The following is a 53,726-nucleotide window of genomic DNA, read 5'->3' on the forward strand; positions in this document are numbered from 1 at the left end:
CGGGCGGGGGCAAAACCTGCCCGAAAGGGTCGCCCCGGGCGCTTGCAACGCCATGCCGGTTATGCTAACTACCTCACGCGCTTGCGGGGGACTGACTTGGCGCAGGTACGCTTTTGCGTGTAAATCCAAATCGTTAAGCGGTTTCTTCCAGCGTCTTCAACGCACTACACTGGGGCTAGTCGCACGTGGCATCCGAAACAGCAACTACCGGCCTGGCCGACCGCTACGCCTCGGCGCTCTTCGAGCTCGCCGAGGAAAAGGGCGTCCTGGACCAGGTGGCCGGCGACCTGCGCGATCTCAAGGCCATGATCGCCGAGAGCGCCGACTTCCGTCGCTTCGTCGAGAGCCCTGTGCTGTCGCGCGAGGAGCAGGTCAAGGGCGTGACCGCGCTGGCCGAAAAGGCCGGCATGCAGGACCTCACCCGCAACTTCCTGGGCCTTGCGGCCTCCAATCGCCGGCTGTTCGCGCTGCCCGGCTTCATTGGCGGCTTCCTGGCCAAGCTCGCCGCCATGCGCGGCGAGATGACGGCCGACGTCGTCTCCGCCAAGCCGCTGACCGACGCGCAGCGCGACGCCCTGGCCGCCTCGCTGAAGCAGGCGACCGGCAAGGACGTGGCGCTCTCGACGGCTGTCGATCCCGCGCTGATCGGTGGCCTGATCGTCCGCGTCGGGTCGCGCATGATCGACAATTCTCTCCGCACGAAGCTGCAAAGACTTCAGCTCGCCATGAAAGGGGTTGGGTGATGGAAATCCGCGCCGCGGAAATCTCCGCTATCCTGAAGGAACAGATCGCCACGTTCGGCACCGAGGCTGATGTCGCCGAGGTCGGTCGCGTCCTCTCGGTCGGCGACGGCATTGCCCGCATCTATGGTCTGGACAACGTCCAGGCCGGCGAAATGGTCGAGTTCACCGGCGGCATCAAGGGCATGGCCCTGAACCTCGAGACCGACAACGTCGGCGCGGTGATCTTCGGCGACGACACCACCATCAAGGAAGGCGACGTCGTCAAGCGCACCGGCGCCATCGTGGACGTGCCGGTCGGCATGGCGCTGCTCGGCCGCGTCGTGGACGGCCTCGGCAACGTCATCGACGGCAAGGGCGACCTGGCCGACGTGACCCGCACGCGCGCCGAAGTGAAGGCCCCGGGCATCATCCCGCGCAAGTCGGTGCACGAGCCCGTGCAGACCGGCCTGAAGGCCATCGACGCCCTGATCCCCGTCGGCCGCGGCCAGCGCGAGCTGATCATCGGTGACCGCCAGACCGGCAAGACCGCCGTGATCCTGGACACCATCATCAACCAGAAGAAGATCAACGACGCCGCGAAGAGCGACAAGGAAAAGCTCTTCTGCATCTACGTCGCCGTCGGTCAGAAGCGCTCCACCGTCGCTCAGGTCGTGAAGACCCTGGCCGAGAACGGCGCGCTCGACTACACGATCATCGTCGCCGCCACCGCGTCCGACCCCGCCCCGATGCAGTTCCTGGCGCCGTACACCGGCTGCGCCATGGGCGAGTTCTTCCGCGACAACGGCATGCACGCCGTGATCTTCTACGACGACCTGTCCAAGCAGGCCGTCGCCTACCGTCAGATGTCGCTGCTGCTGCGTCGTCCGCCGGGCCGCGAAGCCTACCCGGGCGACGTGTTCTACCTGCACTCCCGCCTGCTGGAGCGCGCCGCGAAGCTGAACGACGCCAACGGCGCCGGCTCGCTGACCGCCCTGCCGGTGATCGAGACGCAGGCCGGTGACGTGTCGGCCTACATTCCGACCAACGTGATTTCCATCACCGACGGCCAGATCTTCCTGGAGACGGGCCTGTTCTTCAAGGGCATCCGCCCGGCCGTGAACGTCGGTCTGTCGGTGTCGCGCGTCGGCTCCTCGGCCCAGATCAAGGCCATGAAGCAGGTCGCCGGCTCGATCAAGCTGGAACTCGCGCAGTACCGCGAAATGGCCGCTTTCGCCCAGTTCGCCTCCGACCTCGACCCGGCTACCCAGCGCCTGCTGGCCCGCGGCGAGCGTCTGACCGAGCTGCTGAAGCAGCCGCAGTTCTCGCCGCTGGCGGTCGAAGAGCAGGTGGTGTCGATCTTCGCCGGCACCAAGGGCTACCTCGACAAGCTGCCGGTCAACGCCGTCACCCGCTTCGAGCGCGAAATGCTGAGCGAGATGAAGGCGAAGGCCCCGGGCATCCTGGAAGCCATCCGCACCGAGCAGAAGCTTTCGGACGACACGCAGGACAAGCTGAAGTCCTTCCTGGACGGCTTCGCGAAGTCCTTCGCGGCGTAATCGACGGCATCCGCAACGGCTGAAGGAAGGGTATCCACTCCATGCCTAGCTTGAAGGACCTTCGCGGGCGTATCGCCTCGGTGAAGTCGACGCAGAAGATCACCTCCGCCATGAAGATGGTGGCGGCGTCCAAGCTGCGTCGCGCCCAGGAAGCCGCCGAGGCGGGGCGCCCCTACGCCGAGCGGATGGGTCGCATGCTGGGGAACCTGGCCGGCTCCGTCGCCGGCCTCCCCGGTTCGCCGAAACTGCTGTCCGGCACCGGCAAGTCGGACGTTCATCTGGTCGTCGTCATGACCGCGGACCGAGGTCTGTGCGGCGGCTTCAACGGATCGATCGTGCGCTCCGCCCGCATCATGATCAACGAGCTGGTTGCCGAAGGCAAGCAGGTCAAGGTCCTGTGCGTCGGCCGCAAGGGCCGCGACGCCCTGAAGCGCGATCACGCCAAGCTCATCATCGACAGCTACGAGGGTGTCGGTCGCCGCGGTCTTTCCTTCGCGGAAGCCGACGAGATCGCCACCCGCGTGCTGACCATGTTCGACGCCGGCGAGTTCGACGTCTGCACGATCATCTACAACAAGTTCAAGTCGGCGATCAGCCAGGTGGTCACCCGCCAGCAGCTGATCCCCTTCGCCGTGCCGCAGGCCGCCAACGCCAACGAGGCGCCGGCCGGGCCGAAGGCGATGTACGAATACGAGCCCTCGGAAGAGGGCATCCTGGCCGAGCTGCTGCCGCGCAACGTCGCCATGCAGATCTTCTCGGCTCTGCTCGAGAACGCCGCTTCCGAGCAGGGGGCGCGGATGGCCGCGATGGACAACGCCACCCGTAACGCCGGCGAGATGATCAACAAGCTGACGCTGACCTACAACCGCACGCGCCAGGCGATGATTACGAAGGAACTGATCGAAATCATCTCCGGTGCCGAGGCCCTGTAAAGGGCCCCCGGTTTCCCGTCACCGTTCAGCCGACACGCAATTCAAATTCCACGTCAGTGGTTCGATAGGAGTTCATTCCATGGCGCAGAACAACGTCGGTACGATCACCCAGATCCTGGGCGCCGTCGTGGACGTCAAGTTCGAAGGCGAGCTGCCGAACATCCTGTCGGCCCTCGAGGTCGACAACAACGGCAACCGGCTGGTTCTCGAAGTCGCGCAGCATCTCGGTGAGTCGACGGTCCGTACCATCGCCATGGACTCGACCGACGGCCTGACCCGCGGCGCCAAGGCGACCGCCACCGGCGCGCCGATCTCGGTGCCGGTGGGTCCGGAGACGCTGGGCCGCATCATGAACGTCATCGGCGAGCCGGTGGACGAGCGCGGCCCGGTCGGCACCAAGGCCCGCTGGCCGATCCACCGCGCCGCCCCGACCTTCGCCGAGCAGGCGACGGACACCGAGATCCTCGTCACCGGCATCAAGGTCATCGACCTGCTCGCCCCCTACACCAAGGGCGGCAAGGTCGGCCTGTTCGGCGGCGCCGGCGTGGGCAAGACCGTGCTCATCATGGAGCTCATCAACAACGTCGCGAAGGGCCACGGCGGTTACTCCGTGTTCGCCGGCGTCGGTGAGCGTACCCGCGAGGGCAACGACCTCTACCACGAGATGATCGAATCGGGCGTCATCGACCTCGAAGGCGGCAACTCCAAGGCCGCGCTGGTCTACGGCCAGATGAACGAGCCGCCGGGTGCCCGCGCCCGCGTCGCCCTGTCCGGCCTGACCCAGGCGGAATACTTCCGCGACGAGGAAGGCCAGGACGTGCTGTTCTTCGTCGACAACATCTTCCGCTTCACCCAGGCGGGTTCGGAAGTGTCGGCGCTGCTCGGCCGCATCCCCTCCGCCGTGGGTTACCAGCCGACCCTGTCGACCGACATGGGCGCCCTGCAGGAGCGCATCACGTCGACCAACAAGGGCTCGATCACCTCGGTGCAGGCCATTTACGTGCCCGCCGACGACCTGACCGACCCGGCCCCGGCCACCTCCTTCGCCCACCTGGACGCCACGACCGTGCTGTCGCGTCAGATCGCCGAGCTGGGCATCTACCCGGCCGTCGACCCGCTCGACTCCACCTCGCGCGCGCTCGACCCGAAGGTGGTCGGTGAAGAGCACTACAAGACGGCGCGTGAAGTGCAGCGCGTGCTGCAGGCCTACAAGTCGCTGCAGGACATCATCGCGATCCTGGGCATGGACGAACTGTCGGAAGAAGACAAGCTGACCGTCGCCCGCGCCCGCAAGATCCAGCGCTTCCTGTCGCAGCCGTTCCACGTCGCCGAAGTGTTCACCGGCACCCCGGGCGTGTTCGTCCAGCTGGAAGACACCATCCGCGGCTTCACCGGCATCGTGTCGGGCGAGTACGACCACCTGCCGGAGCAGGCCTTCTACATGGTCGGCACCATCGAGGAAGCCGTCGAGAAGGCCAAGAAGATGGCCGCCGAAGCCGCGTAAGCGGGTTCGGGTCACAGAGGTCGGGAGCGGCCGGACACCTCGTCCCGCCGCTCCCCGTCTTCGGATAGGTTGGGCCCGCGCGCCGCGTTTCGGTGCATCAAGGGCCGTCGGAGGTACCCATGGCGGAAACGCTTGAGTTCGAACTGGTCTCGCCGGAGAAGCTGCTGGTCTCCGAGCCGGTCGAGATGGTGGTGGTGCCCGGCGCCGAGGGTAACTTCGGTGCCCTGCCGCGCCACGCGCCCATGCTGACGACGGTGCGCCCCGGCGTGCTGGACATCTACAAGGGCGGCAAGGTCGAGAGCCGCATCTTCGTGGCCGGCGGCTTCGCCGAAGTCAACGAAGAGCGCTGCACCGTGCTGGCCGAAGAGGCCGTGCGCCTGGAGCAGCTGACCGGCGACGTCGTCGAGAAGCGCCTGCAGGCCGCCCGCGACGCCTCGCAGGAAGCCGACACGCCGGCCGAGAAGGCCCAGGCGCAGCGCCAGCTCGCCATCGCCGAGGCCATGCGCGCCGCGATCGCCTGATCGCCCGCTGCCCGCGTCGGACAGACGAAGGCCGGCCGCCCCCACGGGCGGCCGGCCTTTTCTCTGGCCGCGGGGAGGGCGCACCCCCCGCCCGGGCCGTCGCGTCACAGCCCGTCGACGATCGCCTTCAGGCGACCGCCCACCTCGCCGGCGACGGCGGCCAGCGCGGGGTTGTCCACCGCGCGCATGCTGGCGGCGGGATCGACGGCGGCGACCTCCACGGTGCCGTCCTCGGTTTCGCGCACCACCACGTTGCACGGCAGCATGGTCCCGATGTGCGGCTCCGCCGTCAGGGCCTTGTGGGCGAGCGTCGGATTGCAGGCGCCCAGAATGCGGTAGGGCGCGACCTCGGCGCCGATCTTCTGCCGCAGCACCGCCTGCACGTCGATCTCGGTCAGCACGCCGAAGCCGTCCTGCTTCAGGGCGTCGGTGACCCGCTCCACGGCGGCGTCGAAGGCTATTCCGGGCAGGGTGCGGGTGAAGGTGTAGGTCATCGGGTCCTCCGTGCATGGCTTAGGGAATGCTCATATACGAGACCCTGCATGCGGCCGTTGCCCGGCGGCCGAGGAAAACAGCGGCTTCCACCGCTTTGCAAGCCGCTCGCAAGAGTGTAAAGATGCCCGCTTGTGCGGCGCACACGGGCCGTACCTGCTTGAATGCACGCCCTTTGCGCCCACAGTGCGCAGGGGGAACAGGCGCAACGGCAACGGACGGGTCAACCGACCATGAGACATTGGACGCTCGACGACATCCCCTGGGACCGGTTCGACCCCGCGCGGGTGGACCCAGACATCCTGCGGGTGATCAAGGCGGCGGCCATGGTGGAGCGCAACGCCGCCGACTACACGGCCTACCTGCGCAACGTCTTCACCGACGACGCCTATTTCGCCGACATGTCGGCGCACTGGGAGCTGGAGGAGGTGCAGCACGGCGATGCGCTGGGCCGCTGGGCGGAGATGGCCGACCCCACCTTCGACTACGCCGACGCCTTCCGCCGCTTCCGCGAGGGCTACCAGATCCAGCTCGACGCCACCGAGTCGATCCGCGGCTCGCGCACGGGCGAGCTGATCGCCCGTTGCATCGTCGAAACCGGCACCAGCTCCATCTATTCCGCCCTGCGCGACGCCACCGACGAACCGGTGCTGAAGGAGATCTGCCACCGCATCGCCGGCGACGAGTTCCGCCACTACAAGATGTTCTACACCCACATGCAGAAGTACCTGGAGCGCGAGAACGTCCCGACGTGGAAGCGCATCCTGGTCGCCGTGTCGCGCATCAAGGAGTCGGAGGACGACGAGCTGGCCATGGCCTACCACGTCGCCAACTTCCCGGCCGACGCGCCCTACGACCGCCGCTCGGCCAGCTTCGCCTATGCGGCGCGGGCCTTCAGCCTGTACCGGCCGACCCATGTGGAGCGGGCCTCCAACATGGTCCTGAAGGCGGCGGGCATCAGCCCGCAGGGTCGGTTCGGGCGATTCTTCGGCACCATGATGTGGCGCTACGTCGCCAGCCGGGCGCGCCGTATGACGCAGGAACTGAAGGCCGCGGCCTGACCCGCGGCCCGGGTAACGGCGCTTCACACCCCAGGGGGATGCTGGTAACACTTAGGGTTGGATGATTGTTTCGGGTCATGTTCGAAAACTGTAACTGGCCCGAAGGTCGACCATTGGCTAATCCGTTCGGATAAAGACCAAGCCCTGCAACCTGACTCCGGGAACGCCCCCCACCATGGCCGGAGCCGCCACGCCGCCGCCGCCGCAGTCCCCCACGTCGGCGAAATTCGGGATCCGGGCGAAGCTCTGGCTCGCCTTCGTCGCCATCGCCGGCATGACCGTGCTGGTGAGCGCACTCGCGTGGGCCACCTTCGCCCGCACGACGGAGGTGCTGGACCGCTTCACGGCGCAGCGCATCCCCACCGTCGTGGCCCTGTCGCAACTGGCGCAGCGGGCCAACGCCCTGGTGGCCGGGGCGCCCGGCGTCATCTTCGCCGAGAGCGAGGCCGAGCTGACCGCCGAGTCGGCCCGCGTGACGGCGGCGGAGGAAGCCTTCCTTACGGTCCACCGGCGGGTCCAGGGCGCGCTCGGCGACACGGCGGAGGTCCGCCGGGTGGCCGAGGTGGCGGCGCGGGCGAGCGCCAACCTGCAACTGCTGCGCTCGGCCATGCGGCACCGCTGGCACCTGGCTGGCACCCAGACGCGCCTGCTGGAACAACTGGAAGTGCTGCACCAGGAATACCGCATGCTGATCGGCGGGCCGGATCAGGCGGCGGTGATCCCGTGGGCCTTCCTGGCCGAGACGAATCGCCTGCTGGTGCTGATGGCCGGCCTGCGCGAGGCCGATTCGGCGGCGGAGGTGGCCCGGGTGCATGCCACCATCGACACCACCCTGCGCACCATCGAACGCCAGCAGGAAACCGTGATGCCCCTGCTGTCGCCGCAGATGGGCGCGGCGCTCGGCTCCTTCCTGCACCGCGTGCGCCTGCTCGCCGCCGGCCCGGACAGCCTGCCCGCCCTGCGCGCGCGGGAGATGATGGCCAAGGAAGTCGCGGCGGCGCGGCTCGAAGACCTGCAGCGGCAGGCGGGCGACCTGGACGGCGCCATCGCCACCCTGACCTCGGAAGCGCAGCAGCTGGCCGGGCGGGAACGCACGGCGGCGACCGCCATGCTGACCCGCAGCAAGGTGGTGCTGGCGGTGGTGTCGGGGGCGGCGCTGGTCGGCGCCCTGCTCATCGCCTGGCTCTACGTCGGGCGCAGCGTCATCCGCCGCCTGTCGCGGCTGGAACACAGCATGCGGGCCATCGCCGCCGGCGACCTCGACCATCCGGTGCCGGTGGACGGCGCCGACGAGGTGACGGCCATGGGCCGCACCCTCACCACCTTCCGCGACGCCATGGGGCGGGTCGCCCACCTGGCCCGCCACGATCCCCTCACCGGCCTCGGCAACCGCATGGCCTTCGAGGCGGCGGTGACGGAACGGCTGGAGGCGAACGACACCGGCGCCGTCATCTACCTGAACCTGGACGGCTTCAAGGACATCAACGACACCTTCGGCCATTCCACCGGCGACCGCGTGCTGGTGGCGGTGGCCGAGCGCCTGCGCCGCCGCGCCCGCAGCGCCGACGCCGTGGTGCGCATGGGCGGCGACGACTTCGCCATCGTCGCGTCGTCGTCGGGCGAGGACGACGTCAACATCGCCGGCTATGTCGAGCAGCTGTCGCAGGCGCTGGCCCAGCCGGTGGACGTCGAGGGCCTGACCATCGAGGTCAAGGGCGCCTTCGGCATCAGCTTCTTCCCGCGCGACGGCCGCCGCCCGGCCGACCTGCTCAGCCGCGCCGAAATGGCCATGAACAACGCCAAGCAGGAGCCGGTGGGCCGGGTGCGCGTCTACACCCCGCGCATGGGCGAGCAGCAGCAGGAGCGCAAGGCCATCCGCGGCGAGCTGCGGCGCGCCATCGACGACGGCCAGTTCCGCCTGCTCTACCAGCCGAAGATCGACATCGCCTCGGGCGCCTGCGTCGGCATGGAGGCGCTGGTGCGGTGGGATCACCCGCAGCGCGGCCGCATCAGCCCCGACCAGTTCATCCCGGTGGCGGAACGCTCCGGCCTCATCGTGCCGCTCGGCGAGTGGGTAATGAACGAGGCCTGCCGCCAGAACCGCGCCTGGCGCGACGCCGGCCTGCCGCCGCTGAAGGTGGCGGTGAACGTGTCGGCCGTGCAGTTCCTCTGCCAGGACGTGGTGGACATGGTGGAACGGGCGCTGGATGCCGCCGCCCTGCCGCCGCAGGCGCTGGAGGTGGAGATCACCGAAAGCATCATCATGACCGACGGCGCCAAGGTCATGCGCCTGCTCGACGGCCTGCGCGGCCTCGGCGTCAGCCTCGCCATCGACGATTTCGGCACCGGCTATTCGTCGCTGTCCTACCTGAAGCGCCTGCGCGTCAACTGCCTGAAGATCGACCAGTCCTTCGTGCGCGAGATGCTGCGCAACGAGGACGACGTGCGCATCACCCGCGCCATCCTCAACATCGCCCGCGACTTCGGGCTCGAGGTGGTGGCCGAAGGCATCGAGACCGCCGACCACGTCGACTTCTTCCGCGCCGAGGGCTGCCACCTGGGGCAGGGCTACTTCTGGGGCCGCCCCATGGAACCGACCGACTTCCACCGCTTCGTCGCCGACTCCGCGTCGACGGAAGGTCTGCGGGCGGTGGTGGCATGAGCCTGCTGCGGCTGGGTCTGGCGCTGGTGCTGCTGCTGGTCGCCGTCGGTCCGGCGGCCGCCGCGGTGCCGACCGCCGCCGTTGTCTTCGACATCGGCGGCAAGATGGACAAGAGCTTCATGCAGCTCGGCTTCCAGGGTGTGCTGGCGGTGCGGCGCGAGGGGACGGCCACGCTGGTGGAATACGAGGTCGGCGACCCGCAGCACCGCCTGGAGACGCTGCTGCGCGCCGCCGCCGAGAACACCTTCGTCATCGCCATCGGCTCCGGCCTCACCGACGCCGTGGCGCAGATCGCGCGGGAGAACCCCAACCGCCGCTTCGCCCTCATCGACGGCGAGGTGGACCTGCCCAACGTCGCCGCCATCGTCTTCGCCGACCAGGAGGCGGCCTTCCTGGCCGGCGCCATGGCCGGGCTCGCCACCCGCAGCGGCGTCGCCGCCTTCGTGGGCGGGGTCGACGTGCCGCCCATCCGCCGCTTCCGCGCCGGCTTCCGCCAGGGCTTCCTGACCACCCGCGCCGACGGCCGCGTGCTGACGGCCATGCTGGGCACCGAATCGACCGCCTGGGACGACCCGTTCAGCGCCCTGCTGCTGGCCCGCGAGCAGGTCGCCGCCGGCGCCGACGTGCTGTTCGCCGCCGCCGGCGCCAGCGGGCTCGGCGTCTATCAGGCGGCGGAGGATGCCGGCGTCTACGCCATCGGCGTCGACGCCAACCAGAACTACCTGCACCCCGGCACCATGCTCACCAGCGCGGTGAAGCGCGTCGACCGCGCCGTGGTGGTCGCCGTCGCCATGCTGACGCGCGACCAGTGGCGCGCCGGGCCTACCGTGCTTGGCCTGAAGGAGGATGCGGTGGGCGTCGCCTTCGACGAGCACAACGCCGCCCTCACCGCCGCCATGCGCGGCGAGATCGACGCCATCCGCCGCCGTATCATCGACGGCGGGCTGGTGGTCGACACGGAGTAAGGCTGCGCGGCAGCTCGGAAGCAGCCGCGCTTGTGCGTTCAGGCGCCACGCAGGCTCACGCGCCCTAAGGCGCGGCGGCCGGTCGGCCTTGCCGGCGGCCGCATGACTCATGCCGCCGCCGGTGTAAGGCGTCAGCCGGCGGCCAGCCGCTCCAGGGCCGCCCGGTGCAGCGCCGCGCTCTCGGCGCCGAAGCAGACGAAGCGCACGCCCTCTATCCCCTCCAGCCGCCCCAGCGCCTCGGCCACCGCGTCGACGGCGATGGGGGCTGCGCGCTGCGGCGGGAAGCCGAAGATGCCGGTGGAGATGGCGGGGAAGGCGACGGTGCGCGCCCCGATCTCCTGCGCGACCTCCAGCGACCGGCGGTAGCAGGCGGCGAGCAGCGCGTCCTCGTCGTCGCCGCCGCCGTGCCACACGGGGCCGACGGTGTGGATGACCCAGCGGGCCGGCAGGCGGAAGCCCGGCGTCGCCTTGGCGTCCCCCGTGGCACAGCCGCCGAGCGGCCGGCAGGCCGCCAGCAGGTCCGGCCCGGCGACGCGCTGGATGGCGCCGGCGACACCGCCGCCCGGGCCGAGTTCGGCATTGGCGGCATTGACGACGGCGTCGACGTCCTGGCGGGTGATGTCGCCTTCGACGACGGTCATGCGGGTGGTGGGGTCGGTCATGGCGGTCCTCCTGAGTGCAGAAAGACAACGCCCCGGCCGACGAGAGGTCGGCCGGGGCGTCGCGAACGCACGAGCGGGCAGGCGCGCCTTACTTCTTGGCGGCGGCGGCCTTCATGCCCTGCTCGATCAGCTCGGCGGCCTGCTTGGCGTCGCCCCAGCCGAGGATCTTGACCCACTTGCCCTCTTCCAGGTCCTTGTAGTGGGCGAAGAAGTGCTCGATCTGGCGCAGCTCGGTCTGGCGCACGTCGCCGAAGTTCAGCACGTTGTCGTGGTAGGGGTGCAGCTTGGTGTGCGGCACGCCGAGGATCTTCTCGTCGCGGCCGGCTTCGTCTTCCATGAACAGCACGCCGATCGGGCGGGTGCGCATGACCGAGCCGACGGCCACCGGCATGCGGCCGAGCACCATGACGTCCACCGGATCACCGTCGTCGGACAGGGTGTGGGGGATGAAGCCGTAGTTGCACGGGTAGTGCATGGCGGTGTGCAGGAAGCGGTCCACGTACATGGCGCCCGACTCCTTGTCCACTTCGTACTTCACCGGATCGCTGCGCAGCGGGATCTCGATGATGACGTTCACGTCCCACGGAGCGTCCTTACCGACGGGAATCTTGCTGATGTCCATGATGCTTCCTTCCGGCTGGAACTGGCCCCGCCCGTCCTGCTGCGGGCCGGCGGAGCGCGACGACCGGGCCTCCCTCTCCGAGAGCCCTGAACCCCTGAGGCGCACCCGCCGGCGGCGATGCTGCGGGCGCGAACCAGTCGGCGCCCTTTATTGCCGGAATCGCGCCCGCCGTAAAGGGGTGGCTCCGGCCACTCCGGCGGGTAGGCAAGGGTGGTAGGGCCTCTCGCCGCTTTTTCGCCGTCGTTCCATGCGGTAAACAGGGGAGCCTCGCAACCGGGATTGCCCCTTCATGTCGCTGTTCCGCGCCGTCGCCACCGTCGGCGGCTTCACCCTGCTCAGCCGATTCACCGGGTTCGCCCGCGACATCCTCATCGCCGGGTTCCTCGGCGCGGGCACGGTGGCCGACGCCTTCTTCGTCGCCTTCAAGTTCCCCAACCTGTTCCGCCGCCTGTTCGCCGAAGGCGCCATGGCGGCCGCCTTCGTGCCGCTCTATTCGACGACCCTGGAGCAGGAGGGCGAGGCCGAGGCCCATTCCTTCGCGCGGCGCGCCTTCACGGTGCTCGGCCTCGTGCTGGCGCTGTTCGTCGGCGTCATGGAGCTGGCCATGCCGCTCGCCATCTACGTCTTCGCCCCCGGCTTCGAGGCGGTGCCCGGCAAGCTGGAGCTGGCGGAGGAGCTGACGCGCATCACCTTCCCCTACCTGCTGCTGGTGTCGCTGTGTGCGCTGCTGTCCGGCGTGCTCAATTCCCTTGGGCGGTTCGCGGCGGCGGCGGCGACGCCGGTGCTGCTGAACCTGTGCATGATGGCCGGCATCGTCGGCCTGACCGCCTTCACCGAGACGCCGGGCCACGCGCTCGCGATCTCGGTCACGGTGGCCGGCGCGGTGCAGCTGGCGTGGCTGTGGGTCGCCTGCCGCAAGGCCGGGGTGCGCATCTTCTTCGTGCGCCCGACCATCACCCCGCGCATCAAGCTGCTGGTCAAGCGCATCCTGCCCGTCGCCTTCGGTGCCGGGCTCTACCAGATCAGCCTGCTGATCGACACCATCCTGGCCTCGCTGGTGAGCGACGGGGCGGTGTCGTACCTCTATTACGCCGACCGGGTGAACCAGCTGCCGCTGGGCGTGGTCGGCGTCGCCATGGGCACGGCGCTGCTGCCGCTGCTGTCGCGCCAGATCGCCGCCGGCAGCCTGGAGGCGGCGAGCTACAACCAGAACCGGGGCATCGAGGTGTCGCTGCTGCTCGCCCTGCCGGCCATGACGGGCCTCATCGTCATCGCCGAGCCGATCGTCGTGGCCCTGTTCCAGCGCGGCGCCTTCGGCATCGTCGAGGCCGAGGCGACGGCGGCGGCGCTGGCCGCCTTCGCCGTCGGCATGCCGGCCTACATCCTGGTGAAGGTGCTGACGCCGGGCTTCTTCGCCCGCCACGACACCAAGACGCCGGTGTGGTGCGCCGGTGCCGCCATGGTGGTCAACGTCGTGCTGAACCTGATCCTCATGCAAGTGATGGGACACGTCGGCATCGCGCTGGCGACCGGCATCGCCGCCTGGGTCAACGCCGTGGCGCTGGCGGTGATCCTGGCGCGGCGCGACCACCTGCGGCTCGACGCCCGCGCCCGCAGCCGCCTGCCGCGCATCGTGGTGGCGAGCGCGGTCATGGGCGGCGCCCTCTATGCGGCGCGGACCTGGCTGCTGCCGGGCCTGCCGACGGGCGGCGGGTGGATCGGCGAGCTGGGGGCGGTCGGCATCCTGGTGACGCTGCTGCTCATCGGCGCCGGCACCTATGCGGCGGCGGCCTTCGCCCTGCGGGCGACCTCCGTCGCCGACTTCAAGGCCATGCTGCGGCCCCGCCGGGCGACCTGAGCCGCCGCCTACTGCGCGATGCGCGGGCCGGGCTGGCCGGCAATGCGCGGAGCGGGCGCGGGCGCCGCCTGCCCGGCGATGCGCGGCGCCGGGGCGCCGGCGGTCGCCGGCACGGCGGCAGGCGCGGCCGCTGCACAGGGCGCGGCAGCCGCACAAGGCGCCGCGGCGGCGCAGGGGGCGGCGCCGGCGCTCTGGCCGGCGGCGGAGGCGGCGGGACGACCGTCGAAGCCGCGGTGGGCGGCGTGGTCGGCCGCCACGGCGGCGGCGCCGGCGACGAAGACAGTGCCGAACAGCAGGGCGTTGCGCCGGGTCTTGTTCATGGGGTCCTCACTTGCCGTCGAGGCCGAAGGCCGGCCGCAGCCGGATGCCGAGCAGGCTGCCGCCGAAGGCCGCCGCGAACCACAGCCAGCCGTGCAGGCTGCCCGAGGCGATGCCCGAGAACAGGGCGCCGATGTTGCAGCCGAACGACAGCCGCGCGCCGTAGCCCATGAGCAGCCCGCCGACGACGGCGGCGGCGAGGCTCTTCCACGGCAGGTCCACCTTGGGGGCGAACTTGCCGGCCAGGGCGGCGGACAGGGCGGCGCCGAGCAGGATGCCGAAGTTCATCACCGAGGTGACGTCGGCGAGCACGCTGTCGCCCAGCGCCGCGGCCGGTCCCGGCCACTGCCAGAAGGCCCAGGTCTCGACCGGCACGCCCACCGCCTGGGCGGTCTTGGCGCCCCACAGGCCGAAGGCGAAGGTGACCGACCACGGATGGCCGGCGGTGACCAGCGTTGCGATATTGAGCGCCGCGAGGCCCATGCCGCCGGCCAGCAGCGGCCACGGCCCGCGCAGCAGGCGGGCGAGGCCGCGGCGCGGCGCCGGCGCGACGGTTTCGAGCGACCCGTGGCGGCGCTTTTCCAGCCACACGGTCAGCAGGGCGACGGCGGCGAGGCCGGCCAGCGTCACCGCCAGCCCGCCGGGCACGCCGAGGCTGGCGCCGAGGGACACGGGCGGCAGCGACGGCTGTTCCAGCCACCACGGCAGGTGCCACGAGCCGACGACGGCGCCGACGATGAAGAAGGCGAGCGTCACCAGCATGCGGCTCGACCCGCCGCCGACGGTGAACAGGGTGCCCGAGCCGCAGCCGCCGCCGAGCTGCATGCCGAGGCCGAACAGCGCCGCGCCCACCAGCACCGACACGCCGACGGGCGCGGTGGCGCCCACCAGCGGCTGCCCGAACACCGACCCGGCGGCGAGCAGCGGCATGAAGACCACGGCGGTGACGCCGATCATGAGCATCTGCGCCCGCATGGCGCGGCCGCGGCCCTCCACCACCAGGCGCCGCCAGCCGCCGGTGAAGCCGAAGGCGGCGTGGTAGAGGGTGGCGCCGAGGCCGCCGCCGATGACGAACAGCAGCGCCTGGCGGGCGTCGATGGCCTGCCAGATGGCGAGCGCGCCGAGCACCAGGGCGGCGCCGGCGAACAGCGCCGGGCCGTGGTCCAGGTCGACGGCGCGCCAGCCGCCGCTCCGCGGCAGGGTGGAGGCTTCGCTGCGGCTCATGATCGGGGTGTCTCCGTCGGGCCTCAGTTGGCGGCGGCCGGGGTGGCGCCGTAGACGACCATGGGGTTGGCGGCGTCCTTGGTCCATTCGGCCAGCGAGCCGTCGTACATGCTGACGTTCTGCTTGCCGGCGACCTCGCTCAGGCCGAACCACGCCACCGACGCCCAGTGGCCGGTGTTGCAGAAGGCGATCTGCGGCGCGTCCTTGGCGATACCCACCTGCTCCAGCAGGGTGTCGATGGCGGCCTTGTCGGCGAACTTGCCCGACTTGCCGTCGTAGAACAGGTCGTTGGCGATGTTGGCGGCGCCCGGAATGGTGCCCGGCGCCTTGGCGACCGGCGCCGTCTGCTGGCCCAGGTACTGGGCGGTCGGACGGGCGTCGACCAGCTCCACCGGGCTGTCCATGGCGGCCTTCACGTCGGCGGCGGAGGCCAGCAGCTGCGGGCGGAACTCGGCCTTGAAGGCGGCGGCGGCCGGGCTCACGGCGTCGGTGGAGACGGGCTTGCCGGCGGCGGTCCAGCCCTTGTGGCCGCCTTCCAGGATCGACACCTCGTCGTGGCCCAGCACCTTGAAGGTCCAGTAGACGCGGGTGGCGCTGCCGAAGTCGGTGGCGGTCTCGCCCGCAGGCACGATGACGACGTGGGTGTCGGGGTCGATGCCGAGCGCGCCGATCTTCTGCTCCAGCGTCTCGACCGCCGGCAGCATGCCCGGCGTGCCGTTCACCTCGGCGCGCCAGCCGTAGGTGGCGTAGGGCGCGGCGACGGCGCCCGGCACATGGCCGGCGGCGTAGAGGTCGGCGGCGTCCTTGGGCGTGTCGCGGATGTCGAGCACCACCAGGCGCTCGTTGCCCAGATGCTGGTCGAGCCACGCGGCGTCGACCAGCGGGCGGTCGGTGAGTCCGGCCGCCTGGGCGGACCCGACGGCGGCGAGGGAGGCGGCGGCAACGAGAATGAGCGTGCGCATGGCTGGTGTCTCCGTTCCAAACGTGGAATGGATCTAATTACGACACGAGCCGATGTCAAATCACATAAAATAACATAATTTAGCCGTGCAATCCGACCAGCCGCCGCACCTCGGCCAGCTTGGCCTCCAGGTCCATGGGCCGGTGCGACAGCACCTCCACCGCGCGGTCCTCCGGCAGGTCGGCGGGACCGGCGGCCAGCACCGAGTCGCGGGCGCGCAGCAGGTCGGCGATCTCGGCGCGGTAGAGGGTGACGAGCGCCGTGATCCAGCGGTTCACCGGCCACGACGGATGCGCGAGGTCGATGGCGAAGCGGGGCAGGGCGGCGATCAGGGCCTCGGCCGGCACCAGCGTCTCGTCGGTCACCCAGCGGTTGGTGGTGAACAGGGCCGTCGGGCGGCCGTGGGCGTCCATGGAGACGGCGATGACGTGCGCCGTCGGGCGGTCGGTCGGGTTTCCGGGATGGTCGAGCGGCGCCGCGCCCGCCAGCCCCTCGCGCCGGAAGAAGCAGTGGAAGTGGCCGAAGTCCGCCTGCCGCGCCGGCGACGGCGGATGGGCGTGGAAGTACATCTGGCCGTGGGTCTCCGGGTCGATGACGTCGCCGGGCGGGTAGTGGTCCAGTTGCACGAAGTCGCGCCCGCCGATGGCCTCCAGCACCAGACTGCTGCCGCCCTTGGCCAGCACGCGCATGCAGTCCACCACTTCGGCGGCGGCGTCGGCAAGCTCTTCGGCGTCGATCATCGGTCACTCCTGGCGGGACGGCGGCGGGGCCTCTACCTTAGGGACCAACGCCCGCCGCCGACAGCCCCGCCGGAAGACCCATGCCCTTCGCCGTCGATCTCTCCAACCCGCTCGTGTTCGACCTGTTCGGGTCGCTGCTGCTGCTCGTGCTGCTGCTGGTGGCGCGCCTTTTGGCGGTGCGCCTCGTCCGCCGCCGGGCGGAGGTGCCGGCGCATGTGCAGCGGCGGTGGATCGCCAACGTGAAGAACCTGGTGCTGTTCGTGCTGGTGGTGGGGCTGGTGCTCATCTGGGCGCCGCAGCTGCGCACGCTGGCCCTGTCGCTGACGGCCGTGGCGGTCGCCATCGTGGTGGCGACCAAGGAGCTGATCCTGTGCATCTCCGGCTCGGTCATGCGGGCGTCGTCGCGGGCCTTCTCGGTCGGCGACTGGATCGAGGTGGCGGGCCTGCGCGGCGAGGTCACCGACCACAGCCTGTTCGTCACCACCCTGCAGGAGTTGGGCGGCGGCGGCCAGGGCTGGCACTACACCGGGCGCACGGTGGTGGTGCCGAACTCGCTGTTCCTGTCGGCGCCCATCCGCAACCACAACCTCTTGCGCAGCTTCACCTTCCACACCTTCGCCATGACGGTGGAGCCGCACCTCAACCTGTTCCGCCACGAGGCGCGCATCCGGTCGGTGGTGGAGCGCCACGTCGCCCCCTTCCGCGACGAGGCGCGGCGGGCCAACGCCCAGATCGAGCGGCGCAGCGGCGTCGACCTCAACGAGGCGGAACCGGCGGTCACCTTCGGCACGACGGACATGGGCCGCTACCGCGCCACCGTCACCCTGTTCGTGCCGACGGCGCAGGCCGAGGCGCTGGAGCACGCCATCGTGCAGGAGGTCATGGCCGAACTGCACGACCTCGCGCAGGCGGAAAAGCGCCAGGGGGCGGCGGCATGAGCCTCGGCCTCTTCCTCACGCTGACCGAAGCCTGCGCCGCGCTCGCGGCCCTGGTGGCGGCCTGGCTGTGGTACCTGGCCGGGGCGCGGCCGCAGCGGCGGGTGTCGCGCGACGAGGAGCTGGACGCGCTCGACTTCAACCGGCTGGTGGTCGGCATCAACCGCAGCAACCTGCTCAACCGCCGCGCCGCGCTGGCGACGGCGGCGTCCTCCGCCCTGGTGGCTCTGCGCTTCGCCGTCGGCCTGTTCGCCGGGTAGGGGGGGCAGTGGCCCCTCCCGCCGCGCCCCTCAGCGGGCGTTGGTGATGTAGTCCCGCATGTGCTCCGCCTCGTCGCGGATCTCGTCGATGCGGTGCTTCACCACGTCGCCGATGGACACGAGCCCGGCCAGCAGGCCGTCGCCGTCGGCCACGGGGATGTGGCGGATGCGCCGTTCGCTCATCAGGTTCATCACCGCCGTCACGTGGTCTTCCGGGCCGCAGGTGACGACCTGGCGGGTCATCACCTCGGTCACCGGATTGTCCATGATGCCGACGCCCTTGTCGGCGAGCGCGCGGATGATGCCGCGGTCGGACACGATGCCGTCGATGCGGCGCTCGGCGTCCGACACCACCAGGGCGGAAATGCCGAGTTCGCGCATGGTCATGACGGCGTCGCGCACGGTGGCCGAACTGCGGGTCGTGGCGACGGTGGTGCCCTTCGCCTCGAGGATGGAGCGGATGAGCATGGGTGGCGCCTCCTCCGGTGGGGGCGGCTCGTGACGGCCGCATCCCAAGGAGATTGGGGTTGAAGGGCGGGCCATGCCAGAGCATGATCGTCGGGAATTCGGAATTCCGTATGCAGACGGAGGTGCCGCCCCATGATGGACCCGCTGCCCGGCCAGCCGAGCCTCATCGACCAGGTCTACGACCGGCTGGTGGACGCCATCATCGCCGGGCGCCTGCCCGCCGGCGAGCGCATCCGCCAGAACGAGCTGGCCGACCGCCTCGGCGTCTCGCGCCAGCCGGTCAGCCACGCCCTGCAGGTGCTGAAGCGCCAGGGGCTGGTGGAGGAAACCGGGCGCCGCGGCCTGGTGGTGGCGCCGCTGCGGCCCTCGCGCATCCGCGACATCTATCAGGTCCGCACCGCCCTCGACGCCCTGGCCGCCCGGCTGGCGGCGGAGCGGGTGGCGGCGGGCGCGGCGCCGGCCGCCGATCGCGCCGCCCTGGAGGCGTCGGTCGCGGCCGGTGCCGCCCTCGACGACGGCGCCGACCGCCTCGCCCTGGTGGCGGCGGACGTCGCCTTCCACACCGCCGTCTACCGGCTGGCGGGCAATACCGCCATCGAGGAGACGGTGGCGGCGCAATGGCTGCACCTCAAGCGGTCCATGGCGCTGGTGCTGGCGCACCCGGAGGAACGGCCGGTGGTGTGGCGCGAGCACGCCGCCATCGCCGCCGCAATCCTGCGCGGCGACGCCCCGGCGGCGGCCGAGGCCGCGCAATCCCATACCGGCCGGGCGGCGGCGGAGACCGTGCGCCGGCTCACCCGGCCGCAGGCGGCATAAGCAAGACCAACGATGCCTGCGGCCGCTTCGCCTCCGCAACGGAGCCTAGAACGGGAGATACGTCCATGCGTCTGACCGACCAGCAGCTCGAACAGTTCAACGACCTCGGCTACATCTTCCTCCCCGACGTGTTTTCGGCCGAAGAGGTGGAGGCCCTGCGCGCCGAGGCCGAAGCCGTCTACGCCAGCCCGCGCGAGGAAGTGTGGCGCGAGAAAAGCGGCGCCGCCCGCACCGCCTTCGCCGCCCACCGCTACAACGAGGCCTTCCGCATCCTCGGCGCCCATCCGCGGCTCATCGAGCCGGTGGAGCAGGTGTTCGGCGAAAAGCTCTACATGCACCAGTACAAGGTGAACGCCAAGGCGGCCTTCGACGGCGAGGTCTGGCAGTGGCACCAGGACTACGGCACCTGGGCGCGCGACGACGGCATGCCCGAGCCGCGGGCCATGAACATCTCGGTCTTCATCGACGAGGTGATGCCCATCAACGGGCCGCTCATGATCATTCCGCGCAGCCACCGCCACGGCGTGCTCAACGCCGGCCACGACCTGGAGACCACCTCCTACCCGCTGTGGACGCTCGACAAGCAGACGGTGACCGACCTGGTGGCCGAAGGCGGCATCGTGGCGCCGACCGGCAAGCCGGGCGCCGTGCTCATGTTCCACGGCAACCTGGTGCACGGCTCGGCCGGCAACATCACGCCCTACCCGCGCAAGATCGTCTACCTGACGCTGAACAGCGTCTCCAACTACATCCGCACGCCGACGCGCAAGGAGTGGATCGCCCACCAGGACTTCGCGCCCATCGAATGCGTCGCCGACGACGCCCTGCTGCAGTTCGCCCGCCAGCGCGCCGCCGGCCAGCACGCCGCGGAATGAGGAGCCCGACCGCATGAACCTGCATCATCTGTTGAAGGCCCGCGCCGCCGCCGGCCGCCCCGTCGGGGTGGCGCTCATCGGCGCCGGCAAGTTCGGCTCCATGTTCCTCTGCCAGGTGCCGACCACGCCGGGGCTCGAGGTTCGCGTCATCGCCGACCTCGACCCCGAGCGGGCGCGCGCCGCCTGCCGGTCGGTGGGGTGGACCGAAGACCGCATCGCCGCCACCGACTTCGTCACCGACGGCGGCGCGGCGGCGGACCATCCCGACGTCGAAGTGGTGGTGGAGGCGACGGGCCACCCCGCCGCCGGCATCGTCCACGCCCGCGCCGCCATCGCCGCCCGCAAGCACGTGGTCATGGTGAACGTCGAGGCCGACGTGCTCGCCGGGCCGCTGCTGGCGGAGGAAGCGCGCACCATGGGCGTCGTCTACTCCATGGCCTACGGCGACCAGCCGGCGCTGACGTCGGAACTGGTGGACTGGGCGCGCTCCGCCGGGTTCCGCGTCGTCGCCGCCGGCAAGGGCACCAAGTACCTGCCGGCCTATCACGCCGTCACTCCCGACGACGTGTGGCAGCACTACGGCCTGACGCCCGAGGAAGCGAAGCGCGGCGGCATGAACCCGCAGATGTTCAACAGCTTCCTCGACGGCACCAAGTCGGCCATCGAGATGGCGGCCATCGCCAATGCCTGCGACATGGACGTGCCCGCCGACGGCCTGCTGTTCCCGCCCTGCGGCGTCGACGACCTGCCGCACGTCCTGCGCCCGCGCAGCGAGGGCGGCGTGCTGCAGGGGCCGGGCATGGTGGAGGTGGTGTCGTCCCTCGAACGCGACGGCCGGCCCGTGTTCCGCGACCTGCGGTGGGGCGTCTACGTGGTGATCGAGGCGCCCAACGACTACGCCCGCGCCTGCTTCACGCAGTACGGCCTGAAGACCGACGCCTCCGGGCGCTACGCCGCCATGTACAAGCCCTATCACCTGATCGGCCTGGAACTCGGCATCTCGGTCCTGTCGGCCGCCCTGCGCGGCGAGCCGACGGGGCAGACGCGCGGCTTCCGCGGCGACGCCGTGGCGGTGGCCAAGCGGGCCCTGAAGGCCGGCGAGACCCTCGACGGCGAGGGCGGCTACACGGTCTGGGGCCGCCTGATCCCGGCTGAGCGCTCGCTGCGTGAAGGTTGCCTGCCCATCGGCCTCGCCCATGGGGTGAAGCTGGTGCGCGACGTGCCGGCCGGGGCCATCGTCGGCTGGGCCGACGTCGAGGCGCGGGAGGCCGGCGCCTTCGCCGTGCGCCGTGCCATGGAACGGGCCTTCGCGCCCGTCGCCGCCGTGGCCGAGTGACGGGGGGCGCTCACTCGGCGCGAGCGTTCGCGCCGAGTCGCGCCGCGTCGCGCCCGCGCCGTCCGTGTCTTGCGCGGGCGGCGGGGGCGGTGCGGCGGCGGTTCGCTCGCTTTCTCGGCACCGCCGTAGGCAATCTGCCCGCGGCATGGGCATAAGGCCGATTTGTTCAGCGCCTGTGCAAAGGGCGCGTGACAAGACCTTCGAAATGGCTCCAAACTCGTTGCAGTGCGGTGATAGCGATGCCTCGAAAGGGGGAGCATGGCCAAGGCTGCTTTCGACGAGATGTCTCCCGACGGAGCCATCCGGGAACCCTACCAGACCTATGATGCGTGGCTGAAACATCAGCCGGCCGACGTGTTGGCCCGGCGCCACAGGCAGGCGGACATGCTGTTCCGCCGCATCGGCATCACCTTCGCCGTCTACGGCGACACCTCGGGCAAGGAACGGCTCATCCCGTTCGACATCATCCCGCGGATTCTGTCGAAGAACGAGTGGAAGACGGTGTCCAACGGCGTCTGCCAGCGGGTGAAGGCGCTCAATGCCTTCATCGCCGACGTCTACCACGGGCAGGAGATCGTCCGCGCCGGCAAGGTGCCGGAGCGGCTGGTCAGCCAGAACGAACAGTACCGCAAGGAAATGGCCGGCTTCACGCCGCCCAAGGGCATCTATGTCCACATCGCCGGCGTCGACATCGTGCGCACCGGCGAGAACAGCTTCTCGGTGCTGGAGGACAACCTGCGCACGCCCTCGGGGGTCTCCTACATGCTGGAGAACCGCGAGATCATGATGCGGCTGTTCCCCGACCTGTTCGACATCCACGCGGTGGCGCCGGTCAACCACTACCCCAACCAGCTGGTGCAGAACCTGCGCTTCTCCGCCCCCGCCCACGTCGAGAACCCGACGGTGGTGGTGCTGACGCCGGGCCAGTACAACAGCGCCTACTTCGAGCACGCCTTCCTGGCCGACGAGATGGGCGTCGACCTGGTGCAGGGGCAGGACCTGTTCGTCGAGGACGACACGGTCTACATGCGCACCGTCGAAGGGCCGAAGCGCGTCGACGTCATCTACCGCCGCATCGACGACGACTTCCTCGACCCGCGCGTCTTCCGCAAGGACAGCATGCTCGGCGTGCCCGGCCTGTTCCAGGCCTACCGCAAGGGACGGGTGACGCTCGCCAACGCCGTCGGCACCGGCATCGCCGACGACAAGGCGATCTACGACTACGTGCCGGAGATGATCCGCTTCTACCTGGGCGAGGAGCCGATCCTCGCCAACGTGCCCACCTACCACCTCAACCGCGACGACGACCGCAAGTACGTGCTCGACCACCTGGGCGAGCTGGTGGTGAAGGAAGTCCACGGCTCCGGCGGCTACGGCATGCTGGTCGGCCCGAAGGCCTCGCGGGAGGAGATCAGCGCCTACCGCCAGCGCATCCTGAAGGACCCCGGCATGTTCATCGCCCAGCCGACGCTGGCGCTGTCCACCTGCCCGACCTTCGTGGAGCAGGGCATCGCGCCGCGCCACGTCGACCTGCGACCCTTCGTCCTCTATGGCGAGGACATCACGGTGGTGCCGGGCGGCCTGACGCGCGTCGCCATGCGCGAGGGCTCGCTGGTGGTGAACTCGTCGCAGGGCGGCGGCACCAAGGACACCTGGGTTCTGGAGCGCTGAGCATGCTGAGCCGTACCGCCGACAACCTGTACTGGATGGCGCGCTACGTGGAGCGGGCCGAGAACATGGCCCGCATCCTCGACGTCAGCCACCGCATGAGCCAGCTGCCCGCCGCCGACGGCGAGGATGGATCGTCGCAGTGGCTGCCCGCCCTCATCATCGCCGGCCAGCGCCCGCTGTACGAGGACCGCCAGCAGTCCATCACCGCCGGCGCCGTCATCGCCTTCATGGCGCTGGACCCGGAAAACCCGTCGTCCATCTACAGCTCCCTGCGCTCCGCCCGCGAGAACGCCCGCGCCGAGCGCAACGCCATCCCGTCGGAGATGTTCGAGTGCCTGAACTCGGCGTGGCTGGAGATCAAGGAGATGCAGTATTCGCACCTCCTCGACACCGGCTTCCGCGACTTCTTCGACTGGGTGAAGGACCGCTCCGCCCTGTTCCGCGGCACCACCGTCGGCACCATGCTGCAGAACGAGGGGTTCTACTTCACCCGCCTCGGCACCTTCGTGGAGCGCGCCGACAACACCGCCCGCCTGCTCGACGTGAAGTACCACGTGCTGGCCCCCGACGAGGCGCGCATCGACGAGGCGGTGGACTACTACCAGTGGGGGGCGCTGCTGCGCTCGCTGTCGGCCTTCAAGGCCTACCGGCTCATCTACCGCGACAGCATCAAGCCGCGCAACGTGGCGGAACTGCTGATCCTGCGGCAGGAGTTCCCGCGCTCGCTGCACGCCTGCTACGACGTGGTGCACCAGCAGCTCGAACTGCTCGGGCCGAAGCTCGAATGCACGCGCAAGGCCGGCGAGATGCACGCCCGCTTGCACTACACGCGGACCGAGGATATCACCCGCCGGGGCCTGCACCGCTTCCTGACCGAGTTCATCAACAAGAACTCGGCCCTGAGCGCGGAAATCGCCCGCGACTTCCTGCTGGTGGCCTGACGGCCGCGCCTCTTCTCGCAAAGACCCCCGACCGATGACCTACTGCCTCGGCCTCCTCCTGAACGACGGCCTCGTGATGGCGTCCGACAGCCGCACCAACGCCGGCGTCGACCACATCTCCACCTTCTCCAAGATGCGGGTGTGGGAGAAGCCGGGGGAGCGCATCATCGTGCTGCTGTCGTCGGGCAACCTCGCCATCACCCAGGCGGTGGCGAGCCAGCTCGACGACCAGATCCGCCTGCCCGGCGGCGAGAAGCGCAAGAAGGGCTCGACCCTGCTCACCGTGCCCGGCATGCACGCCGCCGCCAAGCTGGTGGGCGAGGCGGTGCGCAAGGTCTACGACAACGACGCCGGTTCGCTGCAGCAGCACGGCGCCGACTTCATCGCCAGCTTCATCCTGGGCGGTCAGGTCAAGGGCGGCCCCATGCGGCTGTTCCTCATCTACGCCGCCGGCAACTTCATCGAGGCCGGGCCGCTGACGCCCTTCTTCCAGATCGGCGAGACCAAGTACGGCAAGCCCATCCTCGACCGCGTCATCGCGCCCGACACGCCGCTGCCGGAAGCGGTGAAGTGCGCGCTGGTGTCCATGGACAGCACCATGCGCTCCAACCTGTCGGTCGGCCTGCCCATCGACGTGCTGGTGGCCAAGACCGACGCGCACCGCGTGTTCCACCGCCGCTCCATCGGCGAGGACGACCCCTACATGATGGGCCTGCGCAAGCAGTGGGGCGACGGCGTGCGGCGGCTGTTCAGCCAGCTGATCGATCCGCGGCTGGACGAATAGCCAGCCCCCGCTCCAGCACCACCATGTAGCGGCAGGGCGCCGGGCCGGGGTTGTGCACGGTCCCGCCGCCCGCGAGGCACATGTGCAGGCAGTCACCGGCGTCCAGGTGGTGGGTGCGGCCGCCGACGGTGACCGTCAGTGCGCCGTCCAGCACCACCAGATGCTGGGTGGTGCCGAAGGCGCCGGTCGGGCCGTAGGTGACGTCGGCATAAGGCGGGAACTCGATCTCGACGATCTCGAGCGGCGAGCCGGTGCCGGAGGGCGACAGGATGCGGCGGCTGTAGCCGCTGCCCGGGTCGTGCCACACCGGCTGGTCGATGCGGCGCAGCACCGTGCTGCCGCCGGGCGCGGCGGCGTCTTCCGGCGCGGTGTCGGATGCGGCGGCGGGGTCGTCGGGGCTCATGACCGACGTCATGGTCAGGCCGAGGGCGGTGCAGATGCGGCCGAGCAGGACGGTGGTCGGGTGGCTGCGGCCCGATTCGATGCGCACCAGCTTGGCGCGGGTGATGCCGATGCGCGCCGCCGCCTCCGCCTCGCCGAGGCCGAGGGCTTCCCGCCGCTGCCGCAGGCGGCGGGCGATGCGGTCGTCCACTCCGGCCGCCGCAGCGGTGATCTCGTCCTCGTCCATGCGCCGACAGTCCTCCCATCGGCGGCACAAATCAAGCCCTGGTTGCGCATGGAGTCGAGGCGCCCCATGGGCAGGACCCGTGGTCGGTGATAGTCGGCGTAGTCTTTCGCCGGCAGAGCGAACAGGGCGGGGAGGCTGCCGACGAGAACGAAGCCGGCGACCTCGCCTCAGGAGAGGCCGCCGATCTCCACCGCGGTGAGGACGGTGAGCGCGATGAGGCCGAAGGACAGCACGCCGCGGGCGAACCAGCCGTAGATGCGGCCCGGCATGTCGGGGCTCCAGCGCTTGCCGGCGCCGGCGAAATAGGCGGCGCCGGTGAACAGGGCGGCGAAGAACAGGCCGACCAGGGCCACCAGGCTGACGAGCACGATCTCGATCATGGCGCTTGCCCCTTTAAAGATGAATTTACGATACATATTTAAGGCGGGCCGCCGGGAAAGCAATATGGCGGATGCATCTTACCCCGCGTGCCGGACGGGAGAGCCATGCGCCTGACGCAACACACCGATTATGCCCTGCGCCTGCTCATCACGCTGGCGCTGACGGCGCGCCGCGCGGCGCGCGACGGCGGCGCGGCGGCCGACACCATCACCATCCGCGAGGTGGCGGAGCGCTACGGCATTTCGCGCAACCACCTGATGAAGGTCGCCAACGACCTGACGCGGGCCGGCGTGGTGGAAGGCCTGCGCGGCCGCGGCGGCGGCCTGCGCCTGGCGGTGCCGGCGGCCGAGATCAACATCGGCGTCCTGGTGCGCGCGCTGGAAGACGGTCGCGACCTGGTGGAGTGCTTCCGGCCAGAGACCAACACCTGCCGCATCGCCCCCGCCTGCCGGCTGAAGGGCGTGCTGCGGCAGGCGCAGGAGGCCTTCCTGGCGGTGCTCGACGGCTACACCCTGGCCGACGTGGTCGACCGCCCCGACGACCTGGACGCGCTGCTGCAACTGGCGGGGTAGGGGCGGGGGCGCCGGCCCTCAGTCCGCCAGCACCGCCGCCACCGGCGCGTGGTCGCTCGGCTGCGGCCAGTCGCGGGCGTCGACGTGGACCTCCCAGCCCGTCAGGCGCGGGGCGAGGGCGGGTGTCACCCACACGTGGTCCAGCCGGCGCCCCTTGTTGGCGCCGCGCCAGTCGGCGGCGCGGTAGCTCCACCACGTGAAGACGTGTTCGTCGGCCGGCACGAAGGCGCGCGTCGTGTCCACCCAGTCCAGCGTCTGCTGCAGCAGGGCGAGGCGCGTCGTCTCCATGGGCGTGTGGGTGACCACCTTCAGCAGCTTCTTGTGGTCCCACACGTCGGTCGGCAGCGGCGCCACGTTGAAGTCGCCGGCCAGCACCAGCGGGTCGCGCGGGCCGTAGGTGGCGGCGAACCACTCCGTCAACTCGTCGAGGAAGCGCAGCTTGTTGGCGAACTTGGGGTTCTTCGCCGGGTCCGGCTCGTCGCCGCCGGCCGGGATGTAGAGGCTGTGGACCTCCATCCCGTCCACCTCGGCGATGATGTGGCGGCAGTCGGGCCGCTCGCACCACGCCTGGGTGCGCACCTCCCGCAGCGGCCGGCGCGACAGGATGGCGACGCCGTTGTAGCCCTTCTGGCCGTGGCAGGCGACGTGCTCCCACCCGAGGCGCGTGAGCGCCTCGTGCGGGAACAGGTCGTCGGGACACTTGGTCTCCTGCAGGCAGACCACGTCGGGCGCCATCTCGTCCGTCAGGCGCTCCAGCAGGTCGATGCGCAGACGGATCGAGTTGACGTTCCAGGTGACGATCTTCATCAGGCCATGGTCACCGTCAGCTCGCCGACGCCTTCCACCGACGCCACCATGGTCTGGCCGCGGGCGACGGCGCCGACGCCTTCCGGCGTGCCGGTGAAGATCAGGTCGCCGGGCTGCAGGATGACCAGCGTCGACAGGTAGGCGATCATGGCCGGCACCGACCAGATCATGTCGGCGAGGTCGCCGCTCTGGCGGGTGACGCCGTCGACGCTCAGGGTCACGGCGCCGTCGGCCGGATGGCCGCAGCGGGCGACCGCGCGGATGGCCGAGATCGGCGCCGAGGCGTCGAAACCCTTGGCCATATCCCACGGCTTGCCGCCCTTCTTGGCGGCCGCCTGCAGGTCGCGGCGGGTCAGGTCGATGCCGACGGCATAGCCGTAGACGCAGTCGAGCGCCGCTTCCGGCGCGATGTCGGAGCCGCCCTTGGCGAGCGCCACCACCAGCTCGACCTCGTGGTGCAGGTCGGACGTCGCCGGCGGATAGGGCACGCGGCCGCCCATGGGCACCACGGCATCGGCCGGCTTGGTGAAGAAGAACGGCGGCTCGGCGTCCGGGTTGGCGCCCATCTCGCGGGCATGGGCGGCGTAGTTGCGGCCGACGCAGAAGATGCGGCGGACGGGGAAGACGTCGTCGCTCCCTTCCACGGGAACGGCGGGCACGGCGGGCGCGGGGACGACGAAAGCCACGGGGGGATCTCCCAGGTGAACGGTGGGGGCGGGAGTATAGCAGCAGCGGGGGCCGAAAAGGGAAGCGCCCGGTCCAGGGGGGGATCCGGACCGGGCGCCAGGCTCATTGAGCCGAGGGGAGAGAGACGGCAGGGGGGATTGCCGGCTCTCCACCCGGTGAACGAGGGGGGGAAGCTCACCGGGCAAGAGTGATGTGGGGAACGGAACAGGAAACCGCAAGACCTTCATCGGACGTCGGATATAACTTTTTTCATAGGCCGAGGCCGTTGATCCTGCGCCCTTTTTCGCCGCCCCTACTTCCTGCCCATGGGGTTCAGCGGGTCGACCTTCTCGTTGTAGTCGAACAGGCTGCCCGGCAGCTCCATGCCCGTGCGGGTGTTGAACAGCGACACGGCGGTTTCCACGTTCTGGGCGTCGCGCACGCGCCACTGGCGCAGCTCGAACGGCTTCTCCGTGAACACCAGGGTCAGCTGGCCGGCGCCGGGATCCTTGGTCTGCACCACGTCGATCTCGGCCACGTTGGCGCCGCGGCGCACGTCGGTGACGGTGATGTCGTCGTCCTGGAAGCTGACGTTCGGGCGCAGCAGCACACCGACCGGCGTCTGGTCGAGGCCGAGGTAGCTCACCTGGTCCAGTTCCTGGTCGACATAGATGAGATGACGGCCGTTGGCGACCATGAGGATGGGCATGCCCTCGTATTCCAGGCGCATGCGGCCGGGGCGGTCCATGAAGACGTCGCCTTCCACCGAGTTGCCGGTCGAGGACAGCTGCAGGAAGCGGGCCTGCAGGGTATCGATGCCGTTGAGGTAGCGTTCGGCCTGGGCCAGCACGTCCTGCTCGGCCGGCGAGGTGTCGGTCTTCACCACCGCCTGGGCCGGCGCGCCGGGCAGCCCCAGGGCCGCCGCGCCCGTTGCCAGGGTCAGGGCGACCGCGGCCGCCGTGGTCATGCGCGTCAGAACCGTCTTCAAACCATCGTCCTCCGTGTGGCGCCCGGGCGTGGGTCAGGGGCTACATAGGGCATACCATCGCCCGCGACCATGGCGAAGGTGAGGCGGTGCCGCCGTCAACTCGCCCAGGCGTTGGCGCCGTCAACTCGCCCAGGCGCTGGCGCCGTCAACTCGCCCAGGCGCTGGCGCCGTCAACTCGCCCAGGCGCTGGCGCCGTCAACTCGAACGCCGTTTCGGCTCCAGTCGTTCCAGCATCTCGGTCAACGTCTGGTCGTCCAGGTGGCGCAGGCGGCTCGCCAAGCGGTTGACGAACTCGGTGGCGAGCGGGCTCAGCCCGCCGGTGTCGAGGGTGACCTTGGGCTGCGACAGGTCGGCGAGGCGCTTCAGCTCCTCCGCCTCGTCCCAGATGAGCCCGAGCATGCCGCAGATCTGCATGACCAGCCCCGGCCCCGGTTTGCCGCGGTGACCGTGTTCCAGCGCCGACAGGTAGGCGGCGGTGACGCCCAGCTCCGCCGCCATGGACTTGAGGGTGATGCCGCGCGCCTCGCGCAGTTCCCGCATGCGGCGCCCGAAGGGGGTCATGCCCGGTGCCGCTTCAGCAGGACGTAGAGCGCACCTTCGCCGCCGTGCTGCGGCTGGGCGTGGGTGAAGCTGAGGATGCGCGTGCGCAGGCCCGGCTCGTTCAGCCACATGGGCACCATGCGGCGCAGCACGCCGCCGCCCTCGCCGCCGCGCGAGCCCTTGCCGGTGACCACGATGACGCAGCGGCTGCCGCGGTCATGGGCGCGGGCGAGGAAGGCGCACAGCGCCCGGTGCGCCGTCTCCTGCGTCATGCCGTGCAGGTCGATGCGGCCGTCGATCTCCATGCGGCCGCGGGTGAAGCGGCCGGCGGTGCGGCGGTCGATGCCGGCCGTCTCGCCGTGCGCCAGGGCATGCGGCCGGCTGGTCGGCGTGGGCGGCGGCGGCGGCTCGGGCGGGCGGATGCGCGTCTTGGGCGCCGGCTTGGGGATCGGCGGGATGGCCGGCGGCTCGGGCGGCGGCGGTTCCGGCGTCGATTCGCCGAAGGGCACGTCGCGCGTCGGCTTGCGGACACGCCGCTTGGGCAGCGGCGCGGCATCCTTCATCACGGCGCGCCACAGCTCCGCCTCGTCGGGCGTCAGGCTGCGGGCGCGTCTAGGCCGCCTCATCGTCGATCAGCACGATATGCAGCCGGCGCGGCCCATGGGCGCCCAGCTGGATGGTCTGTTCGATGTCGCCGGTGCGCGACGGCCCGGTGATCATGTTGACGGTGCGCGGCGTGGCGCCGGCGTCGCGCAGGTAGGCCCACATCTCCTCGTAGCCGCCGACGATCTGGCTGGCGCGCACGACGACGACGTGGTTGTCCGGCAGGAAGTTGAGGCTGGTCGGCGTCTCGGGGCCGGAGACCAGCACCAGCGTGCCCGTCTCGGCGACGCCGGCGAAGCAGGGGGTGACGCTCACCTGGTCGGCCGGATGGGCGACGCCGCGCTTGACCGTCAGGGTGCCGCGGCCCTCCAGCACGTCGAGGCTGGCGTCGGGGGCGGCCACCACCTCGGGCGCCAGGTTGTGGCGGGCGAGCCATTCCGCCACCACGCGGGGCAGCGCGTCCGGCCCGTCGATGCGGTCGAGGCTGGCCGCCGCCGCCTCGGCCATGGTGACGAAGCGCTCCACCAGTTCGCGCCGGTCGCCCTTGGCGCGGGCCGGGACGATGCCGGGGCGCGGCGCGGCGAGGCGGGCGTCGAGCGTCTCCTGCGCCGCCGGCGGCAGCTCGCCGCGGCCGAGCGAGCGGCGGATGCGGGTCAGGATGTGGGTGCGGGCGTCGCTGGACATGGGCTGGCGGCTCTTGCTCGGGCGGAAAGGGGCGGGGCGGTCAGGCGATGGACAGGCCGCGGTCGGTCGACGGCTTCTCGGCGAAGTAGCGGGAGGCGAAGGCCCGCCAGTCGCCGTCCGGCGCGGCGACGCCGATGCGCGGGTTGGCCGACAGTTGCAGCACGATGCCGCCGAAGGCCCACAGGCGCATCCACGAGCCGGCGTCGCTCATCATCAAGGCGAGCGCCCGCTTGTGGACGGTGTTGGCGGTCCACGGCCGGATCGCCAGCACGTAGACCAGCACCGCGAAGACCAGCGCCACCGTGCCCACCAGCAGCCCCGCGACGAACAGCAGGATCAGCGCCAGCAGCAGCAGCGCCAGCAGCGGCACCACGTTGATCCACGGGCTGAACACCGGGCTGTCGGTGCGGTTCAGGCGCATGAAGTCGGTGTGCACGATGAGGCGGCCGTCGTCGTAGGCCTCCTGCAGGCGCTCGTGCAGCACGACGTCGCGCTTGTTGGGCTTGGGGCGCGGGGCGGCGTAGGCCATGCGTCAGCGCGCTCCCCGGCGCTCGCGCGCATAGCGCTGCATGAAGGTCTCGCCTTCGGGCGCCGGCATGTCGCGCACCGCCGTCCATTCCTTGGCGAAGGGCAGGGAGGCGATGCGGCCGCGCTTGCCGGCCCACGCCGCCAGCACGCGGGCGGCGGCGGCCGTGTACCACCGCCACAGGCGGGGCTTGGTGGCGATCCAGCCGTAGAAGCGCATGGCCTGGCGCACCCGCGGCGGGGCGAGGTTGCGCTCGAATTCCTTCTCGCGCCAGTGCCGCAGCATCTTGGGCAGCGGGATGCGCATGGGGCAGACCTGCTCGCACCGCCCGCACAGGGTGGAGGCGTGCGGCAGCGGCGCGGCGTTCTCGATGCCGATCAGCGCCGGCGTCAGCACGCTGCCCATGGGGCCGGGATAGACCCAGCCGTAGGCATGGCCGCCGACCGAGCCGTAGACCGGGCAGTGGTTCATGCAGGCCGCACAGCGGATGCAGCGCAGCATGTCCTGGAACTCGGTGCCGAGCATGCCCGAGCGGCCGTTGTCGAGCAGCACGACGTGGAACTCCTCCGGCCCGTCGCGGTCCTCGGGGCGGCGCGGCCCGGTGGAGAAGGTGGTGTAGCTGCTCATCTCCTGCCCGGTGGCGGAGCGGGCGAGCAGGCGCAGCACCGTGCAGGCGTCGTCCAGCGTCGGCACGATCTTCTCGATGCTGGCCAGAACGATGTGGGTGCGCGGCAAGAGCTGGGTGAGGTCGCCGTTGCCCTCGTTGGTGACGATGACGGTCGAGCCCGTCTCGGCGATGAGCATGTTGGCGCCGGTGATGCCGACGTCGGCCTGGATGAACTGGCCGCGCAGCACGTCGCGCGCCTCGTCGAGCAGCTGGCGCGGCTCGCCCAGCGGGCGGTCGGCGGGGTACTGCTTGTGGGTCTCGCGGAAGGCGTCGGCCACCATTTCCTTCGACACGTGGATGGCCGGGGCGATGATGTGGCTCGGCGGCTCGTGGCGCAGCTGGATGATGTATTCGCCGAGGTCCGTCTCGACCGGAACGATGCCCTTCTCTTCGAGGAAGTGGTTGAGGGCGATCTCCTCGGCGATCATGGACTTGCCCTTGGTGACCGTCTTGGCCCCCTTGTCGCGGCAGATGCGCAGGATGGTCTGGCGCGCCTCCTCGGCATCGCGGCACCAGTGGACGTGGCCGCCCTGTTCGATCACCCGTTCCTCGAACCGCGCCAGGTAGTGGTCGAGGTTTTCCAGCACGTGGTTCTTGAGGTCGCGCCCGGCATCGCGCAGGGCCTCGAATTCCGGCAGCTTGGCGATGGCGGCGGCGCGCTTTTCGCGGAAGCCCACCTTCATGGTGGACAGCGCCTTCTTCAGCTTCTCGTCGGCGATGGCGTCGTGGGCGTTCTGCTTGAACCGGTGCGACGTGGCGTTCATGGCGTCCTGTCCCTTCCCGTTCAGCGCTCGTCGCCGATGGCCGGCCGGTCGGCCATGCCCGCGAGCACTTCGGTGACGTGGCGGCACTTGACCGACTGGCCGAGCCGCTTGGCCTTGCCCGCCATGTTGAGCAGGCAGCCCACTTCGCCCGCCAGCAGGGTGCCGGCGCCAGTGGTGTCGATGTCGGTCACCTTGTCGGTGACCATGCGGTCGGAAATCTCGCCGTACTTGACGCAGAAGGTGCCGCCGAAGCCGCAGCATTCCTCGGGCCGCTGCATCTCCACCAGGTCCAGCCCCGCGACCTTGGACAACAGCGCCCGCGGCTGCGCCTTGATGCCGAGCTGGCGCAGGCCGGAACAGCTGTCGTGATAGGTGACGGTGTCGGAATAGGTCGCCTCGATGCCGTCCCAGCCCATGACGTCGGTGAGGAAGCTGGTGATCTCGAAGGTCTTGGCGGCCAGCTGCTCGGCCTTGGGGCCGTAGACCGGGTCGCCCTGGAAGACGTCGGGGTAGTAGCGAATCATGCCGGCGCAGGAGCCCGAGGGCACCACCACGTAGTCGAACCCGAGGAAGGCGTCGATGAGGGGGCGGGCGACGCGCTGGGCATCCTCGCGGTCGCCGGTGTTCCAGGCCGGCTGGCCGCAGCAGGTCTGGCTGTCCGGCACGGTGACGCGGCAGCCCGCCTTCTCCAGCAGCGACAGCGTGGCGAAGCCGACGGTCGGGCGGTAGACGTCGACCAGACAGGTGACGAACAGCCCGACGTGCGGCTGCGCAGGGCGCGCGGCGGCGGCGGTGGAAGACGACGGGGCGGCGGCGGTCGGCTCGGACATGCGCGGGGTCAACCCTTGTGCTCGTGATCGGTTCGGCGGGTCCGCCCGCCGAGTCGCCCAAGGATGCGGTGTCGCGCGGTCCCTGACAAGAAGACTCAGGACCCCGCCGCCCGGGGCAGCAGAACGTAGTAACGGCCGGGGCTCTTCATGCGGCCCGCCTGGGCGAGCGCCGCCTCGCCGGTGCCCCAGAAGAAGTCGCCGCGCACCTGCCCCTTGATGGCCGAGCCGACGTCCTGCGCCACCATCAGGCGCTGCAGCGGCCGGCCGTCGGGGTCGACGGCGTCCAGCCACAGCGGCGCGCCGAGCGGCACGAAGCGCGTGTCGACCGCCATGGAGCGGGCCGGCGTCAGCGCCACGCCCTGGGCGCCGATGGGACCGTTTCCGTCAATCTTACGGAAGAAGATGTAGCGCGGATTTTGCCGCATGTAGTCGTCGGCCACCTGCGGGTTGGCCTTCAGCCACGCCCGGATGTCCTGCATGGAGCCCTGGCCGGGCGCCAGCACGCCGGCGTCCTTCAGGATCTTGCCGATGCCGACGAACTTCCAGCCGTTGTTGCCGGCATAGCCGACGCGGGTGGTGGTGCCGTCGGGCAGCACGACGCGGCCCGAGCCCTGGACGTGCAGCACGTGCAGGTCGACGGCGTCGTCGGTCCACATGACCACCGGCGCGGTGGCGGCGACGGCGCCCGTCTCGATGGCGGCGCGGTCGTGGTAGCGCACCAGCTTGCCGCCGTCGACGCGGCCGACCAGGGTCTGATTGGGCAGCGCCTCGTCGAAGCTGCGCAGGTTGACCGACACGAGGTCGGACGGCACGCCGTAGACCGGATGCTGATAGGCGCCCTGGCGCACCGGCGAGCCACGCAGTTCGGCCTCGTAGTAGCCGGTGAAGGTGCCCTCGCGGCTGCCGGTGCCGGCGTCGGCGACGGCATAGGGCACGAAGGCGGTGGTCAGCACCCGGCGCAGGCCGGCGGCGTCGCCCGGCGGCACGGCGGCCACCTGGGCACAGGCGCGCTGCCACGCGGCGGCGCCGGGGAAGACGGCGCGGGCCTCGTCGGTGAGGAACTCGGGGGCGCTCGGGAAGCTGTTGCGCGCCGTCATGCGCTCGCACGAGGCGCGCAGGGCCGGCAGGGCGTCGCGCAGGCCGTCGCTCTGCCACCCGGGCAACTGGGCGAAGGTGGCCGGCGTCAGCGCCGCGCGCGGCACCTGGGGCTCGGCCGGCGGCGGCGGGGCCTGCTCGCCGCAGGCGGCGAGGCCGAGGGCGAGAAGGCCGCACGCGGCGAGGCGGCGGGCGGCCGAAACCAGCGGAAAGGCGCGGCGCATGGCTTGAGAGGTCACTCGGGCGCGGTGGTGGCGACGAGCTGCCAGTTGGGATCGGGATCGCCAGTGTCGCGGGCGAAGGTCCAGACGTCGGTGACGTCCACCGGCGTCTTCTCGTCGCCGTCGACGACGACGCCCGACTGGTCGATCACCAGGTTGATCTGCTCGCTCTGGAACAGCACGGTCACCACGGCGTCGCGGCCACGCATGGCGGCGTCGCGGATCTCGAGCTTCTTGATGCCGAGGATGCGCGTCTCCATGGTCTCGCCGGCCTGCTTGCGCTGGTCGATGGCGGCCGAGAAGTTGGCGAAGACCTCGTCGGCGAGCAGCGGCCGCAGGGCGTCCTTGTCGCCGCGGGCGAAGGCCTCGACGATCATCTCGAAGGCGCCGCGGGCGCCACGCAGGAAGCCGTTGGGCTCGAAGCTGCGGTCGGCGGCGTTGATGTCGCGGATGCCGGCTTCCACCGGCGTGCCGGCATAGGCGCCGAGGTCGAGGTCTTCCTCGGCCGGTGCGGCGGGGCGGCGGCCCGGCAGCTCGATCACGTTGCCGCGATCGTCCGTCGCCGGCGCGGCGCGGCGGCCGGCGGCCAGCCGCTGTTCCGCCTGCTGGCGGCGCAGCTCCTCGTCGCCGGTGCGGCGGCCGAGCACGCTGCGCAGACGCAGGATGAGAAAGCCCGCCACGAGGGCGAGGAAGATGATGTCGACGAACTGGAAACCTTCGCTCATCAGTCGGCTGCCGCTCCACCCCGGGGCTGGACCCGCCCCCCTCGCTACGCTACATGGGTCAGGCGGCGCGGACAAAACATTCCGGCTGCCGGACACGAACAGGGGGCCATTTTCGTTCCCCGTACATAAGCCGTGAGGGGGCAAAGGGCAAGCATGCCACTCGTGATTCTGGGCCTGTTCATCGCGGTTCCGCTGATCGAAATCGCCGTCTTCATCCAGGTGGGCGGTCTGATCGGTCTGTGGCCGACCATCGCCATCGTCATCGCCACCGCCTTCGCCGGCACCGCGCTGCTGCGCCACCAGGGCCTCGCGACCCTGCGGCGGGCGCAGGAATCGCTCAATCGCGGCGAGATGCCGCTGCGCGAAGTGTTCGACGGCGCCTGCCTGCTGGTGGCCGGCGTGCTGCTGCTGACGCCGGGCTTCGTCACCGACGCCACCGGCCTGCTGCTGTTGCTGCCGCCGGTGCGGGCGTGGCTGCGCAAGGTGGTGCTGCCGGCGCTGGTGAAGTCGGGCAACGTGCGCTACTCGGCCACCTTCACCGACGGCGGCGCCGGCGGGCCGCAGGGTCGCCCGGAGGCGCCGCCGCGCCGCCCCTACGAAATCGAGGGCGAGTTCCGCGAGGTCGACCAGGACCCGCCGCCGGCCGACCGCATCGGAGGCGACGCCGACCTGCCGCCGCGTCCCGGCCCGCCGCGCGGCTGATAGGGCCGACTCGGGCGGTTGCCAGTCGCCGGCCGCCGTGCTAGCCCTTGCCGCAACCCATTCTTCCAGGAGTGACCCGATGACCGAAGCGAACGGCGCCAACGGCGCGCAGAACCCCCAGGCCACCGAGCAGGAAGGCCGCGTCGGCATCGCCATCGCCGGCCAGTACATCAAGGACCTGTCCTTCGAAGTGCCGGGCGCGCCGCAGATCTTCAGCCAGATGCAGAAGGCGCCGGAGATCCCCATCAGCGTCGACGTGCAGGTCGCCCAGCTCGGCGGCAACCACTACGAAGTGACCATCCACTTCGACATCAAGGCGACCGTCGGCGACAAGCCGGGCTTCGTCATGGAGCTGGTCTACGGCGCCGTGGTGCAGGCCAACGCGCCGCAGGAACACCTGCACCCGCTGCTGCTGATCGAGGCGCCGCGCCTGATGTTCCCGTTCTGCCGCAACCTCATCGCCGACATCACCCGCGATGGCGGCTTCCCGCCGCTGATGCTGCAGCCCATCGACTTCGTGCAGCTCTACCGCCAGCGCGCCGAAGCCGCCCAGCGCGCCCGCGCCGAAGAGGGCGAAGAGCAGGCGTAAGGCCTGCGCCTTTTCGTACGAGAAAGGGCCGGCGGCGGGGGAACCCGCCGCCGGCCCTTTCCTGTTCAGCCGTTGCGTCAGCCGCTGCCGCTTCCCCCGCCCAGGAACACCTGCGCCGCCACGGCGACCGCCACCACGGCGGTCAGGCCGGCCGCCACCGGCACCTTGTGGCGGTGCCACAGGTCGAGCGCCCGCTGGCCGAACAGCTTCACCAGCAGCGCCAGTCCGAAGTAGCGGATGCCGCGGGCGAGCCCCGTCGCCAGCAGGAACATCGGCAGGGAGTACTTCATGGCTCCCGCCGCCAGCATGGCCACCTGGAAGGGCACCGGCGTCACGCCGATGGCGAGCACGGCCCAGAAGCCGTTGCTGGAGAACCACTCCCGCGTGCTCTCGAACTGCTGCTGCCAGCCCAGGGTCTCGATCAGCCACGTGCCGGCCGAGGCGTAGAGGAAGTAGCCGATGGCGTAGCCGAAGGCGGCGCCGATCACCGAGCCCAGCGTCGTGACGAAGGCGATGCGCCACAGAATGTCCTGCCGCGCCAGCATGTAGGGGATCAGCACGATCTCGATGGCGAAGGGCAGCACCGTGCTTTCCAGGACCGAAAGAACGCCGATCATCCATAGGCCGGAGCGGCTCTGGGCCAGGCGTTTGGCGCACTGCCTCGGATGGCTGAGGGCGCAGCGGAGCTGGCCGGGCGGGGCGTCGTCGGTCTCGGTCATGCGGCTTCAACGCCTGCAGCCGCTTGTGCGTTGGGTGGGGCATGACGCTGCCCGACACCCCTGCCCGCCGCATCGAACCGGAGCCCGACCCGCCTTTGCTGGAGCCGGGCGAGACCTGCTGGCGGCTCGCCGAGACCCGCCGGTTCGGCGTCATCGTCGACTGCGAGGACTACTTCGCCGCCTTCCGTCAGGCCTGCCTGGAGGCGCGGCGGCGCATCTTCCTCATCGGCTGGGACTTCGACACCCGTATCCGCCTGCTGACGAAGAACCCGCGCGACGGCTGGCCGGTGAAGGTCGGGCCGTTCCTGTCGGAACTGGTGCGCCGGCGGCCGGAGCTGGAGCTGTTCATCCTCAAGTGGGACGTCGCCTTCTTCACCATGATCCGGCAGAACCCGTGGCCGATCCGCGCCATCAAGTGGAAGCTGCACGACCGCGTCCACTTCAAGCTGGACGGCGAGCATCCCTTCGGATCGTGCCACCACCAGAAGATCGTCTGCATCGACGACCGGCTGGCGCTGACCGGCGCCATAGACATCACCCGCGAGCGCTGGGACACGCGCGCCCACCGCGACAACGACCACCACCGCATCACCCCCGGCGGCCGCCGCTACATGCCGCACCACGACGTCGCCCTGGCGCTGGATGGCGACGCGGCCGGCACCCTCGGGCAGCTGTGCCGCGACCGCTGGCGCCGCGCCACGGGCGAACATCTGGAGCCGGTGGATCCGCCGGCGTCCGACGAGGACGAGGTGGCGTGGCCGGCTGCGGCGCCGTGCGACGGCCACGCCTTGCAGGTCGGCATCGCCCGCACCCTGCCGCCCTTCGAGGACCAGCCGGGCATCTTCGAGATCGAGAAGCTGTACCTGCGCGCCGTCCGCAAGGCGCGCCGGCTGATCTACCTGGAGAACCAGTATTTCGCCAGCCGCGCCGTGGTGCGCGCCCTGGTCGAGCGCCTGCGCGAGCCCGACCCGCCCGAGGTGGTGGTGGTCAATCCCAAGGAGGCGGCCGGTTGGCTGGAGCAGTCCACCATGGACACCGCCCGCATCCGCGCCGTCGCCGCCTGCCGCGCCGCCGACCACTGCGGTCGCTTCCGCATCTACTGCCCGGTGACCAGGAAGGGCCGGCCCATCTACGTCCACGCCAAGGTGACCATCGTCGACGACCTGTTCCTGAAGATCGGCTCGGCGAACATCAACAATCGCTCGCTCGGCTTCGACAGCGAGTGCGACGTGGCGGTGGCGCCGCGGCCGGAGGAGGACGGGACGCGCGCCATGATCCGCGGCCGCATGCTCGACCTGCTGGCCGAGCACCTGGACGTGGACGAAGCCGCCCTGCGCAGCCGCATCGACGCCGAGGACGGCCGCATCATCCCCGCCATCGAAAGCCTGCGCACCGAACGCGGCCGCACGCTGGTGCCGCTGGAGGTCGAGACGCCGGAGGATATGGACGGCTTCGATGAGTTCGTCGTCGACAGCCAGCTCGCCGACCCGGAGCGCCCGGAAAAGCCCTGGCGCCGCCTGCGTGCCAAGGCGAGGGGCCTGCTGACGCTGAGGTGGTGAGGGAGGGGGCGGGCGCTCTTGCGGATGTCCCCTCGTGAGTGTCATGCGCGGACTTGATCCGCGCATCCACGGCTCCCCTGTCGGCTGCCGTGGAGGGCGGTGCCAACGGCCGCCGGCGTGCACGCCGTGGATGGCCGGGTCGAGCCCGGCCATGACAGTTTATGCGGCTGTTTCAGGCCTAAACCCTTGTCATGCGCGGACTTGATCCGCGCATCCACGGCTCCCCTGGCGGGCGCCGTGGAGGGCGGTGCCAACGGCCGCCGCCGTGCACGCCGTAGATGGCCGGGTCGAGCCCGGCCATGACACCATCACCCGCCCTCCGCCGCCCCTTAGCCCACCGTGTGCCCCGCGGCCCGCCAGGCGTCGGCGGCGGCGGTGGCGTTTTCCTGTTTCACCAGGATCCAGTCGGTGTCGAAGGTCGACAGGACGAACAGCCCCACCCCCGCCTCCGCCAGCGGGCGCGCCAGGTCGGCGACGACGCCCGTCACGTCGAAGGCAAAGGGGCCCTGCACCTCGAACACCGCCCACGGACCGTCCACCCGCAGGCCCTCCGTCGGCGGGGCGGCCGCGGCGGCAGTGTGGTCGCAGACGATGGACAGTTCCGCCGGCGTCCTGGTGACGCTGGCGAACAGGCCGGCGCGGGCCCAGGCGGGCTCGGCTGCGTCCGGCGGCAGGCGGCAGACGGCGAGCGCCACCGGCCGGCGGGTGAGGGTGAAGCGGCGGCTCATGGGGCGGTCTCCGGGCAGGGGGCTCCGGTCAGGCGGCGCGGCCGGCGACGACGGCGATCAGGCGCTCCACGTCGGCCATGTCGGTGTTCCAGGCGCAGACCATGCGCACTGCATCCGTGCCCAGATCGGGCCAGGGGATGACCACGAAGCCCGCATCCTTCACCCGCGCCTGGGTGGCCGGCGGCAGGTGGGCGAAGATCTCGTTGGCCTGCACCGGGTGGGCGAGATCGACGCAGGCGGCGCTCAGGCCCTCGGCCAGGCGGCGGGCGCAGGCGTTGGCGTGGCGGGCGTTGGCGAGCCACAGGTCGTCGGCGAGATAAGCCTCCAACTGCGCCGACACGAAGCGCATCTTGGAGAACAGGTGTCCGGCGCGCTTGCGGCGATAGACGAAGTCGCGGGCCAGCGCCGGGTCGAAGAACACCACCGCCTCCGCCGCCCAGCAGCCGTTCTTGGTGGCGCCGAAGGACAGCATGTCGACGCCCGCCTTCCACGTCACCTCCGCCGGCGGCACGTCGAGGGCGGCGACGGCATTGCCGAAGCGGGCGCCGTCCATGTGCAGCGGCAGGCCGTTGCGGCGGCAGCACTCGGCGATGGCGGCGACCTCGGCGACGGAATAGACGGTGCCCGCCTCGGTCGCCTGGGTGATGGTGACGGCGGCCGGCTGCACGCGGTGGACGTCGCGGACGCCGGCGTGGTCGATGGCGGCCTGGATGGTCTGCGGCGTCAGCTTGCCGTCCGTACCCGCCAGCGGCACCAGCTTGGCGCCGCCGGTGAACATTTCGGGCGCGCCGCATTCGTCCACATGGACATGGGCGTCGGCGTGGCACAGCACGCTGCCGTAGGGCGGCACCACGGTGGCCAGCGCCAGCGCGTTGGCGGCGGTGCCGGTGGCGACGGGGAAGGCGAGCAGGTCGGGCTTCTCGAAGACCTCGCGCAGGCGGTCCTGCACCCGGGCGGTCCAGTCGTCGCCGCCGTAGGGCGTGGCCGATCCCGCGGCGGCGGCACTCAGCGCCTCCATCACCTTGGGGTGCGCGCCGGTGACGTTGTCGCTGCCGAAATTGCTCACCGCTGTCCTCCGCTTCCTGGCCTTTGGTACGAGCCGCTTGAACGCTCGTAAAATCTTGACACTTCTTCGTGCATGGCGGGAAACTATGCCGCCTCGACCGGGTTTCACAACCCGAATCACCAAACAAGGGAGTCGGCAACTACGTGAGCGACGTGAGCTTGGCCAAGGCCCCCGCCGGGGACGCGGCGCCGACCCTCCAGGTGCTCGACATCCACAAGCGGTATGGCGGGTTGGAGGTGCTGAAGGGGATCTCGCTCGAGGCACGCGACGGCGACGTGATCTCCATCATCGGATCGTCCGGGTCCGGCAAGAGCACCTTCCTGCGCTGCATCAACTTCCTCGAAACCCCCGACGCCGGCGCGGTGAAGATCGGCGGCGAGGAAATCCGCGTGCGCCAGGACCGCAAGGGCAATCCGCGCATCGCCAGCCACCGCCAGATCGAGCGGCTGCGCGCCCGCGTCGGCATGGTGTTCCAGAGCTTCAACCTGTGGCCGCACCTGACCGTGCTGCAGAACGTGATGGAAGCGCCGGTCCACGTGCTCGGCCAGAACAAGGCCGAGGTGCGCGAGCGGGCGGAGGCCCTGCTCGCCAAGGTCGGCCTCGCCGAGCGCCGCGACTACTACCCCAACCACCTGTCGGGCGGCCAGCAGCAGCGCGCCGCCATCGCCCGCGCCCTGTGCATGGAGCCGCAGGTGATCCTGTTCGACGAGCCGACCTCGGCCCTCGACCCGGAACTGGTGGTGGAAGTGCTCGGCGTCATCCGCAATCTGGCGGAGGAAGGGCGCACCATGCTCATCGTCACCCACGAAATGGCCTTCGCCCGCGACGTCTCCAGCCAGGTGATGTTCCTCCACCAGGGCCGCACCGAGGAGCAGGGGCCGCCGTCCAAGCTGTTCACCGACCCCGACAGCCAGCGGCTGCGCCAGTTCCTGGCCAGCCACCTGCACTGAGCCGTCGGCAAGCAAGACGAACCGATCTGGCCCCGCCGCCTGGGGCCGCAACAGGGAGCACATCATGAGCTTCAAGAAGACCCTCGCCGCCACCGCCGCCGCGGTCGTGATCGCCGCCGCCTCGGCCTCCTCGGCCTGGGCGGCCGACAAGATCCGCATCGCGACGGAGGGCGCCTTCCCGCCGTTCAACACCATCGACGAGTCGGGCAAGCTCGGCGGCTTCGACGTCGACGTCGCCAACGCGCTGTGCGCCGAGATGAAGGCCGAGTGCGAGATCGTGGCGCAGGATTGGGACGGCATCATCCCCGGCCTGCTCGCCAAGAAGTACGACGCCATCATCGCCAGCATGTCGATCACCGACGAGCGCAAGAAGGCCGTCGACTTCACCGACAAGTATTACAGCAACAAGCTGCAGTACGTCGCCCCCAAGGGCAAGGAGTTCGACACCTCCGCCGCCGCGCTGAAGGGCAAGACCATCGGTGCGCAGCGCGCCACCATCTCCGCCCAGTGGCTGGAAGAGAACGTGCCGGGCGTCGACATCAAGCTGTACGGCACCCAGGAAGAGGCCTTCCTCGACCTCGCCTCGGGCCGCCTCGACGGCGTGCTGAACGACGTCTACGTCACCTACGACTGGCTGCAGACCGACGACGGCGCCAAGTTCGAGTTCAAGGGCCAGCCGGTCTACGACGACGACGAGATCGGCATCGCCATCCGCAAGGGTGACGACGAACTGCGCGAGAAGATGAACAAGGCGCTGGCCGCCATCCGCGAGAACGGCACCTACGCCGAGATCAACAAGAAGTACTTCCCGTTCGACATCTATTGATCGGGTGACGACGCGCGCGGGCGGCGGGTGCGGCAACGCGCCGGCCGCCCGTCGCCATTGGCCCGCGGCCTCGTCCGCGGGCGACGGGCAGGGGGAACGGTGAAGCCATGTTGCAGGGGTTCCTGCCGCAGTTGCTGTCGGGGCTGTGGGTGACGGTGCAGTTGGCGCTCGGCGCCGTCTGCGTCGGGCTGGTGCTCGGCATCGCCGGCGCGGCCATGAAACTGTCGCCGCTCGCGCCCGTGCGCTGGGTGGCGGAAACCTACACGGCCATCTTCCGCGGCCTGCCCGAGCTGCTCACCGTCCTGCTGGTCTATTTCGGCGGCACGGTGCTGATGACGGCCATCATCGGCGACTATTTCGAGGTCTCGGCCTACGGTGCCGGCGTCGCCGCCCTCGGCATCACCTTCGGCGCCTATGCGACGGAAGTGTTCCGCGGCGCCATCCTCGCCGTGCCCAAGGGGCAGGTGGAGGCGGCGCACGCCTTCGGCATGAGCAAGCTGCTGGCCTTCCGCCGCGTCGTGCTGCCGCAGGTGTGGCGCATCGCCCTGCCGGGCCTCGGCAATCTGTTCCTGGTGCTGCTGAAGGACACCGCATTGGTGTCGGTGGTGGGCCTGGAAGACCTCATGCGCGAAGCCGACATCGCCTCGCGCTACACCAAGGAACCGTTCACCTTCTACATGGCGGCTGCCTTCCTGTACCTCGGGCTGACGGTGGTCACCATGGCGGTCCTGCACGTGCTGGAAACCCGCGCCAACCGCGGCCAGCGCCGCGCCGCCGGCTGAGGGGAGGGCCGCACCCATGGACATGCAGGTCTTCCTCGCCGCCTTCCCCGAGCTGATGAAGGGCGCTTGGCTGACGCTCCAGCTGGTCGGCGTCGCCATCGTCATCGGCTTCGCCATCGCCTTGCCGGTGGCGTTGCTGCGGGTCAGCGCCAACCCGCTGGTGCGGGCGGTGCCGTTTGCCTACATCTTCTTCTTCCGCGGCACGCCGCTGCTGGTGCAGATCTTCCTGGTCTACTACGGCCTGTCGCAGTTCGAGGCGGTGCGCGAGAGTTTCCTGTGGCCGGTGCTGCGCGAGGCCTATTGGTGCGCCATCATCGCCTTCTCGCTGAACACCGCGGCCTATTCGGCCGAGATCCTGCGCGGCGCCATCCAGGCGGTGCCCCACGGCGAGGTCGAGGCCGCCCGGGCGCTCGGCATGAGCCGGGCGCTGGCCTACCGCCGGGTGATCCTGCCGCGCGCCTTCCGCATCTGCCTGCCGGCCTACGGCAACGAAGTGATCCTGATGATCAAGTCGAGCGCGCTGGCCTCGACCATCACCCTGCTCGACCTGACGGGCATGGCCCGCAAGATCATCGCCGTCACCTACCAGCCCATCGAGACCTTCGCGGCGGCGGGCGTGATCTACCTGGTGATGATCTTCCTGTTCGCCCTGTTCCTGCGCTGGCTGGAGGGCAAGCTGCACGCCAACCGCAAGCCGGCCCCGGGCATGCCGAACTGAGGCGCCGGCGGCGCCGTCGCCGACGCGCCGCCGGTCGTGCGATCCGATGCAAAAGGGGCGGCCCGTGGGCCGCCCCTTCGTTCGTCCGGTCTGCGGATCGGTCAGCTGCCGATCTCGCCGCCGCCGATCTTGGTGATGGCGACCACCGCCGGGCGCGGCGGCATGCCGTCCTTGAAGTCCGGCCAGCGGGTGGTCGGGGTGTCGAAGGTCGAGCCCTTCTCGTCGCCCGGGTGCTGCACGGCGACGAACAGGGTGGTGCTGTCGGGCGTGAAGCAGGGGCCGCACATCTCGGCACCCACCGGGGTGCGGAAGAAGTGGCGGGTCAGGGCGCGGCCGTGGCCTTCCACGTCGGCCGCCCACACGCCGTCGGCGAGGCCGGCTTTCGGCGCGCCGTCGGTGGTGATCCAGATGCGGCCCTGCTTGTCGAAGGCCATGTTGTCCGGGCAGGACAGCCAGCCGTTGGCGGTGACACCCTCGGCGTACTGGGCGCCGTGGGCGGCGTCCGCCGGGTTGCCGGCGAGCAGGAAGATCTCCCAGGTGAAGTCCTGGGCGGCGTGGTTCTTGGCGCGGCCGCGGTCGCCCGGCGGGATCATCTCGATGACGTGGCCGTGCTCGTTGGCGGGACGCGGGTTGGCCTTGTCGACCTGGGCGTCCTTGCGCTTGGTGTTGTTGGTCAGGTTGGCGAAGACCGTGCCGGTGACCGGGTTCGGCTCGACGTCTTCCGGGCGGTCCATGGGGGTGGCGCCCAGCAGGTCGGCGGCGCGGCGGGTCTCGATGAGAACGTCGGCCTGGCTGTCGAAGCCGTTCTCGGCGGTCAGCGGGCCGGTGCCGTGGACCAGCGGCAGCCACAGGAGCGAGCCGTCGGCCTCCAGCTTGGCGACGAACAGGGTGCCGTCGTCGAGCAGCGCCGAGTTGGCGGCGCGGTCGTTGCTCACCTTGCCGTTGGAGACGAACTTGTAGATGTACTCGAAGCGCTCGTCGTCGCCGGTGTAGACGATGAGGCGGCCGTCGTTGTTGACGATGGTGGTCGCGCCTTCGTGCTTCATGCGGCCGAGGGCGGTGCGCTTCTTCGGCATGGAGGTCGGGTCGTACGGGTCGAACTCGACCATCCAGCCGAAGCGGTTGGCCTCGTTCGGCACCTTGTCCAGGTCGAAGCGGTCGTGGAAATTGGCCCAGCCGTACCACGGCTCGTCGGTGATGCCGTAACGGGCGTAGTTGCGGGCTTCGGGGTGGACGTTCAGCTTCACCTTCTTGCCGGCTTCGATCTTGCCCTTGGTGAGCTTCTCGACCTCGGCGACGGTGACCGCGCGGCCGGCCTTCTCCGACAGCGCCTTGGCGATGGACTCGGCGGTGTCGCCGTCCTTCACCTCGTGCACGGCCTGGATCTTGCCGGTGAAGTAGCCGTGGAAGTTTTCTTCGGCGATCAGCACGGTGCCCCAGGGCGTCTCGCCGCCGGCGCAGTTGTTGACGGTGCCGACGACCTTGCGGCCCGACGGATCGGCGGCGGTCTGCAGGCGGGCGTGCCCGGCGGCGGGGCCGGTCAGTTCCATCTCGGTGTCGGAGGTGGTGATGCGGCGGGCGTACTTGCTGCCGTCGACCACGTTCCAGCCGTCGGCGCCCTTCTTGACCTCGATGACCGAATGGCCGTGCGCGGCCATTTCGATGTCGATCATCTCCTTGGTCTGGGCGGCGATGTCGTCCGGGCCGATGCCTTTGAACATCAGCTGGCGGTCGGTGTACTCGTGGTTGATGGCGAGCAGGCCGTGGTCCGACGTGGTCGAGCCCTGCGGCAGCGGGAAGTAGCCGATGTAGTCGTTGTTGTAGCCGAACTGCTTGGCCTGGGCGGCGGCGGTCTGGGCGTCGACGTCGAAGGCGGGCGCATCGGCCAGCACCTTGTCGCCCCAGCCGATCAGCACCTTGGCGTCGTAGCCTTCGGCGACGTGCATGGTTTCGTCGTAGCCGTGCGGCAGTTCCTTGAACGCCAGCGTCGAGGCCTGCGTGGCGGCCAGCGCGCCGCGCGACACCGACGCCCCCACCGCACCGCCGACGGCGGTCATGGCGGCGGCCACCGACAGGCCCTTCAGGGCGGCGCGGCGGCTGAAGCGGGTGGCGATCAGGTCGCCGATGGTGGGGACGGCCGGCTCGTTGACGCCGGCGTCCTCGCTGAGGTCGTAGGCGCGGCCCGACTTGATCTCGGTGGTGTCGCTCATAGGGGTGTCCGATCCTGGGCTGAGGAGGAAATCGGACTGAACTTTAGGGCGATCGTCGGGTTTTTCCCGTGAATGTTCGATGGCGCGGCGGTTGCAGAAATGTTGCGCGCCAACCCTTTGGACAGGCTCAGTTCTTGTCCTCGCCGAGGGACATGATGCCGACGCCCATCCCGACCGATCCGAAGGTCACGAACAGGCCGAAGAACAGCAGGATCAGGAACAGCACCGTGTCCTCGCTGGCCATCACCAGGGTGCGGATGCCGCCCAGGTCGGTGGCGAGCAGCAGCCCGCCGAACAGGAAGCCGCCGAAGGTTCCGTACAGCAGGTGCTTGAGCAGGAAATCGAGCACGTGGCGCTCGTGCGGCTTCAGGGGCATGGCGGCATCCTCGGGACGGTGGGGCGCGCGTCAGCCTGCCGCCGCGGGCGCCCCGGAGTCATTGCGAACGATCAGTCCTCGTGCCAGCTCGACGCCGAGCCGGTGGTGGCGTCGAAGCTGCCGTCGGTTTCCGGCGGGGCGCCGAGGGCGGTCATCAGCGCGCTCACCCGCGCCACCGCCGAGGCCGCCGCCGCCGGATCGGGCGAGCGGCAGACGATGGAGGTGCCGATGCGGGTGCCGCGCACGAAGGGGTAGCTGCCGATCTCGACGCTCGGGTAAGCCTCCTGCACGACGCCGAGGCCCTCGGCGAGGTCGCCTTCGCGGATATAGGCCGTCACCGCCAGGCTGTGAACCGGCGCGCCGCCGGCCAGGCCGTGCTTCACCGAATCGAGCATGGCGGCGGCGATGCGCGGCACGCCGGCCATGACGTAGACGTTCTCGACGCGGAAGCCCGGCGCGTGGCTGACCGGGTTGTCGATCAGCTCGGCGCCCACGGGGATGCGCGCCATGCGCAGGCGGGCGGCGTTCAGCCCCTCCGCCCCGTAGTGGTCGCGCAGGCGGCGTTCCGCCTCCGGGTCGACCACCACTTCCAGTCCGAAGGCGGCTGCGACGCAGTCGGTGGTGATGTCGTCGTGGGTCGGGCCGATGCCGCCGGTGGTGAAGACGTAGGCATAGCGGGCGCGCAGGGCATTCACCGCCTCGACGATGGCGTCGGCGTCGTCGGCCACCATGCGCACTTCGCGCAGGCGCACGCCGCGCTCGCCGAGGACGGTGGCGAAGGCCTGCACGTTGGCGTCGCGGGTGCGGCCGGACAGCACCTCGTTGCCGATCACCAGCAGGGCGGCGGTGACGACGGTGGGGGAAGCGGCGGACATGGGGGCTCCTGCGTCTGGCGGTGGCGGGGCGGGCGACGGTCGAGGACACTGACAGGATCGCGCGGCGCTGGTATCGTCCAGCCGAATACCCCAAGGGAGTCTTTCGGCGCATGAGCGGGACCGGCCGCGCGGCCTTCGGTGTAGTGTTGGGCACTCTATATGCGCTGAGCGGGGCTGCGACGCCAGAGCCGGCGTGGGCGGCCGCGCCCGAACCGGCGGCCACCCTGCCGGCCGGCGAGGCGGCGGGGACGGTGGCCGCCTCCGAGGTGCGCGAGGCGCAAGGGCTGCTCGCCGAACTGGGCCTGTGGGACGGCGCCCCCGACGGCATCGCCGACGCCGCCTTCGTGCGCGCCGTCGAAGGCTTCCAGCGCCAGAGCGGCCGGACCGCGACGGGCCGGCTCGACGCCGATACCCTCGCGGCCCTGCGCACCCGTGCCGAGGCCATCCGCACCTCCCGCCGGCTCGACGCCGCCCGCGCCGCCGAAACGGCCGAGGCGCAGGCCGCCATCGCCGCCGACCCGCAGCTCGCCGCCCGCCTCGCGCCGCAGCCGGGCGACCTGACCGCCGCCGCCGGGCGCGACCTCGGCCCCTGCCGCGCCGACCCCACCGCCGCCTGCCTGCTGACCGAGGCGGCCGAAAGCGCCAAGGGCATCGTCGACCCCGAGCTGCGCGACTGGGTGCTGGGCGAGATCGCCGTCGGTCTCGCCGCCGCGGCGGGTGTCGAGTCCGTGTGGCCGGTGCTGCGTCTGACGGTGGACCCGCGCGCCGCCTTCACCGGCCTGCGGCGGGTGGCGACGGCCCGCGCCGCCGCCGGCGACGCCGAGGCCGCCCTGGCATTGGCCGCCGCCGCACGGGCGTTGCCGCGGGAAGCCCTGCGCAGCCATGCCGAGGTGGCCGAGGCCCTGTCGCGCCTGACGCCGCCGCCGCTCGATGCGGTGCGGCAGGCGGAAACCGCCGCCGAGGTGCTGCTGCCGCAGGTGGCCGATGCCGGCGATCGTCGGGCCGCCCTCGCGACGCTGGCCCGCGCCGCCCGCGCGCGCGGCGATGGCGATGCCGCCGCCGAGCGCCTGAACCGGGCCGACGCCCTCGACCTGGGCGCCGATCAGGCCGCCCTGGTGGCGGCGGCCTGGGCGGAGGCCGGGCATCCGGCGCGTGCCGAGGCCCTGCTGGCGGCCCTGCCCGACGCCGCCGAACGCACGCCGGTGCTGGTGGAACTGGCCGCCGCCCACGCCCGCGCCGGCTCGGCCACCGCCGCCCTGCAGGCGGCCCGCGCCGTGCCGGAGCCGCGCTATCGGGCGGTCGCGCTGGCCGACGTCGCCGTCGCCCTGAAGCAGCCGGAGGTGATCTCCGACGCCGAGGCGGTGGCGGCCCAGGTCGAACTGCCCTACGCCACCGCCTTCGCCTGGTCGCGCATCGCCGAGGCCTGGCGCGCGCTCGGCCGCACCGAGGACGCCGCCGCCGCCGCCCGCCGCATCGGCGACGACGCCCTGCGGGTGGAGGCGCTCTACCGCCTCGCCGCCGCCACCGACACCCCCGCGCCGACGGCGACCACCCTGGCCGCCGAGGCCGAGACCCTGCGCGGCGGCATGCTCGACCGGGTGGCGCGGGTGCGCCTGGCGGCCCAGCGGGCGGAGCAGCTGGCGACCGCCGGCAGTGCCGAGGCCGGGCTGGCGGTGCGGGCGACGGTGGACGACGCGCTCGCGGTGCGCAATCCGTGGAACCGCGCCCGCGCGCTGGTGGCCGCGGCACGGGCCACGGCCGCCGCCGACCGGCATGGCGTGACGGTACCGCCGAGCAACCGCTGACAAGGCTCCGCCGCGCCTGTATTCTCGCCGTCGCCTGCCGCCGCATCGCAACAGAAGCCGGGGATTTCATGCAGCTGCCCGTGGTCGAGACCGTCGCCGAGGCCTATCACGCCGTGTGGCGCCACCGCCGGGCGCTGGCCCATCTGGCCGCCGTGCCCATTGCCGCCGTGCTGGTGGTCGGCATCGGCGAACACCTGCTGACCGACGGCCCATCCACCGACCTGCCGACCACCGGCGGCGACGGCGAGGGTGTGGGCGAGGGGGCCGGCACCGACGAGGGCGGCGCCCCCGCCGGCGGCGGACCGGGGCTGCTCGGCATCGCCTACCTGCTGGCGTCGCTGCCGTTCCTGATGTCGTGGTATCGCCTGATCGTCGAGGGGCCGCAGGCGGTGGCGGGGCGTCCGCCCATCGCCTTCGGCCGGCTGGAGGGGCGGTTCCTCCTGTGGGTGGTGCTGCTCGGCCTGGTGCTGGCGGTGCCCATGGTGATCGCCGGCACGCTCGCCATTCCCTTCATGGCCGGCGACGTCTCCGGCCACGAGCTGCCCATCCTGCCGCTGCTGCTGGCGGTGTTCTTCTTCCTGCTGCTGGTGCTGGCGAGCCTGCGCCTCAGCCTCATCTTCCCCGCCGTTGCGGTGGAGGAACCGGCGTCCTTCCCGCGGGCGTGGGAGATGACCAAGGGCAACTCCTTCCGCATCGCCGTGGCGGCGGTGCTGGTGCACGTGCCGGCCATCCTGTTCGGCGGGATTCTGGAGCTGGCGGCGCTGCGCCTCGGCCTGCCGTTCTCGCTCATGCTGGCGGTGGACCTGGTGATCTCGTTCACCATCATGGCCCTGGGTGCGGCCATGTTCGGCGAGGCTTACCGCCGCCTGCGGTAGAGGGTGCCGCGCCGGCGGCGGAGGGCGCCCCGCCGGCGGGTGCTGTCTTGTGCCATGCCATGGCGGACGGTCGCCAGATCTTGCTGTCGACAATCGACAGTCGCCTAATTTTGCGACTGTTCTCCGCCAGAGGTCGGGTTACCCCGCCGGGTAAATACGACGGAGGTCATACCCCTCCAAAAGTCCATGAAGATTTTGTCAGTTTTGCTATCCTTGCGGGCGAAAAATGTCGCAGAGCGATCGCGTCGGCTGTGTGGAGCCGGCGACGATCGCCGGAGGATTGCGTCCACCGGGATCGTGGGGGATAGACATGGCTTTCCTGGAGTTCACCGACCAGCTGAAGGTCGGATTCGCGCTGATCGACGACGACCATAAGATTCTCATCGACCAGGTGAACATGCTGGCCGAGGCGATGAACGATCCGAACGGCAGCGACACCATCGCGAGTGTCCTGAACGTCTTGATCGACTACACCGAGTTCCACTTCGGCCGCGAGCAGGAACTCATGGGCAAGTCGGGCTACGACATGGCGCCCGGCCACCTGAAGGAACACGCCGTGCTGGTCAAGCAGGTGGTGGAGATGCGCCGCCGCTACGACGCCGGCGAGGTCGGCGTGAAGGACCTGCTGAACTTCCTGAAGGTCTGGCTGAGCCAGCACATCCTGAAGTCGGACAAGGCGCTGGCCGCTCATCTGCTGGCACAGGACGGCCCCATGGTGGTGGCCAACAAGGCCGTCGGCGCCGGCGACATCGACTGGCCCAATCTCAACGTGCTCATCGTCGACGACCAGTTCAACTTCCGCTCCCTGCTGCGCAGCCTGCTGAACACGCTCGGCGTCACCAGGATCTCGGAAGCCAAGTCGGGGCCGGAGGCGCTGGAGGTCATGGCCAACTTCCCCATCGACGTGGTGATGGTCGACGACGGCATGAAGCCCATGGACGGCCTCGCCTTCACCAAGGCGGTGCGCACCGGCCAGGCGGGCGTCGACCCGAAGACGCTGGTGATCCTCATGCCGTCCAACGAGATCACCAAGGATTACCTGACCAAGGCGACCCAGGCGGGCGTCCACGATCTGGTGGTCAAGCCGCTGGCGACCAAGACCGTGCGTGGCCGCATCGAGCGCCACCTGCGCAACCCGCTGCCGTTCAAGCAGGTCGGCGGCATGCTGATCCCGGTGCGTCCGGCCACCCCGGCCCAGACCGCCCGCGCCGGCTGACCCGTGTGCTCGCCCGGCGCGGTGCGTGACCGCGCGCGCCGGGCGTGGCATCCTGCCCGTCCCCTGATGCGAGGAGACGGCATGGAACCGAAGTGGCTCACCTGGGCCCGCCAGATCCAGGCGCTGGCGCAATCGGGGCTGGCCTACAGCCCCAACCCCTACGACCGCGACCGGTTCGAGCAACTGCGCCGGCTGGCGGCCGAGATCGCCGCCGAGCACACCGGCGACGCGACCGACCGTCTGGAAGGCCTGTTCATGGAAGAGACGGGCTACGCCACGCCCAAGGTCGGCGTGCGCGCCGCCGTCTTCCGCGACGGGCGCATCCTCATGGTGCGCGAGGTGGCCGACGGCCACCGCTGGACGCTGCCCGGCGGCTGGGCCGACGTCAACCAGACGCCAGCCGAATGCACCGCCCGCGAGGTGTGGGAGGAAAGCGGCTTCGAGGTGGTGGTGCGCAAGCTGGCCGGCGTCTACGACCGCCGCCGCTTCCCGCCGCCGGCGCGGCCGGTGCCGTTCTACCTCTACAAGCTGTTCTTCCTGTGCGACATCACCGGCGGCACCGCCACGCCGAGCCTGGAGACCAGCGAAGTCGGCTTCTTCGCCGAGGAGGAGATCGACGGCCTGGACCTGTCGCACGGCCGCGTCACCGGCTGGCACATCCACCGCATGTTCGAACACCACCGCACCCCCGACCTGCCGGCCGACTTCGACTGAGCCGCCCGTGCCCGTGCCCGTGCCGTCAGTGCAGGCGCTGGCCGTTCGGCACGTCGTGGTCGGGGCGGATGAGCACGATGGCGCCGCCGGCGTCGGCGAAGCCCAGCACCAGGCACTCGCTCATGAACTTGCCGATCTGCTTGGCGGGGAAGTTCACCACCGCCGCCACCTGCCGGCCGACCAGCGTGTCGGGCGTGTAGTGGACCGTCACCTGGGCGGAGGTGCGGCGCTCGCCGATCTCGGGGCCGAAGTCGATCCACATCTTGATGGCCGGCTTGCGGGCTTCCGGATAGGGCTCGGCGCGCACCACGGTGCCGACGCGGATGTCCACTTTCAGGAAGTCGTCGAAGGTGATGGGGTCGCTCATGGGCCGGCTGCTCCTCGGGTCGCTGTGCGCGAAACGGTAGCGGAGCGGCGGAGCCTCCGGAAGGGCCATTGCAATATGGCCCTGGCCTCGGCGGGCCCGAGGCGTCAGACTGGCCGCCCTCGCGACTCCACGGAAACCGGATGCCCGCCGCCATGCCGACCCTGCTCAGCGTCAACCTCAACAAGGTCGCCCTCCTGCGCAACCAGCGCGACATCGGGCTGCCGGACCTGGCGGCGGCGGCGCGCACGGTGCTGAAGGCGGGCGCCCACGGCGTAACCGTCCACCCGCGCCCCGACGAGCGCCACATCCGCTTCGCCGACGTGCCCATGCTGTCGGCCATCGTCGCCGAGCACGGCGGCGGCGCCGAATACAACATCGAGGGCTATCCGTCGGAGGACTGGCTGCGGCTGGTGGAGGAAAACCGGGCGCATCAGGCGACCCTGGTGCCCGACCCGCCGGAGGCCCACACCAGCGAGGAAGGCTGGAACCTCGACACCGAGGCGGACGTCCTGCGCCCCATCGTCGCCCGGCTGAAGGCGCGCGGCATCCGCGTGTCGCTGTTCATCGACCCCGACCCGGCCGCCCCCGCCAAGGCCGCGGCGCTCGGCGCCGACGCGGTGGAGATCTACACCGGCGACTACGCCCATGGCCGGCCGCTCGACGACTACCGCGCCACCGGCCTCGCGGCGCACGAGGCGGGCCTGAGGCTCAACGCCGGCCACGACCTCAGCCTCACCAACCTGGGGGCATTCCTGGACGCCGTGCCGTGGACGGCCGAGGTCTCCATCGGTCACGCCATCACGGCCGAGGCCCTGTGGATGGGCTGGGATGCGGTGGTGGCGGCCTACACCGCCATCTGCAGCGGCCCGCGCGGCTGAGGAAGTTCTTTGCGCTCTGTCGCTGTCGCGTCAGAGCTGCGTTCACGCGCCACGCAGGCTTCCGCGCCTGACCGGCGCGGGGGCGCAGTCGCGCCCCGGGTCGCGGGTTCCGGTCCGTCGATGGGAACCCGCTCTACCCCTTCACGGCGCTCTCGCCGCCCAGGCGGTCGAGCAGGCCCTGGGCGCGG

59 protein-coding genes (1 of these 59 running past the window's edge) are annotated in these 53,726 nt (G+C 70.7%); 30 read left to right on the top strand and 29 right to left on the bottom strand.

Annotation, left to right across the window (positions count from 1 at the left end; all coding sequences use genetic code 11):
• The first annotated feature begins 185 nt into the window (after positions 1-185).
• From CRP50_RS06030 to CRP50_RS06050, 5 genes are all read left to right on the top strand, one after another.
• Positions 186-743, top strand: coding sequence for a F0F1 ATP synthase subunit delta (locus tag CRP50_RS06030; protein ID WP_097278082.1), 558 nt, complete (start codon positions 186-188; stop codon positions 741-743).
• Complete coding sequence (gene atpA, locus CRP50_RS06035) at positions 743-2,278, top strand: F0F1 ATP synthase subunit alpha (RefSeq protein WP_097278083.1); 1,536 nt, start codon at positions 743-745, stop codon at positions 2,276-2,278. Before CRP50_RS06030 ends, atpA begins: the two co-directional genes overlap by 1 nt.
• 41 nt (positions 2,279-2,319) lie before the next feature.
• On the top strand, positions 2,320-3,210 hold the full coding sequence (locus CRP50_RS06040; protein WP_097278084.1) for a F0F1 ATP synthase subunit gamma: 891 nt from the start codon (positions 2,320-2,322) through the stop codon (positions 3,208-3,210).
• Positions 3,211-3,289: 79 nt separating this feature from the next.
• Positions 3,290-4,714 carry a F0F1 ATP synthase subunit beta gene (gene atpD, locus CRP50_RS06045; protein ID WP_097278085.1) on the top strand — a complete coding sequence of 475 codons (1,425 nt, stop codon included), beginning with the start codon at positions 3,290-3,292 and terminating at the stop codon, positions 4,712-4,714.
• A gap of 119 nt (positions 4,715-4,833) precedes the next feature.
• Positions 4,834-5,235, top strand: a complete 402-nt coding sequence (locus CRP50_RS06050; protein WP_097278086.1) for a F0F1 ATP synthase subunit epsilon — start codon at positions 4,834-4,836, stop codon at positions 5,233-5,235.
• Between the two features lie 104 nt (positions 5,236-5,339).
• On the opposite strand, the gene CRP50_RS06055 is transcribed toward CRP50_RS06050, so the two are convergent.
• Positions 5,340-5,729, bottom strand: coding sequence for a DUF302 domain-containing protein (locus tag CRP50_RS06055; RefSeq protein ID WP_097278087.1), 390 nt, complete (start codon positions 5,727-5,729; stop codon positions 5,340-5,342).
• 231 nt (positions 5,730-5,960) lie between these two features.
• On the opposite strand from CRP50_RS06055, the gene CRP50_RS06060 reads away from it, so the two are divergent.
• The 3 genes from CRP50_RS06060 to CRP50_RS06070 all read left to right on the top strand — a co-directional run bounded on the left by CRP50_RS06060 (position 5,961) and on the right by CRP50_RS06070 (position 10,415).
• Positions 5,961-6,788: a ferritin-like domain-containing protein gene (locus CRP50_RS06060; RefSeq protein WP_097278088.1), complete on the top strand. Its 828-nt coding sequence runs from the start codon at positions 5,961-5,963 to the stop codon at positions 6,786-6,788.
• A 175-nt stretch (positions 6,789-6,963) separates the two neighbouring features.
• Positions 6,964-9,450 carry a putative bifunctional diguanylate cyclase/phosphodiesterase gene (locus CRP50_RS06065; protein ID WP_097278089.1) on the top strand — a complete coding sequence of 829 codons (2,487 nt, stop codon included), beginning with the start codon at positions 6,964-6,966 and terminating at the stop codon, positions 9,448-9,450.
• A complete protein-coding gene (locus tag CRP50_RS06070; protein WP_097278090.1) occupies positions 9,447-10,415 on the top strand; it encodes a BMP family ABC transporter substrate-binding protein in 969 nt (322 codons plus the stop codon). Before CRP50_RS06065 ends, CRP50_RS06070 begins: the two co-directional genes overlap by 4 nt.
• A 131-nt stretch (positions 10,416-10,546) precedes the next feature.
• Here the strand turns inward: CRP50_RS06070 and CRP50_RS06075 are convergent, their stop codons facing one another.
• Entirely contained in the window at positions 10,547-11,077 is a 531-nt protein-coding gene (locus CRP50_RS06075; protein ID WP_097278091.1) for an O-acetyl-ADP-ribose deacetylase, read from the bottom strand.
• 88 nt (positions 11,078-11,165) lie between these two features.
• Complete coding sequence (gene ppa, locus CRP50_RS06080) at positions 11,166-11,699, bottom strand: inorganic diphosphatase (RefSeq protein ID WP_097278092.1); 534 nt, start codon at positions 11,697-11,699, stop codon at positions 11,166-11,168.
• A 289-nt stretch (positions 11,700-11,988) separates the two neighbouring features.
• On the opposite strand from ppa, the gene murJ reads away from it, so the two are divergent.
• Positions 11,989-13,557, top strand: coding sequence for a murein biosynthesis integral membrane protein MurJ (gene murJ, locus CRP50_RS06085; RefSeq protein ID WP_097278093.1), 1,569 nt, complete (start codon positions 11,989-11,991; stop codon positions 13,555-13,557).
• 8 nt (positions 13,558-13,565) lie between these two features.
• Here murJ and CRP50_RS06090 read toward each other — a convergent pair whose 3' ends face one another.
• From CRP50_RS06090 to CRP50_RS06105, 4 genes are all read right to left on the bottom strand, one after another.
• Positions 13,566-13,877, bottom strand: a complete 312-nt coding sequence (locus CRP50_RS06090; protein ID WP_097278094.1) for a hypothetical protein — start codon at positions 13,875-13,877, stop codon at positions 13,566-13,568.
• Between the two features lie 7 nt (positions 13,878-13,884).
• Positions 13,885-15,099, bottom strand: a complete 1,215-nt coding sequence (locus CRP50_RS06095; RefSeq protein WP_097278095.1) for a YeeE/YedE family protein — start codon at positions 15,097-15,099, stop codon at positions 13,885-13,887.
• 23 nt (positions 15,100-15,122) lie between these two features.
• Positions 15,123-16,061, bottom strand: coding sequence for a sulfurtransferase (locus CRP50_RS06100; protein WP_097278096.1), 939 nt, complete (start codon positions 16,059-16,061; stop codon positions 15,123-15,125).
• Between the two features lie 79 nt (positions 16,062-16,140).
• Complete coding sequence (locus CRP50_RS06105; protein ID WP_097278097.1) at positions 16,141-16,800, bottom strand: DUF6969 family protein; 660 nt, start codon at positions 16,798-16,800, stop codon at positions 16,141-16,143.
• An 80-nt stretch (positions 16,801-16,880) separates the two neighbouring features.
• Between CRP50_RS06105 and CRP50_RS06110 the strand changes: the two genes are divergently transcribed.
• Positions 16,881-17,738, top strand: coding sequence for a mechanosensitive ion channel family protein (locus CRP50_RS06110; protein ID WP_097278098.1), 858 nt, complete (start codon positions 16,881-16,883; stop codon positions 17,736-17,738).
• The gene (locus CRP50_RS06115; protein WP_097278099.1) at positions 17,735-17,995 is read left to right on the top strand and encodes a hypothetical protein; all 261 of its coding nucleotides are present in this window, start codon (positions 17,735-17,737) and stop codon (positions 17,993-17,995) included. Before CRP50_RS06110 ends, CRP50_RS06115 begins: the two co-directional genes overlap by 4 nt.
• Positions 17,996-18,025: 30 nt before the next feature.
• Here the strand turns inward: CRP50_RS06115 and CRP50_RS06120 are convergent, their stop codons facing one another.
• Entirely contained in the window at positions 18,026-18,463 is a 438-nt protein-coding gene (locus tag CRP50_RS06120) for a CBS domain-containing protein (RefSeq protein WP_097278100.1), read from the bottom strand.
• Between the two features lie 132 nt (positions 18,464-18,595).
• Between CRP50_RS06120 and CRP50_RS06125 the strand changes: the two genes are divergently transcribed.
• The 6 genes from CRP50_RS06125 to CRP50_RS06150 all read left to right on the top strand — a co-directional run bounded on the left by CRP50_RS06125 (position 18,596) and on the right by CRP50_RS06150 (position 24,886).
• The gene (locus CRP50_RS06125; protein ID WP_217991997.1) at positions 18,596-19,279 is read left to right on the top strand and encodes a GntR family transcriptional regulator; all 684 of its coding nucleotides are present in this window, start codon (positions 18,596-18,598) and stop codon (positions 19,277-19,279) included.
• A 65-nt stretch (positions 19,280-19,344) separates the two neighbouring features.
• Positions 19,345-20,154 (top strand): phytanoyl-CoA dioxygenase family protein, encoded by an 810-nt coding sequence (locus tag CRP50_RS06130; protein ID WP_097278101.1) that lies wholly within the window; start codon positions 19,345-19,347, stop codon positions 20,152-20,154.
• Between the two features lie 13 nt (positions 20,155-20,167).
• Positions 20,168-21,490, top strand: coding sequence for an NAD(P)H-dependent oxidoreductase (locus tag CRP50_RS06135; protein ID WP_097278102.1), 1,323 nt, complete (start codon positions 20,168-20,170; stop codon positions 21,488-21,490).
• A 258-nt stretch (positions 21,491-21,748) separates the two neighbouring features.
• Positions 21,749-23,161, top strand: coding sequence for a circularly permuted type 2 ATP-grasp protein (locus CRP50_RS06140; RefSeq protein WP_097278103.1), 1,413 nt, complete (start codon positions 21,749-21,751; stop codon positions 23,159-23,161).
• Between the two features lie 2 nt (positions 23,162-23,163).
• Positions 23,164-24,102, top strand: coding sequence for an alpha-E domain-containing protein (locus CRP50_RS06145; RefSeq protein ID WP_097278104.1), 939 nt, complete (start codon positions 23,164-23,166; stop codon positions 24,100-24,102).
• Between the two features lie 34 nt (positions 24,103-24,136).
• A complete protein-coding gene (locus tag CRP50_RS06150; protein ID WP_097278105.1) occupies positions 24,137-24,886 on the top strand; it encodes a proteasome-type protease in 750 nt (249 codons plus the stop codon).
• Here CRP50_RS06150 and CRP50_RS06155 read toward each other — a convergent pair.
• On the bottom strand, positions 24,852-25,514 hold the full coding sequence (locus tag CRP50_RS06155) for a helix-turn-helix domain-containing protein (RefSeq protein ID WP_097278106.1): 663 nt from the start codon (positions 25,512-25,514) through the stop codon (positions 24,852-24,854). The genes CRP50_RS06150 and CRP50_RS06155 overlap by 35 nt on opposite strands.
• Positions 25,515-25,681: 167 nt before the next feature.
• Entirely contained in the window at positions 25,682-25,894 is a 213-nt protein-coding gene (locus CRP50_RS06160; protein ID WP_097278107.1) for a hypothetical protein, read from the bottom strand.
• Between the two features lie 105 nt (positions 25,895-25,999).
• Here CRP50_RS06160 and CRP50_RS06165 point away from each other — a divergent pair, with 105 nt between their 5' ends.
• Complete coding sequence (locus tag CRP50_RS06165; RefSeq protein WP_097278108.1) at positions 26,000-26,467, top strand: Rrf2 family transcriptional regulator; 468 nt, start codon at positions 26,000-26,002, stop codon at positions 26,465-26,467.
• An 18-nt stretch (positions 26,468-26,485) separates the two neighbouring features.
• On the opposite strand, the gene CRP50_RS06170 is transcribed toward CRP50_RS06165, so the two are convergent.
• The 11 genes from CRP50_RS06170 to CRP50_RS06220 all read right to left on the bottom strand — a co-directional run bounded on the left by CRP50_RS06170 (position 26,486) and on the right by CRP50_RS06220 (position 35,583).
• Entirely contained in the window at positions 26,486-27,274 is a 789-nt protein-coding gene (locus tag CRP50_RS06170; protein ID WP_097278109.1) for an exodeoxyribonuclease III, read from the bottom strand.
• Positions 27,274-27,960 (bottom strand): fumarylacetoacetate hydrolase family protein, encoded by a 687-nt coding sequence (locus CRP50_RS06175; protein WP_097278110.1) that lies wholly within the window; start codon positions 27,958-27,960, stop codon positions 27,274-27,276. Before CRP50_RS06175 ends, CRP50_RS06170 begins: the two co-directional genes overlap by 1 nt.
• 293 nt (positions 27,961-28,253) lie before the next feature.
• On the bottom strand, positions 28,254-28,928 hold the full coding sequence (locus tag CRP50_RS06180; RefSeq protein WP_245913385.1) for a LolA family protein: 675 nt from the start codon (positions 28,926-28,928) through the stop codon (positions 28,254-28,256).
• A 195-nt stretch (positions 28,929-29,123) separates the two neighbouring features.
• On the bottom strand, positions 29,124-29,489 hold the full coding sequence (locus CRP50_RS06185) for a helix-turn-helix domain-containing protein (protein ID WP_097278111.1): 366 nt from the start codon (positions 29,487-29,489) through the stop codon (positions 29,124-29,126).
• Positions 29,486-30,094 (bottom strand): Smr/MutS family protein, encoded by a 609-nt coding sequence (locus CRP50_RS06190; RefSeq protein ID WP_097278112.1) that lies wholly within the window; start codon positions 30,092-30,094, stop codon positions 29,486-29,488. The genes CRP50_RS06185 and CRP50_RS06190 overlap by 4 nt, the downstream gene beginning before the upstream one ends.
• Complete coding sequence (locus CRP50_RS06195) at positions 30,081-30,755, bottom strand: LutC/YkgG family protein (RefSeq protein WP_097278113.1); 675 nt, start codon at positions 30,753-30,755, stop codon at positions 30,081-30,083. Before CRP50_RS06195 ends, CRP50_RS06190 begins: the two co-directional genes overlap by 14 nt.
• 40 nt (positions 30,756-30,795) lie before the next feature.
• The gene (locus tag CRP50_RS06200; RefSeq protein WP_097278114.1) at positions 30,796-31,284 is read right to left on the bottom strand and encodes a hypothetical protein; all 489 of its coding nucleotides are present in this window, start codon (positions 31,282-31,284) and stop codon (positions 30,796-30,798) included.
• 3 nt (positions 31,285-31,287) lie between these two features.
• Positions 31,288-32,712, bottom strand: a complete 1,425-nt coding sequence (locus CRP50_RS06205; RefSeq protein WP_097278115.1) for a LutB/LldF family L-lactate oxidation iron-sulfur protein — start codon at positions 32,710-32,712, stop codon at positions 31,288-31,290.
• Positions 32,713-32,732: 20 nt separating this feature from the next.
• Positions 32,733-33,542: a (Fe-S)-binding protein gene (locus CRP50_RS06210; RefSeq protein ID WP_097278361.1), complete on the bottom strand. Its 810-nt coding sequence runs from the start codon at positions 33,540-33,542 to the stop codon at positions 32,733-32,735.
• A gap of 95 nt (positions 33,543-33,637) precedes the next feature.
• The gene (locus tag CRP50_RS06215; RefSeq protein ID WP_097278116.1) at positions 33,638-34,861 is read right to left on the bottom strand and encodes a murein transglycosylase A; all 1,224 of its coding nucleotides are present in this window, start codon (positions 34,859-34,861) and stop codon (positions 33,638-33,640) included.
• A gap of 11 nt (positions 34,862-34,872) precedes the next feature.
• Positions 34,873-35,583 carry a Tim44/TimA family putative adaptor protein gene (locus CRP50_RS06220; RefSeq protein ID WP_097278117.1) on the bottom strand — a complete coding sequence of 237 codons (711 nt, stop codon included), beginning with the start codon at positions 35,581-35,583 and terminating at the stop codon, positions 34,873-34,875.
• Between the two features lie 153 nt (positions 35,584-35,736).
• Here CRP50_RS06220 and CRP50_RS06225 point away from each other — a divergent pair, with 153 nt between their 5' ends.
• The gene (locus tag CRP50_RS06225; protein ID WP_097278118.1) at positions 35,737-36,285 is read left to right on the top strand and encodes an FxsA family protein; all 549 of its coding nucleotides are present in this window, start codon (positions 35,737-35,739) and stop codon (positions 36,283-36,285) included.
• Positions 36,286-36,364: 79 nt separating this feature from the next.
• Positions 36,365-36,874 (top strand): protein-export chaperone SecB, encoded by a 510-nt coding sequence (gene secB / locus CRP50_RS06230; protein ID WP_097278119.1) that lies wholly within the window; start codon positions 36,365-36,367, stop codon positions 36,872-36,874.
• 77 nt (positions 36,875-36,951) lie between these two features.
• Here the strand turns inward: secB and CRP50_RS06235 are convergent, their stop codons facing one another.
• Positions 36,952-37,593 carry a YqaA family protein gene (locus CRP50_RS06235; protein ID WP_097278120.1) on the bottom strand — a complete coding sequence of 214 codons (642 nt, stop codon included), beginning with the start codon at positions 37,591-37,593 and terminating at the stop codon, positions 36,952-36,954.
• A gap of 41 nt (positions 37,594-37,634) precedes the next feature.
• On the opposite strand from CRP50_RS06235, the gene CRP50_RS06240 reads away from it, so the two are divergent.
• Positions 37,635-39,152: a phospholipase D-like domain-containing protein gene (locus tag CRP50_RS06240; protein ID WP_097278121.1), complete on the top strand. Its 1,518-nt coding sequence runs from the start codon at positions 37,635-37,637 to the stop codon at positions 39,150-39,152.
• A 329-nt stretch (positions 39,153-39,481) separates the two neighbouring features.
• Here the strand turns inward: CRP50_RS06240 and CRP50_RS06245 are convergent, their stop codons facing one another.
• Positions 39,482-39,880: an ACT domain-containing protein gene (locus CRP50_RS06245; protein WP_097278122.1), complete on the bottom strand. Its 399-nt coding sequence runs from the start codon at positions 39,878-39,880 to the stop codon at positions 39,482-39,484.
• A 28-nt stretch (positions 39,881-39,908) separates the two neighbouring features.
• The gene (locus CRP50_RS06250; RefSeq protein WP_097278123.1) at positions 39,909-40,946 is read right to left on the bottom strand and encodes a threonine aldolase family protein; all 1,038 of its coding nucleotides are present in this window, start codon (positions 40,944-40,946) and stop codon (positions 39,909-39,911) included.
• 152 nt (positions 40,947-41,098) lie between these two features.
• On the opposite strand from CRP50_RS06250, the gene CRP50_RS06255 reads away from it, so the two are divergent.
• The 4 genes from CRP50_RS06255 to CRP50_RS06270 all read left to right on the top strand — a co-directional run bounded on the left by CRP50_RS06255 (position 41,099) and on the right by CRP50_RS06270 (position 44,222).
• Positions 41,099-41,896: an ABC transporter ATP-binding protein gene (locus tag CRP50_RS06255; protein ID WP_245913396.1), complete on the top strand. Its 798-nt coding sequence runs from the start codon at positions 41,099-41,101 to the stop codon at positions 41,894-41,896.
• Between the two features lie 64 nt (positions 41,897-41,960).
• A complete protein-coding gene (locus CRP50_RS06260; protein WP_097278124.1) occupies positions 41,961-42,722 on the top strand; it encodes an ABC transporter substrate-binding protein in 762 nt (253 codons plus the stop codon).
• Positions 42,723-42,829: 107 nt separating this feature from the next.
• On the top strand, positions 42,830-43,504 hold the full coding sequence (locus CRP50_RS06265) for an ABC transporter permease (RefSeq protein WP_097278125.1): 675 nt from the start codon (positions 42,830-42,832) through the stop codon (positions 43,502-43,504).
• A 16-nt stretch (positions 43,505-43,520) separates the two neighbouring features.
• Positions 43,521-44,222, top strand: coding sequence for an ABC transporter permease (locus tag CRP50_RS06270; RefSeq protein ID WP_097278126.1), 702 nt, complete (start codon positions 43,521-43,523; stop codon positions 44,220-44,222).
• Positions 44,223-44,323: 101 nt separating this feature from the next.
• Here CRP50_RS06270 and CRP50_RS25975 read toward each other — a convergent pair whose 3' ends face one another.
• The 3 genes from CRP50_RS25975 to CRP50_RS06285 all read right to left on the bottom strand — a co-directional run bounded on the left by CRP50_RS25975 (position 44,324) and on the right by CRP50_RS06285 (position 47,683).
• Positions 44,324-46,432 carry a PhoX family protein gene (locus CRP50_RS25975; protein ID WP_245913386.1) on the bottom strand — a complete coding sequence of 703 codons (2,109 nt, stop codon included), beginning with the start codon at positions 46,430-46,432 and terminating at the stop codon, positions 44,324-44,326.
• A 127-nt stretch (positions 46,433-46,559) separates the two neighbouring features.
• Complete coding sequence (locus CRP50_RS06280; protein WP_097278127.1) at positions 46,560-46,808, bottom strand: hypothetical protein; 249 nt, start codon at positions 46,806-46,808, stop codon at positions 46,560-46,562.
• Positions 46,809-46,879: 71 nt separating this feature from the next.
• Complete coding sequence (locus CRP50_RS06285) at positions 46,880-47,683, bottom strand: competence/damage-inducible protein A (RefSeq protein WP_097278128.1); 804 nt, start codon at positions 47,681-47,683, stop codon at positions 46,880-46,882.
• Between the two features lie 110 nt (positions 47,684-47,793).
• Between CRP50_RS06285 and CRP50_RS06290 the strand changes: the two genes are divergently transcribed.
• From CRP50_RS06290 to CRP50_RS06305, 4 genes are all read left to right on the top strand, one after another.
• Positions 47,794-49,488 (top strand): peptidoglycan-binding domain-containing protein, encoded by a 1,695-nt coding sequence (locus tag CRP50_RS06290; protein WP_097278129.1) that lies wholly within the window; start codon positions 47,794-47,796, stop codon positions 49,486-49,488.
• Positions 49,489-49,556: 68 nt separating this feature from the next.
• Positions 49,557-50,363: a hypothetical protein gene (locus CRP50_RS25490; RefSeq protein ID WP_097278130.1), complete on the top strand. Its 807-nt coding sequence runs from the start codon at positions 49,557-49,559 to the stop codon at positions 50,361-50,363.
• 310 nt (positions 50,364-50,673) lie between these two features.
• Positions 50,674-51,579 carry a bacteriohemerythrin gene (locus CRP50_RS06300; RefSeq protein ID WP_176525057.1) on the top strand — a complete coding sequence of 302 codons (906 nt, stop codon included), beginning with the start codon at positions 50,674-50,676 and terminating at the stop codon, positions 51,577-51,579.
• Between the two features lie 81 nt (positions 51,580-51,660).
• The gene (locus CRP50_RS06305) at positions 51,661-52,293 is read left to right on the top strand and encodes an NUDIX hydrolase (RefSeq protein WP_176525058.1); all 633 of its coding nucleotides are present in this window, start codon (positions 51,661-51,663) and stop codon (positions 52,291-52,293) included.
• Positions 52,294-52,318: 25 nt separating this feature from the next.
• Here CRP50_RS06305 and CRP50_RS06310 read toward each other — a convergent pair whose 3' ends face one another.
• Positions 52,319-52,660 carry a tRNA-binding protein gene (locus CRP50_RS06310; RefSeq protein ID WP_097278133.1) on the bottom strand — a complete coding sequence of 114 codons (342 nt, stop codon included), beginning with the start codon at positions 52,658-52,660 and terminating at the stop codon, positions 52,319-52,321.
• Between the two features lie 152 nt (positions 52,661-52,812).
• On the opposite strand from CRP50_RS06310, the gene CRP50_RS06315 reads away from it, so the two are divergent.
• Complete coding sequence (locus tag CRP50_RS06315; RefSeq protein WP_097278364.1) at positions 52,813-53,538, top strand: pyridoxine 5'-phosphate synthase; 726 nt, start codon at positions 52,813-52,815, stop codon at positions 53,536-53,538.
• A 133-nt stretch (positions 53,539-53,671) separates the two neighbouring features.
• On the opposite strand, the gene CRP50_RS06320 is transcribed toward CRP50_RS06315, so the two are convergent.
• Positions 53,672-53,726, bottom strand: the 3' end of a protein-coding gene (locus CRP50_RS06320) for a cyclic nucleotide-binding domain-containing protein (protein ID WP_141415070.1). Its footprint extends 1,745 nt past the window's final position; the window shows 55 of its 1,800 coding nt (coding positions 1,746-1,800); its start codon lies beyond the right edge, outside the window; its stop codon occupies positions 53,672-53,674.

Origin of the sequence: Caenispirillum bisanense (assembly GCF_900230255.1) — a bacterium.
In the GTDB taxonomy this organism is placed as follows: Bacteria; Pseudomonadota; Alphaproteobacteria; order Rhodospirillales; family Rhodospirillaceae; genus Caenispirillum; species Caenispirillum bisanense_A.

Excerpts from the sequence above, each read along its gene's own strand:
- atpA (WP_097278083.1), top strand. The coding sequence starts at position 743 with ATGGAAATCCGCGCCGCGGAAATCTCCGCTATCCTGAAGGAACAGATC.
- CRP50_RS06040 (WP_097278084.1), top strand. The coding sequence starts at position 2,320 with ATGCCTAGCTTGAAGGACCTTCGCGGGCGTATCGCCTCGGTGAAGTCG.
- atpD (WP_097278085.1), top strand. The coding sequence starts at position 3,290 with ATGGCGCAGAACAACGTCGGTACGATCACCCAGATCCTGGGCGCCGTC.
- CRP50_RS06050 (WP_097278086.1), top strand. The coding sequence starts at position 4,834 with ATGGCGGAAACGCTTGAGTTCGAACTGGTCTCGCCGGAGAAGCTGCTG.
- CRP50_RS06055 (WP_097278087.1), bottom strand. The coding sequence starts at position 5,729 with ATGACCTACACCTTCACCCGCACCCTGCCCGGAATAGCCTTCGACGCC.
- CRP50_RS06060 (WP_097278088.1), top strand. The coding sequence starts at position 5,961 with ATGAGACATTGGACGCTCGACGACATCCCCTGGGACCGGTTCGACCCC.
- CRP50_RS06065 (WP_097278089.1), top strand. The coding sequence starts at position 6,964 with ATGGCCGGAGCCGCCACGCCGCCGCCGCCGCAGTCCCCCACGTCGGCG.
- CRP50_RS06070 (WP_097278090.1), top strand. The coding sequence starts at position 9,447 with ATGAGCCTGCTGCGGCTGGGTCTGGCGCTGGTGCTGCTGCTGGTCGCC.
- CRP50_RS06075 (WP_097278091.1), bottom strand. The coding sequence starts at position 11,077 with ATGACCGACCCCACCACCCGCATGACCGTCGTCGAAGGCGACATCACC.
- ppa (WP_097278092.1), bottom strand. The coding sequence starts at position 11,699 with ATGGACATCAGCAAGATTCCCGTCGGTAAGGACGCTCCGTGGGACGTG.
- murJ (WP_097278093.1), top strand. The coding sequence starts at position 11,989 with ATGTCGCTGTTCCGCGCCGTCGCCACCGTCGGCGGCTTCACCCTGCTC.
- CRP50_RS06090 (WP_097278094.1), bottom strand. The coding sequence starts at position 13,877 with ATGAACAAGACCCGGCGCAACGCCCTGCTGTTCGGCACTGTCTTCGTC.
- CRP50_RS06095 (WP_097278095.1), bottom strand. The coding sequence starts at position 15,099 with ATGAGCCGCAGCGAAGCCTCCACCCTGCCGCGGAGCGGCGGCTGGCGC.
- CRP50_RS06100 (WP_097278096.1), bottom strand. The coding sequence starts at position 16,061 with ATGCGCACGCTCATTCTCGTTGCCGCCGCCTCCCTCGCCGCCGTCGGG.
- CRP50_RS06105 (WP_097278097.1), bottom strand. The coding sequence starts at position 16,800 with ATGATCGACGCCGAAGAGCTTGCCGACGCCGCCGCCGAAGTGGTGGAC.
- CRP50_RS06110 (WP_097278098.1), top strand. The coding sequence starts at position 16,881 with ATGCCCTTCGCCGTCGATCTCTCCAACCCGCTCGTGTTCGACCTGTTC.
- CRP50_RS06115 (WP_097278099.1), top strand. The coding sequence starts at position 17,735 with ATGAGCCTCGGCCTCTTCCTCACGCTGACCGAAGCCTGCGCCGCGCTC.
- CRP50_RS06120 (WP_097278100.1), bottom strand. The coding sequence starts at position 18,463 with ATGCTCATCCGCTCCATCCTCGAGGCGAAGGGCACCACCGTCGCCACG.
- CRP50_RS06125 (WP_217991997.1), top strand. The coding sequence starts at position 18,596 with ATGATGGACCCGCTGCCCGGCCAGCCGAGCCTCATCGACCAGGTCTAC.
- CRP50_RS06130 (WP_097278101.1), top strand. The coding sequence starts at position 19,345 with ATGCGTCTGACCGACCAGCAGCTCGAACAGTTCAACGACCTCGGCTAC.
- CRP50_RS06135 (WP_097278102.1), top strand. The coding sequence starts at position 20,168 with ATGAACCTGCATCATCTGTTGAAGGCCCGCGCCGCCGCCGGCCGCCCC.
- CRP50_RS06140 (WP_097278103.1), top strand. The coding sequence starts at position 21,749 with ATGGCCAAGGCTGCTTTCGACGAGATGTCTCCCGACGGAGCCATCCGG.
- CRP50_RS06145 (WP_097278104.1), top strand. The coding sequence starts at position 23,164 with ATGCTGAGCCGTACCGCCGACAACCTGTACTGGATGGCGCGCTACGTG.
- CRP50_RS06150 (WP_097278105.1), top strand. The coding sequence starts at position 24,137 with ATGACCTACTGCCTCGGCCTCCTCCTGAACGACGGCCTCGTGATGGCG.
- CRP50_RS06155 (WP_097278106.1), bottom strand. The coding sequence starts at position 25,514 with ATGGACGAGGACGAGATCACCGCTGCGGCGGCCGGAGTGGACGACCGC.
- CRP50_RS06160 (WP_097278107.1), bottom strand. The coding sequence starts at position 25,894 with ATGATCGAGATCGTGCTCGTCAGCCTGGTGGCCCTGGTCGGCCTGTTC.
- CRP50_RS06165 (WP_097278108.1), top strand. The coding sequence starts at position 26,000 with ATGCGCCTGACGCAACACACCGATTATGCCCTGCGCCTGCTCATCACG.
- CRP50_RS06170 (WP_097278109.1), bottom strand. The coding sequence starts at position 27,274 with ATGAAGATCGTCACCTGGAACGTCAACTCGATCCGTCTGCGCATCGAC.
- CRP50_RS06185 (WP_097278111.1), bottom strand. The coding sequence starts at position 29,489 with ATGACCCCCTTCGGGCGCCGCATGCGGGAACTGCGCGAGGCGCGCGGC.
- CRP50_RS06190 (WP_097278112.1), bottom strand. The coding sequence starts at position 30,094 with ATGAGGCGGCCTAGACGCGCCCGCAGCCTGACGCCCGACGAGGCGGAG.
- CRP50_RS06195 (WP_097278113.1), bottom strand. The coding sequence starts at position 30,755 with ATGTCCAGCGACGCCCGCACCCACATCCTGACCCGCATCCGCCGCTCG.
- CRP50_RS06200 (WP_097278114.1), bottom strand. The coding sequence starts at position 31,284 with ATGGCCTACGCCGCCCCGCGCCCCAAGCCCAACAAGCGCGACGTCGTG.
- CRP50_RS06205 (WP_097278115.1), bottom strand. The coding sequence starts at position 32,712 with ATGAACGCCACGTCGCACCGGTTCAAGCAGAACGCCCACGACGCCATC.
- CRP50_RS06210 (WP_097278361.1), bottom strand. The coding sequence starts at position 33,542 with ATGTCCGAGCCGACCGCCGCCGCCCCGTCGTCTTCCACCGCCGCCGCC.
- CRP50_RS06215 (WP_097278116.1), bottom strand. The coding sequence starts at position 34,861 with ATGCGCCGCGCCTTTCCGCTGGTTTCGGCCGCCCGCCGCCTCGCCGCG.
- CRP50_RS06220 (WP_097278117.1), bottom strand. The coding sequence starts at position 35,583 with ATGAGCGAAGGTTTCCAGTTCGTCGACATCATCTTCCTCGCCCTCGTG.
- CRP50_RS06225 (WP_097278118.1), top strand. The coding sequence starts at position 35,737 with ATGCCACTCGTGATTCTGGGCCTGTTCATCGCGGTTCCGCTGATCGAA.
- secB (WP_097278119.1), top strand. The coding sequence starts at position 36,365 with ATGACCGAAGCGAACGGCGCCAACGGCGCGCAGAACCCCCAGGCCACC.
- CRP50_RS06235 (WP_097278120.1), bottom strand. The coding sequence starts at position 37,593 with ATGACCGAGACCGACGACGCCCCGCCCGGCCAGCTCCGCTGCGCCCTC.
- CRP50_RS06240 (WP_097278121.1), top strand. The coding sequence starts at position 37,635 with ATGACGCTGCCCGACACCCCTGCCCGCCGCATCGAACCGGAGCCCGAC.
- CRP50_RS06245 (WP_097278122.1), bottom strand. The coding sequence starts at position 39,880 with ATGAGCCGCCGCTTCACCCTCACCCGCCGGCCGGTGGCGCTCGCCGTC.
- CRP50_RS06260 (WP_097278124.1), top strand. The coding sequence starts at position 41,961 with ATGAGCTTCAAGAAGACCCTCGCCGCCACCGCCGCCGCGGTCGTGATC.
- CRP50_RS06265 (WP_097278125.1), top strand. The coding sequence starts at position 42,830 with ATGTTGCAGGGGTTCCTGCCGCAGTTGCTGTCGGGGCTGTGGGTGACG.
- CRP50_RS06270 (WP_097278126.1), top strand. The coding sequence starts at position 43,521 with ATGGACATGCAGGTCTTCCTCGCCGCCTTCCCCGAGCTGATGAAGGGC.
- CRP50_RS25975 (WP_245913386.1), bottom strand. The coding sequence starts at position 46,432 with ATGAGCGACACCACCGAGATCAAGTCGGGCCGCGCCTACGACCTCAGC.
- CRP50_RS06280 (WP_097278127.1), bottom strand. The coding sequence starts at position 46,808 with ATGCCCCTGAAGCCGCACGAGCGCCACGTGCTCGATTTCCTGCTCAAG.
- CRP50_RS06285 (WP_097278128.1), bottom strand. The coding sequence starts at position 47,683 with ATGTCCGCCGCTTCCCCCACCGTCGTCACCGCCGCCCTGCTGGTGATC.
- CRP50_RS06290 (WP_097278129.1), top strand. The coding sequence starts at position 47,794 with ATGAGCGGGACCGGCCGCGCGGCCTTCGGTGTAGTGTTGGGCACTCTA.
- CRP50_RS25490 (WP_097278130.1), top strand. The coding sequence starts at position 49,557 with ATGCAGCTGCCCGTGGTCGAGACCGTCGCCGAGGCCTATCACGCCGTG.
- CRP50_RS06300 (WP_176525057.1), top strand. The coding sequence starts at position 50,674 with ATGGCTTTCCTGGAGTTCACCGACCAGCTGAAGGTCGGATTCGCGCTG.
- CRP50_RS06305 (WP_176525058.1), top strand. The coding sequence starts at position 51,661 with ATGGAACCGAAGTGGCTCACCTGGGCCCGCCAGATCCAGGCGCTGGCG.
- CRP50_RS06310 (WP_097278133.1), bottom strand. The coding sequence starts at position 52,660 with ATGAGCGACCCCATCACCTTCGACGACTTCCTGAAAGTGGACATCCGC.
- CRP50_RS06315 (WP_097278364.1), top strand. The coding sequence starts at position 52,813 with ATGCCGACCCTGCTCAGCGTCAACCTCAACAAGGTCGCCCTCCTGCGC.